The following is a 57,671-nucleotide window of genomic DNA, read 5'->3' on the forward strand; positions in this document are numbered from 1 at the left end:
GTGGACCGGCATCAGGTTCTTCGGCTTGCAGATGTTGTAGAAGTACAGCAGCTCGCCGGCCGAGGCGTGGCCCGAGACGTGGACCTTGGCGTTGCCCTTGTGGACGACGTTCGCGCCCCAGCGGGTCAGGCCGTTGATAACGCGGTACACCGCGTTCTCGTTGCCCGGGATCAGGGACGACGCCAGGATCACCGTGTCGCCGGAGACGATCCGGATCTGGTGGTCGCGGTTGGCCATGCGGGACAGCGCGGCCATCGGTTCGCCCTGCGAGCCGGTGCAGACGAGCACGATCTCGTTGTCCGGGAGGTCGTCGAGCGTCTTGACGTCCACGACCAGGCCCGGCGGGACCTTCAGGTAGCCGAGGTCACGGGCGATACCCATGTTGCGCACCATCGAGCGGCCGACGAAGGCGACCCGGCGGCCGTACTCGTGAGCGGCGTCCAGGATCTGCTGGATGCGGTGCACGTGGCTGGCGAAGGACGCGACGATGATGCGCTTCTGAGCGCCCGCGAAGACGCCGCGGATCACGTTCGAGATGTCGCGCTCGGGCGGGACGAAGCCCGGGACCTCGGCGTTCGTCGAGTCGGTGAGGAGAAGGTCGATGCCCTCCTCGCCGAGCTTGGCGAACGTGGGGAGGTCGGTGAGGCGGCGGTCCAGCGGGAGCTGGTCCATCTTGAAGTCGCCGGTGTGGACGACCATGCCGGCCGGCGTGCGGATGGCGACCGCGAGCGCGTCCGGGATGGAGTGGTTGACCGCCACGAACTGGCAGTCGAAGGGGCCCAGGCGTTCGCGGTCACCCTCGGCGACCTCGAGCGTGTACGGGCGGATGCGGTGCTCCTGGAGCTTCGCCTCGATGAGGGCGAGCGTCAGCTTGGAGCCGATCAGCGGAATGTCCGGCTTCTCGCGCAGGAGGTACGGGACGCCGCCGATGTGGTCCTCGTGGCCGTGCGTGAGCACGATGCCGTCGATGTCGTCGAGACGGTCCCTGATGGACGTGAAGTCCGGCAGGATCAGGTCGATGCCGGGCTGCTCCTCCTCGGGGAAGAGCACGCCGCAGTCGACGATGAGCAGGCGGCCGTCGTACTCGAAGACCGTCATGTTGCGGCCGATCTCACCGAGGCCGCCGAGCGGGGTGACGCGCAGGCCGCCCTTCGGGAGCTTCGGCGGGGCGCCGAGTTCAGGATGCGGATGACTCAAAAGACTCTCCTCACCACGCGCGCCACGTACCTGTTAGGCACGTGGCGCGCGTGACGTTCGTGCAGTAGCGGTTGTCTTGTGTGGGTGCAGGAGCTGTGTCCTGCGGTCGTGCGTATTCAGTTGTGAAGTCTGTGTTTAGAGCTGTACCCCGCCCGCGGCGAGATCGATCTTGAGCTGGGCGGTCTCGTCGGGCGTCAGCTCCACGAGGGGCAGGCGCAGCGGACCGGCGGGCTGGCCCTGGAGGGCGAGTGCCGCCTTGGTCGTGATGACGCCCTGCGTGCGGAACATGCCGGTGAAGACCGGGAGCAGCTTCTGGTGGATCTCGGTGGCCTTCTGCACGTCGCCGCTGACGAACGCGTCGAGCATGGCGCGCAGGTCGGGGGTGACGACATGGCCGACGACGGAGACGAAGCCGACCGCGCCCACGGAGAGCAGCGGCAGGTTGAGCATGTCGTCGCCGGAGTACCAGGCGAGGCCGGAGCGGGCGATGGCCCAGCTGGCGCGGCCGAGGTCGCCCTTGGCGTCCTTGTTGGCGACGATGCGCGGGTGCTCCGCGAGGCGGACGATCGTCTCGGTGTTGATGGGTACGCCGCTGCGGCCCGGGATGTCGTACAGCATCACCGGCAGCTCGGTGGCGTCGGCGATCGCGGTGAAGTGTCGCAGGAGGCCTTCCTGCGGGGGCTTGTTGTAGTACGGCGTCACCGTGAGCAGGCCGTGCGCTCCGGCCTTCTCGGCAGCTCGCGCGAGCTCGATGCTGTGGCGCGTGTCGTTCGTACCGACGCCGGCGATGACATGGGCGCGGTCGCCGACTGCCTGTCGTACGGCTCGTACGAGATCCGTTTTCTCCGCGTCGCTGGTGGTCGGGGACTCGCCGGTGGTGCCGTTGACGACGAGTCCGTCGTTGCCTGCATCCACCAGGTGGGCGGCGAGTCGCTGCGCGCCGTCGAGGTCAAGTGCGCCGTCCGCCGTGAACGGCGTGACCATAGCGGTGAGGACCCGCCCGAAGGGGGTCTGCGGAGTGGAGGTCGGAGCCATGGGTAATACGCTACTCGCTGCTCAGCGCGCGGTCCCCCCTCGGGGGATGCCAGGGGGTGTGGCGGGGGTGGATCCCGGCACTGCCTGCTCGGGGGTTCAAGCAGTGCCGGGTCCGTTTGATCAGGCTAGATGAACTTTCCGAAATGCCGCAATACGGACACTTCGCACGGCTGAACCGTACATCTGTACCGAATCCACGTTTCCCTGGCTACGGCGCGACCCGGCCGTTCCCGTTGAATGCGGCGTAGGTGAGCGGCATGAGCTTGGCCCACTCCGCCTCCATCTTCTCGCCGACCATCTCGATCTCCCGCTGCGGGAAGGACGGGACCTTGGCCAGCTCGTGCTGGGTGCGCAGACCGAGGAAGTGCATCAGCGAGCGTGCGTTGCACGTCGCGTACATCGAGGAGAAAAGGCCGACCGGGAGGACCGAACGGGCCACCTCGCGGGCGACGCCCGCGGCGAGCATCTCCTGGTAAGCCTCGTACGCCTGGCGGTACGAGTCCTCCATCACGCGGCCGGTGAGCTCCTGCTGGCCCTGCGTGCCCTCGACGAACTGGTACTTGCCGGGGCGGCCCTGCTGCACCAGCTTGCGGGAGGCCTCCGGGACGTAGAAGACCGGCTGGAGCTCCCTGTAGCGGCCCGACTCCTCGTTGTACGACCAGCCCGCGCGGTGTCGCATGAACTCGCGGAACACGAAGATCGGGGCGTTGATGAAGAACGTCATCGAGTTGTGCTCGAAGGGGCTGCCGTGACGGTCCCGCATCAGGAAGTTGATCAGGCCCTTGGAGCGCTCCGGGTCCTTGGTCAGCTCGTCGAGGGACTGCTCTCCCGCGGTGGAGACGCGGGCGGCGAACAGCACGTCGGTGTCGCTCGCGGTGTGCTTGACCAGCTCGACCGTCACGTCGCCGCGGAAGGTCGGCTTGAGGTCGTCAGCAGGGGTTTCGGTCACGGTTCGAGGGGTCCTTCCATCACTTCGCTCGGGCGGCGCCCACTCTACGGGCAGGCTCTGACAACGGGGCATTCGGTCGCGCCTCGCGACATTCCGATCCGAACATCGCCGAACTTCTGTTAATTCGGCGAAACAGGGCACCTTTTGGGGCATCCGTGCGTCTGTATGGGTAACGGGGCGGTTCGTTCGCCGCTCGCGGCGCTCCGACCCCATTCGATGGCCGGAGCCGTTCCATGATCCGAACGTTTCGATCTTGACGAGGAGAAGCAGCACCCATGTTCCGTCGGCGCGAGCCCGTTCCGTTCGCCTTCATCGCCGAAGCCGACAAGTTCCGCAGTAACGTCACTCCGCCCCCGCGCGAACGCGCGTCGGCCGGCCAGATCGCCGGTCGCTCGCTCGTCGGCCTCACCGTCGTCGCCGGGCTCGTGGGCGCCCTGCTCCTGGGGATGCCCGCCCTGTCGTCCGGTCAGGCACCGGCGCACACGCAGCAGTCCGAAGCGTCCGACGGTCGCTGACCGGCCTGCCCCCGTCCGGCCCCCCAGGGGTGGAAGGCAGGCGCACGCCTAGGTAGCCTCACCGGGCACAGCCCGAATACAGCGTGGATTGAGTGAGGACCAGTCGTGCCCCTGCCCTTCCTGACGGCCGACCGCGCTTTTGACGAGGTGGCCGACTACGTCGCGCTGCCTTTCGACGATCGCGACCAATGGCGGCGCCCCTACCGGCCGGGGCCGTGGCGCGTGGGATTCGCCGCACTGCTCCTGCTGCTCGCCTCGTACGTCATGTTCGCCGCAGTGATCATCACCTTCACGGGTGGTCTCGGCGAGGGCGCCGTGTGCGCTCTCCTCGCGCTGCTCATCATCGGGGCGGCCCTGCGGCTGCTGCGGATGGGTACGTGGGTGAGCGCGCACGGCCTGCGCCGCGTGGCCTTCTTCCAGACCCAGACGGTCCCGTGGGCCCAGGTCGTGACGGTCCGTACGGTCCAGCAGCCGGTCCGCTGGCTCGGACTCCCCCGCACGGTGCAGGGGCAGGCGCTGCTCCTCGTACGGCGGGACAAGGCCGATGAGAGCTCGGCCCTGGTCACCAGTCACGGTGCGGACTTCCTCGCGCGGACCGAGGCCTTCGACCGGGCGTCGGACACGATCGAGGTGTGGGCCGAGGAGTACCGGCCGCAACACGCCTGAACGAGGCATACGAGAAGGGCCGCGCCGGAACACCGGCGCGGCCCTTCTCGCGTACTCGGGACTCACACGTCCTCAGACGCTGACCGTCCTGCCCTCCTGGAGGGCGATGGCGCGCTGCATCGCCTTGCGGGCGCGCGGGGTGTCCCGGGCGTCGCGGTAGGCCACGGCGAGGCGGAACCAGCAGCGCCAGTCCGCCGGCGCGTCCTCGGTCTCCGCCTTGCGCCGGGCGAAGACCTCGTCGGCGGAGTCGCGGTCGATGCGGCCGTACTGGTCACGGCGCAGCTCGTCCACGGGCAGGCCGCCCTCGGCCTCCAGGAGCTCGGCGAGACGGTTCGCCTTGCGGACGAACTGGGTGTTGGCCCAGAGGAACCAGAGGCCGATCACCGGCAGGATCAGCACGGCCACGCCGAACGTGACGGTGAGCAGGGTGCCCTGCTCGATGAGGAGCAGGCCGCGGCTGCCGACCAGGACGAAGTAGAAGACCAGGACGAGGGCGGTGACGAGGTAGGTGAGCTTTGCGCGCATGAGGTCCGTCAGACGTTCAGGTCGAGGAAGTGTTCCAGGCCGAAGGTGAGGCCGGGAGTGGTCACGACGCGGCGGGCGCCGAGGAGGATGCCCGGCATGAAGCTGCTGTGGTGCAGCGAGTCGTGGCGGATGGTCAGCGTCTCGCCCTCGCCGCCCAGGAGGACCTCCTGGTGGGCGAGGAGGCCGCGCATGCGCACGGAGTGGACCGGGACGCCGTCGACGTCCGCGCCGCGGGCGCCGTCGAGAGCGGTGGCCGTGGCGTCCGGCTGCGGGGCGCTGCCGGCCTTCTCACGGGCCGCCGCGATGAGCTGCGCCGTACGGGCGGCCGTGCCGCTGGGCGCGTCCACCTTCTTCGGGTGGTGCAGCTCGATGACCTCGACGGACTCGAAGTAGGGCGCCGCGGCCTCGGCGAACTTCATGGTGAGGACGGCCCCGATGGAGAAGTTCGGGGCGATGAGGACACCAGTCTGCGGGGAGTCCGCGAGCCAGGTGGTGAGCCGGGCGAGGCGGTCGTCGGTCCAGCCGGTGGTGCCGACGACGGCGTGGATGCCGTGGCGTACGCAGAAGTCGAGGTTGTCCATCACCGAGTCGGGCGTGGTCAGTTCGACCGCGACCTGGGCACCGGACTCCACGAGGGTCTCCAGCTTGTCGCCCCGGCCGAGGGCCGCGACCAGTTCCATGTCGTCGGCGGCCTCGACGGCCCGTACGGCCTCGGAGCCGATGCGGCCCCCGGCGCCGAGGACCGCCACGCGCAGCTTGCTCATCTTCTTCGTTCCTTACGCGAGTTGCGAACGGGTGGGCTACGCCACCGCTTCGTGCAGGCGCGCCGCCTGCTTGTCCTTGAGCGGGCCGATGACCGACAGCGAGGGGCGCTGCCCCAGGATGTCGCGGGCCACCGCGCGCACCTCGTCGGGGGTGACCGAGGCGATCTCCTCCAGCATGTCGCTGACGGACATCTGCTCGCCCCAGCAGAGCTCACTCTTGCCGATGCGGTTCATGAGCGCACCGGTGTCCTCGAGGCCGAGGACGGTGGAGCCGGAGAGCTGGCCGATGGCGCGGCCGATCTCGTCGTCGGACAGGCCGTGCTCCGCGACGTGGGTGAGCTCGTCGCGGCAGATCTTGAGCACGTCGTGGACCTGGCTGGGCCGGCAGCCCGCGTAGACCCCGAAGAGGCCGCAGTCCGCGAAGCCCGAGGTGTACGAGTACACGCTGTAGGCGAGGCCGCGCTTCTCCCTGACCTCCTGGAAGAGGCGGGACGACATGCCGCCGCCCAGGGCGGTGTTGAGGACGCCCATGGCCCAGCGGCGCTCGTCGGTGCGGGCGAGGCCCGGCATGCCGAGGATGACGTGGGCCTGCTCGGTCTTGCGGCCGAGGAGCTCCATGCGGCCGGCCGCGCGCAGGGGCTTGCGGCCGTCGCGCGGGGCCATGGGAACGGCGTCGGTGCGGGTGAGGGCGCCGGCCTTCTCGAAGGCGGCGCGCACCTGGCGTACGACCTTGTTGTGGTCGACGTTGCCCGCGGCGGCGACGACGAGGTGCGTCGGGTCGTAGTGCTTCTTGTAGAAGCGGGCGATCTGGCCGCGGTTCAGTGCGTTGATCGTGTCGACCGTGCCGAGGACCGGGCGGCCCAGCGGGGTGTCGCCGAGCATGGTGTGCGCGAACAGGTCGTGCACACAGTCGCCCGGGTCGTCCTCCGTCATCGCGATCTCTTCGAGGATCACGCCGCGCTCGGCGTCGACGTCCGCTTCCTCGATGAGGGAGCCGGTCAGCATGTCGCAGACGACGTCGATGGCGAGGGGGAGGTCGGTGTCGAGCACGCGCGCGTAGTAGCACGTGTACTCCTTCGCCGTGAAGGCGTTCATCTCGCCGCCGACCGCGTCGATCGTGGAGGAGATGTCGAGGGCGCTCCGGCGGGAGGTGCCCTTGAAGAGGAGGTGCTCGAGGTAATGCGTCGCGCCGTTCAGCGTGGGCGTCTCGTCGCGGGAGCCGACGTTCGCCCAGATACCGAAGGTCGCGGAGCGTACGGAGGGCAGCGTCTCGGTGACGATGCGCAGGCCGCCGGGGAGGGTGGTCCTACGGACCGTACCGATGCCGTTCTCGCCCTTGATCAGGGTTTGGGTACGGGCGACGGCCCGCGCCTCCGAGGAGGTGCGGGCCGTCGCCTTGGAGCTACGGGACGTCACTTGTCGGTGTCGTCCTTCGTCTCGTCGCCCTCTTCGCCCTCGACGACGGGGATGAGGGAGAGCTTGCCGCGCGAGTCGATCTCGGCGATCTCGACCTGGACCTTGGCGCCCACGCCGAGAACGTCCTCGACGTTCTCCACGCGCTTGCCGCCGGCCAGCTTGCGGATCTGCGAGATGTGCAGCAGGCCGTCCTTGCCCGGGAGCAGGGACACGAACGCACCGAAGGTCGTCGTCTTCACGACGGTGCCCAGGTAACGCTCGCCGACCTCCGGCATGGTCGGGTTGGCGATCGAGTTGATCGTGGCGCGCGCGGCCTCGGCCTGCGAGCCCTGCTGGGCACCGATGTAGATGGTGCCGTCGTCCTCGATCGTGATGTCGGCGCCGGTGTCCTCCTGGATCTGGTTGATCATCTTGCCCTTCGGGCCGATGACCTCACCGATCTTGTCCACGGGGATCTTGACCGTGATGATCCGCGGGGCGTTCGGGGACATCTCGTCCGGCGTGTCGATCGCTTCCATCATCACGTCGAGGATGTGGAGGCGGGCGTCGCGGGCCTGCTTGAGGGCCGCGGCCAGGACGGAGGCCGGGATGCCGTCCAGCTTGGTGTCGAGCTGGAGAGCGGTGACGAAGTCCTTGGTGCCGGCGACCTTGAAGTCCATGTCACCGAAGGCGTCCTCCGCACCGAGGATGTCGGTGAGGGCGACGTAGTGCGTCTCGCCCTTGATCTCCTGGGAGATCAGGCCCATGGCGATACCGGCGACGGGGGCCTTCAGCGGCACACCGGCGTTCAGCAGCGACATGGTGGAGGCGCAGACCGAGCCCATGGACGTCGAGCCGTTGGAACCGAGGGCCTCGGAGACCTGACGGATCGCGTACGGGAACTCCTCGCGCGTCGGCAGGACCGGCACGATGGCGCGCTCGGCGAGCGCGCCGTGGCCGATCTCGCGGCGCTTCGGGGCGCCGACGCGGCCCGTCTCGCCGACCGAGTAGGGCGGGAAGTTGTAGTTGTGCATGTAGCGCTTGCGGGTCACCGGGGAAAGGGTGTCCAGCTGCTGCTCCATACGGAGCATGTTGAGGGTGGTGACGCCCAGGATCTGGGTCTCGCCACGCTCGAAGAGCGCCGAGCCGTGCACGCGCGGGATGGCCTCGACCTCGGCGGCGAGCGTACGGATGTCCGTGACGCCACGGCCGTCGATGCGGACCTTGTCCTTGATGACGCGCTCGCGGACCAGGGACTTCGTCAGCGCGCGGTACGCCGCCGAGATCTCCTTCTCGCGGCCCTCGAACTTCGGGAGCAGCTTCTCGGCGGCCAGACCCTTGACGCGATCCAGCTCGGCCTCGCGGTCCTGCTTGCCGGCGATGGTGAGCGCCTGGGCGAGCTCGGTCTTGACGGCGGCCGTGAGGGCCTCGAGCACGTCGTCCTCGAAGTCGAGGAAGATCGGGAACTCGCCGGTCGGCTTGGCGGCCTTGGCGGCCAGCTCCGACTGGGCCTTGCAGAGGACCTTGATGAAGGGCTTCGCGGCCTCGAGACCGGCGGCGACGACCTCTTCGGTCGGCGCCTGGGCGCCGCCCTTGACGAGCTCGATGGTCTTCTCGGTGGCCTCGGCCTCGACCATCATGATCGCGACGTCGCCGTCCTCGAGGACGCGACCGGCGACGACCATGTCGAAGACGGCGTCCTCGAGCTCGGTGTGCGTCGGGAACGCGACCCACTGGCCCTTGATCAGCGCGACACGGGTGCCGCCGACCGGGCCGGAGAAGGGCAGGCCGGCCAGCTGCGTGGAGCAGGAGGCGGCGTTGATGGCGACCACGTCGTACAGGTGGTCGGGGTTGAGCGCCATGACCGTCTCGACGACCTGGATCTCGTTGCGAAGGCCCTTCTTGAAGGACGGACGCAGCGGGCGGTCGATGAGGCGGCAGGTCAGGACCGCGTCCTCGGAGGGACGGCCCTCACGGCGGAAGAAGGAGCCGGGGATCTTGCCGGCCGAGTACATCCGCTCCTCGACGTCCACCGTGAGGGGGAAGAAGTCGAGCTGGTCCTTGGGCTTCTTCGAAGCGCTCGTGGCCGACAGCACCATGGTGTCGTCGTCCAGGTACGCCACGGCGGAGCCGGCGGCCTGACGGGCCAGACGGCCCGTCTCGAAGCGGATGGTGCGGGTGCCGAAGGTGCCGTTGTCGATGACGGCCTCGGCGTAGTGGGTCTCGTTCTCCACTAGCGTTTTCTCCGTTACTTTTCGTCTTTTGTCCCGTTCCGCCCGTGTGGCGGAGGGACGGGGCCGGAGAAGCGCGCCTTGTGTGCGGGCCGGTCTTCGATCGAAGCACCCGGGGTGGACGGGATCCGTCTTCCGGGGGCCACTACCGAGGACCGGCGGCGGCGAGGGTGCGCTTCTCCTCGTGCGGTGATGCGTGCGCAGTGATGCGGTGCCACTGGGGGCGGTGCATCGATGCGGTGCATGCATGTGGTGATGCGTGCGTGGTGCGTACGGTGGTGCTTTTGTTCGTGTGTCCAGACTACAAAGCGTCTGTGACACTTCGCACGTACAGCAAAGGGAGCGGCCCCCTGTCGGTGGGAACCGCTCCCTTCACGGCGTCTTAGCGGGCGCCGGCCGCACCGCGGCGGATGCCGAGGCGCTCGACCAGTGCACGGAAGCGCTGGATGTCCTTCTTGGCCAGGTACTGCAGAAGGCGGCGACGCTGGCCGACCAGGATCAGCAGACCACGACGGGAGTGGTGGTCGTGCTTGTGCGTCTTGAGGTGCTCGGTCAGGTCCGAGATCCGGCGGGACAGCATGGCGACCTGGACCTCGGGGGAGCCGGTGTCGCCCTCCTTCTGGCCGAACTCGGTGATGATCTGCTTCTTCGTAGCGGCGTCGAGCGACACGCGTACTCCTCGTAGTCTTTTCGTGGCCACCGAGTGCCCCTGGTCCACATCTCAGGGGAGCTTCCGATACTCGGGAGGCGAGGTCCGCTGGGCGCAGTCTTCAGATTCCGGAGAACCGGAGACCTGAGGGCGCGTACACAAACGGCCGTCACACAGCGTACCAGCCACTCCGCGTGCACCCGACCGTGGGCCCGATGGGGCCCACGGCGCCTTGATGAGCTCCGGTCAGCCGGTCATGGAGCGGGCCTTCGCGTACACGTCGAAGACAGCGAGCGTCAGCGGGACCAGCGTGAGCAGGACGAACGTCTCCGCGATCTCCATGAAGCGTCCCCAGAAGGGGCTGACTCCGCGGCGGGGCGTGACCAGGCCGATCGACATGATCAGTGCGGTGGCGACCGCGATCACCGCGACGAGCCAGACCGAACGGATGTCGAGGGCCGTGCTGTCGTTCTTCCTGAAGAAGTCGTCCAGGTAGTCCAGCGGCGGGTGGAGCGAAAGGCCGAGGCCCAGCAGGACGAGGGCGGCGAGCCCTGCCGCGAGGAGGGAGGCGACCTGCGCGGTGTAGCGGAAGAGCTGCGCGCGCATCAGCATCGCGACGCCGGTGGCGAAGGCGAGGAGCTGGCCCCATACATCGTGCGAGAAGCCGAGGACGGCCGCGGCGCCGACGGACACCAGGGCGCAGCCGCCGACCAGGCCGACGAGCAGCTCGTGGCCGCGGCGGGCCTGGGCCGCGATGCGGTCGGCCTCGACGGGCTCCTGGTTCGCGGGGTCGTCGCCGTACTCGCCGCGGGCCATGCTCGGGGGTTCGAAGCCGATGGGGAGGCGGGCGAAGCGCATGGACAGGCCCGGCAGGAAGGCGAGGGCCCCTACGGAGAGCGGCGCGCACAGGCCGGCGGTCTCCACGGCCGTCAGGTCCGTGAGGATGGCGATGAAGGTCGTGAGTACGCCGACTGCCGACGCGAAGACGAAGGCCACGAAGGGACCGTCGCCGCCCGGCGAGACGAGGGTGAGGACCACGGAGGCGAGCAGTACGGCCGTGCACGCCAGCAGGAACTGGAGCCTGCCGATTCCCTGGTGGTCGGCGAGAGGCAGCAGGCCGGAGCCCGCCACCGCCACGTTCGGCAGGGCGCCGAGGCCGAGCGCGATGGCCGAGCCGCGGTCGTCGTAGACCCTGGCGCGGACGCAGGCGAGGACGACGAGGAGGAGGCCGGCCACCGCGGCGAGGACGCCCTGGAGGCTGTTCATGTCGTGGTGCGGCTCGGCCGTCCAGGTGACGAAGGCCAGGAGGGCGGGCAGGACGCCGCCGCCGATGAGTCCGGCGCCGCGGGTCAGGTCGCCGTTCCACAGGGTGCGGTCGCGGGTGACGGCCGAGGCGACCGCTTCGGAGACGTCGTCGAAGACGGCCGGCGGCAGCGACTCGGAGAACGGGCGCAGGGTGAGCAGCTCGCCGTCGAGGATGCGCTGCGCGGCGAAGGACCGGGCGCTGTCAAGGACGGTGCCGTCGCGGCGTACGAGGTGGTAGCCGACCGGTGCGCCCTCGGCGGGGCTCTGCTGGGAGAGCCGCAGGATCTCCGGGTTGAGGTCGGCGACCGGGACGTCGTCGGGCAGTGCCACGTCGATCCGGCTGTCGGGCGCGACGATGGTGACGCGGCAGAAGCCGAGGCCCGTGCCGGCCCCCGAAGGGGCTCCAGTGCCCGCTCCGCCGGTCGCGCCGGCCGTCGCGGAAGCGGAAGCCGTCATGCTCACCTGCTGTTCCCCCTCAGTTGGTGTGTCCGGTGATGCAGCCGGATGTGGAGGTGTTGTGTACGCCGCTCGCGCGCGTCCCCGCCGCCTGTCAACGAAGCTTCCAGGACCGGCGTTCGCGGCCGCGCTCGCTCCCGACCGCGTGAAATGCCCTGATTCTCCGGGCGATCCGCGGTGCTCGACTGCACCTCCGGCACCCTACCGCCCACTGTTGTCAGTGACCGTCAGTAGGATCGCAAATCACGATCGACGTCCGCCTGACACGGGGCGGCGGACGGAACACCTCGGTCCGGCAAGGGAATTGGTGCTAAGTGAGTCACATCGTCGTGAAGCGCCCGCCTCGGGCGCTGCCGTCCGAAGTGCCCACGGAAGAGGTGGTCCTGCAGCCTCCGCCCGAGCTGCCACGTGGGCAGCAAGAAGGCGCGATGATGCAGCTCCTGCCGATGCTCGGCATGGGCGGATCCGTCGTGTTCTTCTTCAATCCCAGCGCGCAGCCGTTCATGAAGATCATGGGCATGGTGATGATCGCGTCGACCCTGGGCATGGGCATCGCGATGCTGGTGCGCTACCGGCGCGGCTCGCAGGGCCAGATGTCGGACATGCGCCGCGACTATCTACGTTATCTGTCGCAAACCCGGCGCGACGCCACGAAGACCGCGAGGAAGCAACGCGACGCGCAGTACTACCTGCACCCCTCCCCCGAGCAGTTGTGGGCGCTCGTCGCCGAGGGCAGCCGCGTCTGGGAGCGGCGCACGGGCGACGAGGACTTCGGGCAGGTGCGCGTCGGCCTCGGCCCGCAGGGGCTCGCCACTCCGCTGGTGCCCCCGCAGACCGCGCCCGTGGACGAGTTGGAGCCGCTGACGGCGGGCGCCATGCAGCGCTTCCTCGCCGCACACGGCACGCTCGAGGACCTGCCGATGGCGGTCTCGCTGCGGGCCTTCTACCACGTGACGGTCAGCGGTGAGCCGCAGACGGTGCGCGGCACGGCCCGCGCCGTCGTCGCCTCGCTCGCGTCGCTGCACTCCCCCGAGGACCTGGTGATCGCCGTGGCGACAGGCCGGGAGGCCGCGCCGCAGTGGGAGTGGGCCAAGTGGCTTCCGCACAGCCAGGCCGCGGGCCATACCGACGGCGCAGGCAGCCGCCGTCTGATCACCACCGACCCGATGGAGCTGGAGGCGATGCTGACCACGCGCCTCCAGGGCCGTCCGCGCTTCCACCCCGGTGGAGCGCCCGTCCCCGAGCAGCCCCACCTCGTCGTCGTGCTCGACGGCGTGTCCCTGCCGCCGGTGTCGATGCTGGCCAGCCCCGAGGGTCTGCAGGGCGTGTCCGTCGTCGAGGTCGTTCCCGGTGACCTGACGGCGGGCCGCGGCGACCTCTCGATCGTCGTTCAGCCCCGCTCCCTGACGCTGGAGTCGGCGCACGGCATGGTCTACGAGGGCACGCCCGACCTGCTGTCGTACGAGGCCGCGGACGCGCTGGCGCGGCAGTTGGCGCCGCTGCGCATGGCCTCGGGCGGCGACGACGACGAACCGCTGCTGGCGAACCTGGACTTCACGGATCTGCTGAGCCTCGGTGACGCCGCGTCCGTGGACACCAAGCGCACTTGGCGCCCGCGCTCGCAGGCGGAGCGGCTGCGCGTGCCGATCGGCGTCGGCGAGGACGGCCGGCCCGTCATGCTCGACCTCAAGGAAGCGGCCCAGGAGGGCATGGGCCCGCACGGCCTGTGTGTCGGTGCGACGGGTTCCGGAAAGTCGGAGCTCCTGCGCACCCTCGTCCTCGGCCTCGCGGTCACGCACTCCTCCGAGACGCTGAACTTCGTACTCGCCGACTTCAAGGGCGGTGCGACGTTCGCGGGCATGGCCCAGATGCCGCACGTCGCGGCGGTCATCACGAACCTCGCGGACGATCTGACGCTCGTCGACCGCATGGGCGACTCCATCCGCGGTGAGCTCAACCGCCGCCAGGAGATGCTCCGCGACGCGGGCAACTACGCGAACATCCACGACTACGAGAAGGCGCGCGCGGCCGGCGCCCCGCTCCAGCCGATCCCGTCCCTCGTCCTGGTGATCGACGAGTTCAGCGAGCTGTTGACGGCCAAGCCCGACTTCATCGAGATGTTCGTGCAGATCGGCCGCATCGGCCGTTCGCTGGGCGTGCATCTGCTCCTCGCCTCGCAGCGCCTCGAAGAGGGCCGGCTGCGCGGCCTGGAGACCTACCTCTCGTACCGGATCGGTCTGCGGACGTTCTCCGCCGCCGAGTCCCGCGCGGCGCTCGGCGTGCCCGACGCGTACGAGCTGCCGAACGTGCCGGGTTCCGGCTTCCTGAAGTTCGGCACGGACGAGATGGTCCGCTTCAAGGCGGCGTACGTGTCCGGGACCTACCGCTCCGGTTCCGCTCAGACCGCGGTGGCGGGCGGGCCGCTCCCGATGGACCGGCGGCCGGTGCTGTTCACGGCGGCCGAGGTGCCGGTGCAGTACGTGGCCGTGCCCCAGCAGCGCCCCGAGGCCACGACCACGACCGACGACGCGCTCTCGGACACCGTGCTCGACGTGATCGTGCGCCGGCTCGAGGCGCAGGGTCCGGCGGCCCACCAGGTGTGGCTGCCACCCCTGGACAGCCCGCCGTCGCTCGACAGTCTCCTTCCCGGCCTCGCCGCCGTGCAGGGCCGCGGCCTCACACAGCCCGGCTACGAGGGTGCGGGACGGCTCATCGTCCCGGCAGGTCTCGTCGACAAGCCGTACGAGCAGCGGCGCGACCCGCTGTGGTGCGACTTCTCGGGTGCGGCCGGCCATATGCAGATCCTGGGCGGCCCGCAGTCCGGCAAGTCGACGCTGCTGCGTTCGCTCATCGCCTCGTTCGCCCTGACCCACACCCCGTACGAAGTGCAGTTCTACGGGCTCGACTTCGGTGGTGGCGGTCTGTCGGCCGTCGCCGGGCTGCCGCACGTCGGCGGGGTGGCCTCGCGCCTCGACCCCGAAAAGGTGCGGCGGACGGTCGCCGAGGTCTACGGCGTGATGATGCGCCGCGAGGAGTACTTCCGCTCCTCCGGCATCGCCTCGATCGGCGACTTCCGCGCACGCAGGGCGCGCGGCGACATCTCGGTCACCGACCAGCCGTGGGGTGACGTCTTCCTCGTCATCGACGGCTGGGGCAACTTCCGTACGGACTACGAGGGTCTGGAGCCCGCGGTGCTCGACATCGCGGCCCGTGGCCTGGGCTACGGCATCCACCTGGTGCTGACGGCCTCGCGGTCCATGGAGGTCAGGGCGAACATGAAGGACCACCTCATGAACCGCCTCGAGCTGCGGCTCGGCGACACGATGGACTCCGAGTTCGACCGCAAGGTCGCGGCGAACGTGCCGACGGGCGTGCCCGGCCGCGGCCAGTCGCCGCAGAAGCAGCACTTCATGGCGGCGGTCCCGCGGATCGACGGCCTCTCGTCGGACACGGACCTGGCCGAGGCCACGGCGGCGCTGACCGCCGAGGTCACCCGGCACTGGACGGCGCCCGGCGCCCCCGAAGTGCGGCTGCTTCCGCGCGAGTTCGCGGCGGACCGGCTGCCCCCGGGGAACCTGTTCCCGGACCGCGGTGTGTCCTTCGCGCTGGACGAGGACAACCTGGAGCCGGTGTTCCTCGACTTCGAACAGGACCCGTTCTTCCTCATCTTCGGAGAGAGCGAGTCCGGCAAGTCGAACCTGCTGCGCCTGCTCATCAAGCGCCTCACCGAGCGCTACGACGGCGACTCGTGCAAGCTCTTCGTGGTCGACAACCGCCGCGGCCTGCTGGACGTGACCCCGCCCTCGCACCTGGCGGAGTACATCCCCATGTCGAACTCGATGGGGCACCACATGGACGCGCTCGCCGACCTGATGCAGCGGCGTACGCCGACGGCGGAGGTGACGGCGCAGCAGCTGCGGGACCGCAGCTGGTGGCGCGGTCCGAACGTCTTCGTGATCATCGACGACTACGACCTGGTGTCCACGTCGAGCGGCAACCCGCTCTCGGGCCTGACCGAACTGCTCCCGTTCGCGCGGGACGTCGGCGTCCGGTTCATCATCGCCCGCTCCTCGGCGGGTGGCGGGCGAGCCGCGTACGAGCCGTTCATCCAGCGCATGAAGGAGCTCGGCGCCCAGGGCCTCGTCCTGGCCGGCGACCCGGCCGAGGGCGAGCTCCTCGGCGGCGTGCGGCCACGGCCGATGCCGGCGGGCCGTGGCACCTTCGTCTCGCGCAAGCGGGGGAAGCCGCTGGTCCAGACGGGACTGGTCCCTTCCGACCAGTGACGTATAGGGATCGTCATGATTCGGCAAGGTCGCTTGAACTAGCCCAATCTCCCTGGTGAGTTGGATGCGCTGTGAAGTGCCCCGTCGCCCTCTATGAGGGCGACGGGCATTACGGGAGCGCATCAGTCACACGGGGGAAGGCGTCATTCGGTGGCCTGGGACGAGTGGGAACAGCTCAAGGCGGAAGCCCTGCACAGGGGGAACGCCAAGATGCAGTTGAATCAACTTGCCGACCCTGGCGGAGGTGGCGGGGGGAATCCTCAAGGCGACCTGACGGTCAACTTCCCTGATCTGGCCGCAATCGGAGATGCGGCGTTCCGGCTACGCACCCGCATGGACCGGGAGAGCGACCATGCCCGGATCTCCTCGATGAAGGCCGCCGGGGGTCTCAAGTCGGAGTTCGCCGTCGGCAAGGCCCTGGATCATGTGGCTGAGCGCTGGGTGGACCAGGTCCAGTCCCTCCTTGACGCCTGCGCCCACATATCGAACCACCTGGATTACACCAAAGGGGCGCACAAGGGCGACGAGGAGCACATCTACGGCGTCATCAGCAGCATCTCCACGCTGGACAAGGGCTTTGACGAGAAGCGAGGTGCCTGATGGACCTCGACGCACTGCGTTACGGCAACTTTTCCGCGCTGGGAGAGGCCGTCGGCGACTGGGAGGAAATGGTCGTCAACCTCAAGTCCCTCCAGGACGACGCCGAGCGTGATCTCAAGGTCAAGGCCGACAAGGCGAACTGGCACGGCGCCAACGCCACGGTCTCGCGTGAGTTCGTGGACAAGACCGCCGGGGAGTTCGCCGATGCGCATACGCAGGCCAACTCCATAGCCAAGGTTCTCGGCGACACCCGTAGCGAACTGATCGACTACCGGCAACAGCTCAACGACGCGATAGACCGCGGACTGAAGAAGAACCTCACGGTGGTGGACACCGGAAACGGCGGGTTCACCGTCACCATGAACATCCATCCCGACCGCGCCGCGAAAGGCACGTCGGTTCCTGAACACACCGTGCAGGACGTCACCGACCTCCGCGACGAGGTGCAGCGGATCCTCAGCGGCGCCACGGAGAGCGACAACACTGCCGCCAAGGCGCTCAATCTCATCGTGGACCAGGCCACGTACGGCTTCTCCGGGGCTGACTACGGCGACCGGGACGCGGCCGCGAAGGCCATCAAGGAAGCCGATGACCTGGCCAACCTGATGAAGAATAAGGGGGACGACATGACCCCCGCGGAGTTCGACAGACTCAATGCCTCCATGGCCAAGTACAAGAACGACCCGCTGTTCCAGGAAGAGTTCGCCAAGACCCTCGGCCCCAAGGGCACCCTCGACTTCTGGGCGGACCTCTCCGACCCCTCGGACGGCGGTGATCTGCAGCGGGCCCGACGTGACCAGCTCGGTGACTTCCAGAAGAATCTCGGCATGACGCTCGCCGGCGCGACGCAGTCCGACTCGGCCGACATGCAGTCCTGGAAGGATCGCATGGTCGACCTCGGGGGCCAGACGGTCCAGACGAGGGGCAGCAACGTCTACGGGTTCCAGTTGATGAGCAACATCATGCGGACCGGTAACTACGACGACGACTTCATGAACAAGTACGGCAACGCGCTGGTCGCGACCGAGAAGAAGATGAAGCTCCCCGACCACTACTGGCAGGGAGCCGGCGGGCCGCCGATGCCGAAGATGAACTTCATCGGTGAGGACTTCGGCCGTGATCCGATGACGGGCTTCATGACCGGTCTCTCCAACAGTCCGGACGCTGCGACCGAGTTCTTCAACGAGACGCATCCGCAGGACAACGCGGAGTGGGTGCTGAAGGAGCGGCACACGTTCGACGACACCCCGCTCGACGACGGGGACGGGAATCAGTCACGGGACGCGACCGGCAAGGCTCTCCTCGCGGCCACGAGCGGCATGAATCCGAACGACCCCAACGCCACGTACGTGGAGCACACTCCGGAGAACCGCCAGGCCCTCGACCGGTCACTCAAGTACCTGTCCGAGACCGGCGACGACTTCCCCCGCGAGATGCGCGACGACATGGCGAAGGTCCTGGTGAACTACGGGGACGAAACGCACAACACGATGAGTTCCCAGGCCGACCATCCCGACGACCCCAGGCAGCTCGACCGGCACCAGCTCCTCGAAGTGACCAAGCAGATCTCCCGTGACCAGGACTCTTACGGACTGCTGAACGACGGTCTGAACCACGAGATCGTCCACGACATCAACACCGATCACCCGAGCGATCCCAAAGAAACGCTGCAACGGGCCGGTGCGACCGTCGGCTTCCTGGAAGAGGCGCGCTATCAAGCGCTGGACACGGACAAGGAAGACCCGTCCTGGAAGGCGAAGTGGGCCTACCACGGCATTGGCGGCGCGGTGAACTTCATTCCGGTGGTCGGCGACGCCGCACAGCGCGGCGTCGACGCACTGACCTACCAGTGGCAGCAGGACGAGCAAGGGCGCATCGACGATCAGAATCACCAGCAGAACGGCAAGACGTTCACGGGCCGGGAAGGTCAGTTGGAATCTCTGGCGCAGATCTGGGCCACCGCCAATCCTGGCCAGACGGAGAACAATTCCTACACGCTGACCAACGAGATCAACGCAGCCGCCTTTGATGGCAACGCGCGCGCTCGAGGGCTGGCAGGCGATCAGTGAGGCAGAGCGCAGTGTCGAAACCGTTGGGCGTCGCAGCAGTTTTGGCGATGTTCGCAGCAGCAGCATGCACCAGTTCGTCGGGCAGGGACTATGCGGTACCGCAGGCCGCATGCGGCGTCCAGGTGGGATCCGAGGTGCTGTCCCCTCTCCTCCCCGACGGCAAGAAGCTGACTCAACGCGATTACAACTTCGGTCCCACACAACCCCGTTGCGAGTTGAAGGTCGACGGGAATCTCGTCGTCCATGTCTCCGGCGACGTGGTTCCGGCCAGCACCGATGTCATCGCGGTGAATGAACGCGGAATGCGGGGACTGGGCCATCCAGCCGCTGCGAAGAACATTGGCCAGGATGCCCGCATCGCAGACCGCGGAGCCCTCACTGTGGACAGGTGCGTGTACGGCGGGAAACAGCAGAAGTTCGTCGCGGACATAGAGTTGAAGAAACAGGCAATCCAGGATGTGTCCGAGCGGCGCGACGCGTTGCGCTCGCTTCTGAAGGCGTATCTTCCCGCGGCGATGAAGGACGTGGGCTGCAGTTGAGCTCTCCGGTGCAGCCCGGCGCCGGGCTGCACCGGGGTGCCTTGCCGGAACAGGCGGGTGCAAGTCGTCTGACGCCCCGCGCACCTTCGGCTGTCCCAAGTACGCTGGCCACACTGCATGTACGTACATCGGGAAGGGGCCCGGATCATGGCCGAGGCAGCACAGGGCGCCGCACAGGGCGTGGGAAGCGATGCCGCCGGGGAGTCCCCCGAGGAGATCAGGGCGCGCAAGGAGCGGGAGAAGAACGAGCTTTACGCCCTCGACATCTCCGACGCCGAATGGCACAGCGCCCCCGGCACCGAGGACCACGAGGAGCGCGTCGAGATCGCATATCTGCCGGCGGGCGCCGTGGCGATGCGGTCGTCGGTGGAGCCCGAGACTGTGCTGCGGTACACGGAGGCGGAGTGGACGGCGTTCGTGCTGGGGGCTCGGGACGGGGAGTTCGACCTGGAGGATGTGGCGGGGGACAGGGCGCCCGGGGGGCAATAGGTGCCACGTCGCGCCGGCGACGCGGACTGCACGGACGGCGTCAGAACACCGGCAGCACCGTCAGGGAGCTGTCGTTCATGACGAACACCCTGTTGGCGTAGGCCGAGAGCCGGTGGTATTCGGCGTTCGGGAGCGAGTAGGTCCACATGTCCTGGCCGTCGCTCTGACGGATGGCGTGCACTTCGACGAGGGGCGAAGGCGCGTTTGAGTCACTGTAGATGACCCACACGCCGGTGCCCTCGGGGAGCAACGGGCTCGCGTTGGTCGCGACGTCGGGCGAGATCCAGAGCTCTTCGCCGTTGTGCTTGTCCAAACGCGTGGGCGTGTCGTCCTCGGAGGAGTAGACCGAGTCCTCCGTGACCGACGGCGGGCCCCACCAGCTCGGTTTGTCGTCCCATTCGGTGTTCTTGGCCTTCCAGATCACCTCGCCGTCGGTGATCCGGCTGGCACTCAGCGACTTGCCGTTGATGTACACGGTTTCACCGTCGGCGACAGGTCGGAGCGTGTTCGGCGCGCCCGCGAGCCGTGCCCAGGCCTGACGGCCGTTGGCGGTGTTCACGGCAAGGATGTTCCCGTCCGTCGTCGTCAGGACGAGGCGTCCGCGTCCGACCGCGCTGGGCCAGTCGATCTTCTTGCGGAAGTCCGCCGAAACTCGCGCGGTCCAGCGGATCCTGGCGTCGGAGCGGCCGATGCTGCGCAGCCGGTCGTCCTTCGTCAGGACGTATACCGCCTCGTCGTCCGCGCACAGCAGCTTCTGGGCCTCCGCGTCGGCGGTCCACTTGGGCTGCCCGGTGGATGGCACATACGTATGCAGCTTTCCGTCAGCGTCAGCGGTGACGACCAGCCGGTCCGACAGCGAGAGATAGCCGCTCTTGACCCGGGCGTGCGGAGCGGTCCAGCGCTCTTCGCCCCGCAGTACGCCGTACGCCGTGATGCCCCCGCTCATCGCTCCGAAGATGATGACGTCCCGGACGGGGAGCAGGGTCGGGGAGTTGATGTCGACGGCGTCGGCCAGTTCCCACAGACTCGACGGTGACGCGTTGCCGTGGAAGTCCTTGTCGACCTTGACCGACACGGGCTGGGCGATGGGCGGCCGCACAGCGACGGGGATGTCGAACGGGTCCTCCTTCGCTTCCCCGTTCCCCTGGCGCGAACCAAGCCACCAGGCAGTTGTACCGCCGCCCGCCGCGAGAACCGTGCCCCCGGCGGCGAGACCGGTGATGAGGCGGCGGCGCGTCACCGGCCGCCGGCCCTCCGGCGTGATCTGCGTGGTCAGTTGCCGGACCGCGCTCTCGCGCTCCTTGATGGCGCCCGCCACCGGGCCGCGCCGCCAGATGCGCTCAGCGCCCCGGGGAGCCGCGAACGCCGTGACGATCTGTGCCGGGGCAGGTCTCGTGGTCGGGTCCTTGGCAAGGCAGGGAGCAATGAGCGCCTGCAACTGCGGCTCCAGATCGCCCAGTTGAGGCTCTCCGTGTACGACCTCGTACTGCACGGCTGCCACGTGCGCACCGTCAAAGGCGCGTCGGCCGCTTGCCGCGTACACCAGAAGCGCCCCCAGCGAGAACACATCGGCGGACGGCGCGACGCGCTGCCCCAGGACCTGCTCGGGTGCGCCGTAGCCCGGGGTCACCGGAGTCTGCCCGGTGGTCGTGAGGGTGAGCCCGTGTTCGGGGCGGGCGATACCGAAGTCGATGACGCGCGGCCCGCTCGACGTCAGCACGATGTTCGGGGGCTTGAGGTCACGGTGGATGAACCCGACGGCGTGAATGTCCGCCAGGGTGCGCGCGACGGAGTCCGCAATGACTCGAACGGTGGCTTCGTCGAAGGGCCCGTACGCGTCCACGGCCTGGTCGAGTGTCGGTCCGGCAAGGAATTCGGTGGCGATCCATGGCCGGCCGCCTTCGGTGTGCGCGCCGAGGACGGCGGCAACTCCCTTACTGCGTACGGCCTGTGCGGCTTGCGCCTCGCGGATGAAGCGCTGGGCGAGGTTCGCATCGTGGGCGAGTTCGGGCCGCAGCACCTTGACCGCTGCGATGGTGCCGGCGCTGTCCTGACCGACGTACACCTTGCCCATGCCGCCTTCACCGAGGACGCCGAGCAGACGGTAGGGGCCCAGGCGGAGGGGGTCGCCGGTGGATAGGGGGGTCATGGATGGGAGCTTTCTGCTGGGGCCGAGGTCATCGAAGGGGGAAGGCTTCCGCCTGTTTGTCACCGAAGGCCAGGATCACGTTGGCGCGTTCGTGTTCGTAGAAGCGCCTGCCGACGGTCACATACGTGAGTGCCACGCCGTGGGATGAGACGTCGATCGCCCTCAGCAGCACCCCGTTCCGGTAGTAGACGTACTTGGAACCGATGACGGGGCGGCAGGCCAGGTCCGCGCTCTCGCCGTCATCGCCCTTCTCGCGCCACAGCTGCCGCCCGTCCCGGGCGTTGACTGCGACGAGGCCGCGCTGGTCCTCGACCGCGTAGAGCACACCGTCCTTGACGGAAGGGGGGCCGTAGGCCTTCCCCGGCCTGTCGGACTCCGAGGACCACAGCTGCTTGCCGTCCGACAACCGCAGGGCCTGCAACGGCCCGCTCCCCAGGTAGACATGCTCGTTGTCCGTCGCCAGGGGAAGCCTCACGAGGTCGGCAACAGCATCGTCGAAGGGCCTGTCCCAGGCGAGCGCACCGGTTCCGACGTCCCTGACGACAACCCGCACCTTGCCCGCGTTGGTCTCCTGAAGAGCAACCAAGCGGCGGCCGATGACTCGTGCGGTCAGGAAATGAAGCCGCCGGCTCTTGTCGGGCCGTGAGGGCAAGGGCTTGGACCAGAGCCGCTTTCCGGTGCCCAGATCAATGGCGTGCAGCGCCCAGGTCTGGCTTGCGCGGAACCCGTCGAACAGAAACTTCCCCTGGCCGCCTGCCACGAAGACCACGCCGTTCGCGGCGCACAGAAGTTGCGTTCCGTCCAGAGCTCCGTTCACGTCGGAGAGGCGGACGATCGGCTCGCTCACATCGCCCTCGGCCAGGCCGATCGACGCGATCTGCAGAGGCCACGGCTTGTCCTGGTGATCGGACATGGGAGCGGAGATGAGCTGATAGGCCTTGTCCCCGTCCACGCCGATGCCGGAAGTCACTCCGCTCTCCCTCGTCTGCCATTTACGTTCTCCGGTCTGCGGATCGACGGCGTCCGTATTGCCCCAGGGGATCAGCGCCAGGTCCGCAACCATGAAGGGGGCAAGCGGGATGAAGTCGACGGTGTTCGAGTAGGTGCCCATCCACAAGTCATCCAGGTTCCTCGTCTTCTTTCCGGACGGGCCAGACCCCGGCTTGTTACCGCCCCCCTTGCCCCAGCCGCCCCAGGCCCAGGCGCCGCCGCCGAGCGCGGCAACGCTGATGGCGGCGCCTCCGATCGTCAGGAAGCGGCGCCGGGCAGGCCTGGAGGTTGGAGGAAGAGCGTTCGCCGACGGCGGCTGCTCCCCCAGCGGGGCCGGCAGCCGCGACGGGGCAAACTGCCAGACCTCGGTCGCGCGGCGGCCGATCTCCGCGAGCAGGTCGTGTGGGAGCTGTTCTGCGAACTCCCCTCGCCCATCATGCAGTTCGCCCGCAAGTCGGCCGGTCGTGGGCCGTTGCGCCGGATCCTTCGCCAGGCATCGCCCCAGGATCGCCGCGAGCGCGGGCGGTACGTTCGTGAGGTCCGGGTCGCCGTATCGGACCCGGTAGAGCAGATCGGCGGGCTGGCCGTGGCCGAAGGGGCCCTGGCCGGTGGCGGCGAAGACGAGCACCCCTGCCAGCGCGAACACGTCGCCTGCCGGCGTGTGCTCCTGCCCGGTCGCCTGTTCCGGCGACATGAATGCCGGTGTGCCGACCGCGGCTCCGGTGCTCGTGAGCCGGTCATCGCCGATGGCCCGGGCGATCCCGAAGTCGATGACCTTGGGCCCGTACGCGGTGACCATGATGTTCGACGGCTTGAGGTCCCGGTGGACGACGTCGGACCGGTGGAGCTGGCCGAGCGCCGTGCAGAGTGCCGCCCCCAGGACCCGTACGGATGCCTCCGGCAGGGGGCCCGCCAGTTCGACCGCCTCGTCGAGCGGCGGCCCCAGTACGTACTCGGTGGCGAGCCACGGAGTTTCGGCGAGCGGGTCGGCGTCCACGACCGCGGCGCCGAACTGCCCGCCGATGACCCGGGCCGCGTCCGCCTCCAGCCGGAACCTCGTCCTGAAGGCCTGGTCGGAGGCGATCCGGGCATGCATCGTCTTCACGGCGACGGTGCGACCGCCCGCCGAGCGGGCCAGATAAACGGTGCCCATTCCGCCGCTGCCGAGGCGTGCGATGAGCCGGTACGCGCCGAACGCGACAGGGTCGTCGTGGGTGAGGGGCGAAGGCATGGGTGCGTCAGTCCTGGCGGTGGGCGGAAACGGGGAGGGGCGGCGCCCACGACGGGCGCTCCGGCGGCACGATCTCGGCGGCGAGGACGGCCGCCGACTGGTGCACGATCGCCGCGATGACGCGGGCGGGGAGCCAGCCGGGGGCGAACAGGGCGGTGGCGCGGCTCGCGGCCTGGAATCCGGACAGGCCCGCGGCGCTGTCGGGAGCGAACTCGTTTAGCAGTTCAGCGAGTTGGGGGCGCGCTCCCGGGTCTCTGGAGAGGCACCGCCCAACGAGGGCGCGTAGAGACGACGGGAGTTCGTCCCGCTCGGGCGCGGTGTGCCCGGTGGCCGCGTAGGCGAGGGTCGCGCCCAACGCGTAGACATCGCCCAGCGGTCGCGGTCGGCCGCCGGACGCCTGCTCGGGCGGGAGGCTGCCGGGATCGAGCCCGGGCAGCCCGGAGCGCGAGGTCCCGTCCGGTGCGGCGGCGCGCACCGCGCCGAAGCAGGTGAGGCGGGGCCCGTCGGCCGCGAGCAGTACGGCGGCCGGGGAGACACCGGCGTGCGTGAGGTTCTGCCCGTGCGCGACGACGAGCGTCTCGGCGAGGGCCGCGCCGAGGGCGCGGACGGTGTGCTCGGGGAGGGGACCGCCGTGGACGGCGAGGGCGGTGGGGAGCGGGAGAGCGGGCAGATAGGGGCGTGCGTGCCAGGGGGAATCGCCGGGTGCGGCGAGTTCGGTGGCCGGGGAGGCCCAGGGCCCGAGGAGATACCGGGAGGCGTCGGCCTCGGTCATGTAGCGCTGGGGGTCGGCACCTGGGAGCGGCCCGCTCACGAGGACGGTGCGGTCGCCGTCGGGGGTGCGGGCGATGTAGCGCCGCTCCGGGACGACGTCGCCGCGCGACGCCGAGCCGTCGAGGCGGGTGATGACCGTGTAGGGGCCGATACGCCGGGGGGCTCTTGGGGCGGCGGCTTCGGCGTCTGGGGTGGGCATTTGTGGGGGCCTCTGAGGGATGGCATGCGGAGGGATCGCTGACGACGCTACTTCGGGACGTGGCGTGCCGCGACGCTCTCGATGCCTACTGCTCCCCAGATCCGGGCCGGTTTGCCCTTCTGCCCCTCTCCCTGCACCTGAGTGGAGGCGAAGAAAATACGCCCCCCTTCGAAAACGATGCCATCCGTCTTCGGGTCCATGAAATGCGCTTCGGACGGCACGTTGAAGTAGTAGTAAGGCGTCTCTGTACCCGTCGCCGGGTTGAGGCTCACCACGGATGACGGAGCGAAGTTGTCGGTACCTTCCTTGAATGCGAGGAGTCGATCGCCGCTCATGCGGATGGGATAGATCATCTGATCCGCGCCGGAATCAAATTTCTTCACCGTCTTCCCCGTCGCGAGGTCGAACGAGACGATCCAGTTGGACGTGTGGTTGATTCCCTCGGTCTGTTCGCCACCGGTGACGAATGCCTGACTGCGTCCGATCACTACGGGAGCGCAATGATCCAGCGCGCTGCTTTGCATGTCATCAACTGCGCAGTCAAGGTCGTAGCGACCATCCTCAAGTCGGATCGTCGCCCGGTATTTCCCCTTGCCGTCCAGCGAGATCATCTCGGTGAGACCTGCCTCACCGGCCGAGACGGCAATTACCGGAGGCTCGGCTGAAACGAGGTAGGCGAGCTCAATGCCCTTGGGGACCTTGTACGTCCACATGGCCTCACCAGTTCGAGGGTCACGCCTCTGCACCCGAATTTCGCTGATCAGGGGTTTGGAGGGATCAGGCATGCAGTGGAGTTCGATGACCAGCGCCCGGCCACCCGCGAACCCGTCTTCCCGGCACTCGGACGTCCGCTTGCGTTCCCAGAGCTGCTCACCACCGGACATGTCGTACGCTGCCGAACCGCCACTCCACGCTGTGGCGACGACGCCACGCGTCAGGGTCACGTTCGGCAAGTCCTCGCCGAAGCTGGACTTCGACGTGGGAATGGTCACTTGCCAGAGCTTCTTCCCGTTGTCCAGATCGAAGAACGCCAACTGATTGCAGAGACTCTTGCCATTGCCGCTCCGGAAGAGCACAGCGGTACGCCCGTCCGCCGTCACATGCTGCGTCGTGCCACAGATCGCACCCGACAGGTTGTAATGCCAGGCTTCATCGTCCGTACCGATCGTGATCCCCTCAAGGGTGGAATTCATCCCCTTGACGAGAACCGTGTCGGTCGCCCATGTGCCCGGCATGTTCAGCGTTTTACCCGGCTCCAATTCGTCGACCAGCGAGACCGCAAGGTGCCCCGAGCGATCCTTGGGACGTTTCTCGACCGTTTCCCGAACCTCGTCCGGGGCCTGCTTCCGCGCGGAATGGCCCCCGGCCGCGTCGCCCTTGCCCCCACCTGGCAGTCCTGCCCACATCAACCAGCCACCGGCACACGCGACAACAACCAGAACGGCGATGACTGAGACCCACAGCCTCGTACGCCGCTGCCTGCGTTCGACCGCCGCGCGCTGCGACTGGGTAAAGGGTGACGGCGGTGGTCCGTATGTCATCTCTGATCGTCCAATTCAAGGTGCGGCAGCGCCGAAACGCTCCTGTGCCGACACAGCATCGGGGTGGGCGCCTCCCGCGCGCGCCCACCCCGCATGCTGTGCCCGTTCGCTTTACAGGAAGAAGCTGGCGGCCTTCTTGTCACCGCCCATGTAGTCACCACCGGCCTGGTGCACCACTTGGCCGATGCCGTGGAGGGCCGTGTGGATGTCGCGAGCTTCCTTGTCCCACTTCTGCTGCTCGTGGCCGTACGTGTCCTGGGCTTCGCCCTCCCAGTAGGCGACCGTGCCGGCGACCAACTGCTTGATCTCCGCCAAGTCGGACTCGAGCTGCTTGGCCATGTTTCCGATTTCGGTGGCCGCCGTGTCAAGAGCGCCGTACTTGACGATCATCTCGTCGTGGTTCATGCCCATGATCTACTTCATCTCCCCTGTGATTCAGACTTACTACTGACGCGTGGCCGGTTCGCTCAGTAGCCGCTGAGCGTGGACTTCGGGGCGCCGTCGTACACGTTGATCTTGTTGACCGCCTGGCGGACCTGGTCCTCGGAGTCGTCCTTGATCTTCCGCGTACCGCTCATCGCGTCGAGGAACTTCACGAGGATGCCGCCGATGGTCTTCATCGACTCGTTGATCTCGTACTGCTTCGTGTTGAACGCGTTGGCGCCGATGCCCTTCCAGTTGCCTTCCAGGCTGTCGATCGTCCCCTGAAGGCGGTGCACCGTCGACTTGATGTTGTCGAACTTCTCCGCGATCTTGCGCTCGAGCGCAACCATCTCGGAATCTGAGAGCCGCTGACCCTGTGCCATGTTCGGCCTTCCTCTCCTGAATTGCTGATGGAACTTTCCGGATTCCCGTCTGGCCGGGGAAGGATCTGGTCCCCTGCTCGACGGGCGTTGAACGATGAAGCAGGCTCAGCCGGAGCGGCGAGCTCGCAGCACCGCGAACGCCCCGCCCCCGATCACCACCACCGCGGCAGCGGCGCCGAGGACAATCCACAACTGGTCATTGCCGTCTGAGGACTTCGCACTAGATCCTGCCGCCGAGGTCTCGCCACCTGAAGTGGATTTCGGGGGCTGTGACGAGGCTGGTACGGAAGCTGAGGGGGTGTTGCCGGAGGTGGAACCGGCGGTGGTCTTCTCGTTGGTGAGGGGGTTGATGTCGCCCGCACCCGGGCTTCCCTCGCCATGGAGCAGGTTGCGCGCCGGACGGATCAGCCCGTAACCGAGGTACTTGCTGGGCTTGCTCTTCGGCCAGTCACGCCCTGCCGTGTCGATCAGGACCCGCGTGACCTGATTCGCCGTCCATGTGGGGTGCTTGGACCAGATGAGAGCGGCCGCGCCTGCAGTGATGGCGGACGCCATACTGGTGCCCGTCCCCGTGCAGTACGACTGGAAGTCGCTGTTGCACCACTCCGGGATATCCAGGCCGGGAGCCGCCAACTGCACATAGTTGCCGCTCTCCGAGAACTTGCCGACCTGACCGGTCTTGTCCACAGCCGATACGCCGACCACCCCTGGGTACTTCGCGGGATAGCCGATGTAGTTCTGCTTCTCGGCTTCGTTGCCGACCGAAGCGAAAAGGAGCTTGCCCTTGCTCTGGGCGTACTTGACGGCTTCAAGTCCTCCGTCACTCGGGAAGTCTGATCCGAACGACATGTTGATGATCTGGGCATCACTGTCGGCGGCAGCCCGAATGGCCTTGGCCGTGGTGTCACCCTTTTCCTTCGCCGACTCGTCCTTCATCGTCGACAGCCGGGTGCGAATCGGGATGATCTTGGCGTCGGGCGCGACGCCCTTAATTCCGCCCCTCGCCCCGCTACCCGCGATGAGCTCGGCGATCGTCGTGCCGTGACCGTCGAAGTCGTCCGTCGCGCCGCCTGCGCTACCGGTGACGTCGACTCCCTTGAGTACCTTGCCGCTCAAGGATTTCGTCGCGGAGTTGACCCCTGAGTCGACGACGGCGACCGTGATGCCCTTGCCCGTGCTGACCTTCCACAGGTCCCTGGCCCCCATCGCGTCCAAGTACCACTGCTTCGACTGCACGTCGGCGGCGACCGCGCTCGGGGCCAGTCCGGCCGAGACAGCCGCGAGAGCGCCGAGTGCCGCAGTTACGGTGGCGACTCGTCTCCCGGCACGCCCCGCGATCCGCGCGGTGCTTCCGCCGCGTCGGCTGATCCCAGACTGCATACTTCGTACGTCCTCGCTCATACTTGGTCGTTCACCTGGGGCACGTCACGCCGCGGCTTGTCGGGCAATTGCGTCTGTTCGTCCTCGATCAGATAGCCAGGCCGTTGTGCGCCTTCGCCCTCTTCCTGGTCGGAACTCCCGCGGCCCTCGGGACCTCGTACGAGGCCGGAGCCGCCGGCGGTGAAGCCGTTCCTGCCCGCGCGGGAAGCGGAGTTGCGTCCTGCGGGAGCAGCGGTCACGCCGTCGGAATTACCGAGGGAACCGCGCGCGGGCGTCTGATTCCTGGTGGCGCTGTTTGCCGCACTCGGCGCCCCCATGACTCCCCGCTGACTGATCCCGCCGTTCGAGGTCCGTGAACCGGCCGCTCCCTCGCCGCCGATGACCGTGCCCCTCGGCACCTTGGGACCCGACTTCGCGGTCGCGCCGGTCGAGGTGGGCCTTCCCCCTATGACGCCGCCGTTGCTCCGGCCCGCGCCCCTCGGCCCCAGGCCTTGGCGGCCGGCCGACGTGCCGCCCTGCTTGGGCGTGCCTCCGGTGACTCCGGAGGTCGGACGGCCACCCGGCATGCCGCCCTTGACCCCCGGCTGGCCGGTCGCGTTCGGGCGCCCCATCGGGTTCGTGCCGCCCTGCCCCAGCCCTCGAGCCGTCGCCGGTCCTGTGGTTCCGGGTCGTCCCTGTGCGGTCGCCGGATTCCTCGGCACGCCCGTCGTACCGAGCGCCCGTCCCACAGGACCCTTGCCCAGGGGATTCGGAACACCCTGGGTGTAAGAAGGGAGCGGGAGTCCTTGCGGACCGATTGTCGGCGTCACGGTCGGGTTGGCGGTGCTTGTCACAGGGGGCGTCGACGTGTGCTGAGGAAGCGTGTCGACGCTGTCGATCTCCGTGCCGACAGGGACGACCGGCCGGTCTATGGCGATCACGGGATCGTCCGTCTTCGGAGGCACATTGCCGATGTCGGGGCGAACGTGCTCTACGACCGAGTGCTCACGCCCCGCGGTCTCCACTTCCGACCTGTGCAGAGCGGCGGTCGGTTGGGGGCGGTGCTCGCCCGAAGAGCGCTCCACGTGCTCCACCGCCGGCATACCCACGTTGGGCATGGCCTCGAACGTCGGCGGCGTCAGCCCGTGCAGTTGCTGTCCGGACACCGAGTAGAACGACGCCAACCGGTTCATCTGGTTGATCGCCTCTTGACGGTGGCCCTCGGTCTTGACGGCTGCGGCGTAGTCCTTGTTGCCGTCGACCCGCGCGACGACGGGAATGTCGTCGACCGTCTTCGGGTCCAGCCGGGTGTCCCGGGGCGGCATCGCGCTGCGCACGGACGCGAGGCCGGTCGCGGCCGCGGTGATCTGGACTCCTGCCTGGTCCGCGTAGGTGGCAAGCGCCTCGGTGTGCGTGACGAGCTTCAGACCCCACGACTGGAAGGCCCTGCCGGCCTCACCCTGCCAGTCGTCCTCGGCCGGCTTCAGATGCCCTCTGAGCTCGGCCGCGGCCGCGTTGATGGCATCACTAGCCTTCCACAGCGCCTCACCGGCATTCTCGAGGTCGGCCGGCTTCGCGTCCGCGATGAGGTCGATCATGGCGTTGAGCTTGTGACCTTCGAAGTTCGTGGGCTTACCGAACTGGAAGAACCGCACACGGCTGAATCCGAAGGCGTCGTGCATCAGTTCCGACATCTGCGACGTCACGTCGGTGGCTCCGACCTGAGCGTCCACCTTCTGCTGGTCGGTCAGGGGCGGCGGCTTCTTCTCATCCCCAGCCATTACTTGAACCCCTTCGTGGACTTCTTCGCGTCGCTGTGCTCCTGCGCGGGCCGGCCGGACTTCTTCTGCTCCGCCGCGTCGTGCTCGCGGTCGATCCTGACCTGGATCGCCCAGTAACGGCGCCGCTGATCCTCTTCGAGGTTGTCGTAGCCGATCTCTGCGCCGTGTGCGGCGATGCCGATGGCTTCGATCTGCAGACTCAGCATCTTGGAGAGGTGGGTGATCTGCTGGTGCACGTGGTCGTACTGGGCGTGCAGGCCGTCGGCCTCATTGAACTCACCCACGCCGCTCAGGGCGTTCCGGGGGATCTGGTGCCCGCCCACCTTGGCCGCGCTGCCGGCGGACCCCTCGAACTCCGCCAGGAGCTTGTCCACGCGCTGCTTGAACGACTTGAGGACCCCCGCGCCGACCTTCAGGTCCGCAGCGGCCGCAGCCGAGACCCCACCCATCGCCATGTCCGCAGGAAGCATGACGTGCCCCCTTCCCCGTTCCCCGTCGGTCCTTCAGCCCGCGCCCGGAGCGCGGTGGCGCGAGCGTCCCTCATCGCGCCTTTACCACTGTAGTCACCCTGTACAACCGAACCAACTGACCTATGTGTTAAGTCAGTTACGAAGCGCTCTTCCCGTATCGCGCTTTCGGGTGCAATCTTCTCATCTCGCCGACGCGCGCTCGACGCCCGGCCGGAGGTCGTGACGCTCGCGCGCAGGCACTGCCCCGCACGGAGGCCCGACGCACCCTCCGACAGGCGAACATTCCTCCATAAAATCTTCACCGTCGTGACAGCGGGGAAGGCGGGGGAAGCGGCGTTCAACAATTCAGCCTGATTTCGCTTCGCAAGGCGAAGACTTCTTCAACGCCGCCGTGTATTCCGTGATCAAGTCCTTCAGCACCGATTCGTCCTTGTGTCCCGGTTCGAAGACCCTGATGACCGTGGAGATGTCCTCCCTCACCACCTCCTGGGCGGTGCACCGGGTGATGGATACGGCGGCCGAGTCCGTGTACGCGATCGTGCGGGCCGCCGCGGACTTGGGGGCGTGGGCGGAGAGTTGGTCCACGGCGATGTCGCGCGCCGCCGCGCCCGGTTCGCGTCGCTCGCGTTCGACGGACAGCACGACCTTCTTGTCCACCGCGACCTCGCAGGTCGTGATGGCGTCCGGGACGGGGTCGTCCCGTTTGACCGACACCTGCTTACCGGGCGGCAGCAACGGCGTAAGCGTTGCCGCCTTGATGTGAATGCCGCACAGCGAGGACGGCACGGCGTACTCCCGCTCGGCCGAGTCGCCGCATCCCGCTGCTGCCGCCACCATCACGGCGGTGAGGGCGGCCAGAGGCAGGAGCCGCACGCCGCGGGCCGTAATCAGTGATGGCTTTCCGAATTCCACTGGGCTCCGTCCGAATGGCTGATGCCGGCTGCGGTCCGTGCGGCACGCTGCAGGTCATCTGCCGTCCGCATGTCGATTTTCGGGTTGTGGCGCACGGCGTTGTCGACGGCGTCCTGGGCCGAGCGGATCGCCTCCGAGCGGCCGTGCGAGTACTCGCCGCCGGCCTTGTGCTCCGCGTCCGTCGTCGTGTCCTGCTCGATGCTCTTCATGACGCTCTCCTGGATGTCCTCCGACGCCCATCCGATGGGCGCGCCCAGGATCGGAACGTGCTCGGCCGCCTTGTCGACGCCCATGCCCAGGATGCGGCTCACCCACTTCGCCTTGTCGGCCGCGGCCTCGTTGAAATCCGCGTCGGACGCCGCGTGGTACTGGTAAATGGCGTCCGCGCGCGAGTCGCTCATGATGCCCGCGATGGCGGCCCCCGGAGCCACCGCGTCGCGCACGCGGCCGTCCATCGACGTCGTCGACGTGGTGGGGTCGTTGACCACGCCGTTCACCACGTCCGCCGTGTACGCCTGCTGCGCCGCGGTGATGGCCGAGTACGCATGCGGGTCCTGGCCCACTTCGCTGAGGAACTTCTGGGCGTGCCCGGGGTCGAGGCCCGCGGCCGCGCCGAACGTCGGGAACATGTCGCTGCCGGCGTTCTCCTCGTACATGGCCTGCTGGAAGTCGCCCATGTACTCGGAAGTGATGTCGCCGAGGCTGTCCTTCATGGCGTACAGCGGGCCGCTCTCGCCCGAGTCGCCGTTGTGCTTGAGCAGTTCGGGGTCGCTGCCGAACTTGTCGACGATGTCGTGCACGAGGCCGGCGCGCTCCGGTGTGTGCCGCACCGCGTCGCCCATGTCGTCGCTGTCGTACGGCCGTCCCGTCGTGGCGGATTCCAGGGCGTGGCCGAGCGCTTCGGGGCCGACGTTGCGCGCGGCCCGCAGCGCGTCCTCGTTGCCGTAGAGGTACGCGTCGTTGGAGTCGGCGTTCCACAGGAAGTCCTTGTCGGTGAAGACGTCCAGGTAGGACTTGAAGCCCAGCTTTCCGTCCTGCTTCACCGTCCCGTCCTCGTTGTACGCGGTGGGAGGGTCGGTGAAGAACTTCTCCGAGGCCTCCGGACTGTGGCCGAGGGCTTCGAGGACGCTGTTCAGCGGGTCCTCGCCGGAGCCGAGCTTTCCCGACGGATTGAATCCGTAGCCGTCGCCCTGCCCGTGGCCGACGTGGGTGAGGAGTTTGTCCGGGTCTTCCTTGTGGAGTTGTGTGAGGTGTTCGGCGATGGGGTTGATGAAGGACGGGTCGTAGTTTCCGTACCGCATCAGGCCGCCGAGCACCTGATAGCCGTACGGCTTCGTCATCTGGTGCGGCATCCAGGAGATCTGCTGCGTGCCCAGCCTGCGGAATTCGTCGCCCCAGCTGGCGGGGAGATGGTTCTTCGTGTCCGGGTCCGTGGCGTTGGCCAGGGCCGGGCCCATCACCTGCTGGAAGTCCTTGACGGCGTCGAGACGGACCTTGCCCGCGTCCTTCTCCGTGCCGTCCGTGGTGATGTCCGCGTAGAACTCGAGCGCCTTCTCGGGACCGCCCAGGCCCTTGTAGAACCCGGTGGCGAACTGGCCGTCCTTCTCGCCGCCGTTGAACTTCATGATGCGGTTGAATTCGCGGAGTTCGACGTCACTCATGTTGTGGCCCTTTTTGGCGAGTTCGAGCGCGCGCTCGACCTGGGCGTCGTTGAGTGATCCGTATTCCTTGTGACCGGCGTTGTTCGGATCGTTTCCATGGCTGCGGGTGAGGGCCAGCTTGACCGACTGGTCGATGTCGTTGGCGCGGCCGACGTTGGCCGTGATCTGGTCGGCGTAGTGCTGGAGTTCCTTTTCCGGGACGCCCTTGGGGGGTTCGCCGGGTCCGACGTATTCGATGACGGAGACGCTGGTGTCGCCGTTGTCGAATACGCGGTATCCCTTGCCGGTGGCCTCGGAGACGAGCGTCTTCGTGCTGCGCTGGAGCTGCGTCAGCTCCTGGTGGGCGTCGTCGAGCACCTGGAAGATGCTGTTGGCCTCACCGTGCAGGTCCTCGAATTCCTTGGTGGTCTTGCCGATCAGTACGCGCACGGCGTCGGCGTTCTGGCCGGCCCATCGGGCCCCGTCCGATTTCGCCTGCATTCCCGTCCTGGCGTTCTCCGCCAGGGTCTTGAGGTGATCGACGGCCGCTTTCCAGTCGGCGACGGATGCGCCGAGCTTCGCGAGGTCGACCTCGGTCAGATCCGTGTACTTGAGCGTCATGGCCTGCCCCTCCTACTTGAGCAGGTCGTTCAGCCGGGACACGGGCACGGCCGAGCCGTCCCGCTGGTGGAGGTCGACCGCGATGGTCGCGTCGTCCTGGGCGTGCAGCTTCTTGCTGTAGTCCAGGTGGTTGGAGATGTGCGCGCACGCCTGAAGGACCGTTTGGACCTGGGTCGTCCAGACACTGACGGTCGTCTCGAGGGCCGACCCCATCTCGAAGTTGCCGACCTTGAGGGCCGTCGCCGCCTGCATCGTGGATCCCGCGCCGTGCTTGTCGGCTCCGGCTCCCGCGATGTCGGCCTGCGTGTGCAGGTGGTCGTGGAGGATGAAGGCCTCATGCCCCACGGCGCCGAGATCGTCCTGGTTGACCACCAGGTCGGCGCCGCCCGTTGAGCCACCGCCGCCGGGTTCCGGGGCCAGCTGATTGAGCTGCATCTTCTCGCTCTGGCGGGCGGCAGCGTCGGACTTCAGCTGCTCCCATTCGTCCCAAGCCATCCCCTGACCTCTTCCCCCGTAACCCGGCGCCCGCCGGCTCGGATGGAAAAGGCTCCGTTCCAACGGATCAATGTGCGGGTCGAGCTTCCTACAGAAGAGTTGCACGGGCGGAGATGACGACGGGTAAAAATCTCCACAACTCTCGGGGACATGTATGTCGTCGAAATCGCGATCACGGAATTGCCGAAGATCCGGACGGGAGCGAACTGAAGCGGATGGGGACCGAACTCGCATGGTCCTCCATTACGGACACACGGCTACAACTCGCTTCGTCCACAAGACCTTCACTTGCGCAGCATCTCGAGCATCGGTCCGAACGGCCACTCTTCGCATCCGAGTTGCTAACTTGACCGGAAGTCTGCCGTCCAGCGGCAGTATCCGGCGCGCACGCGGGGGAGGAGCTCACTCATGGCGTGGGACGAGTGGGAGCAGCTGAAGACCGAGGCGGCGGGACGTCAGTCGACGCAGATGCAGCTGAACCGCGTGCCGGACGACGAGGGCGGCGGGCCGCCGCCGTCCCAGTACGGCGACCTCGCGGTCGGACACGGAGACCTCGAGAAGGTCGGCTCGGACGCCCACAAGCTGTACAGCCAGATGTGGGACAAGGCCCGGGTGGCCGTCCCCAGCAGCGACTCGGCGGCATCGGACCTCACGAAGCAGGGTTTCTCGCTGGGCGGGGGCCTGCAGGAGGTGTCGAACCGCTGGGAGGAGCAGCTCCGGTCGCTCATGGACGCCACCGCGCAGATCGCCAACCACATGCACCGCACGAAGAAGCTGCACGGCGCCGACGAGGACTTCATTCAGCGTCAGATGAGCAGCATCGACATGCTCGACGCCGGCTTCGACGAGCGCGTCGGTGACCCCGGCAAGAAGAACCCGGTGTACGGCGAGCCGAAGAAGAAGGACGACTGATGCATTTCGAGGCGCTCCTCCACGCCAACTTCAAGCTCCTCGACGATGCCGTCGAGGACTGGTCGACGATGGTCAAGAATCTCGATGCGCTCGCGAAGGAAGCCCGTACGGGCATGAAGGCGTCCGCGGGCAAGGCCGTCTGGGCCGGCGCGAATGCCACGGTCTCCAAGGAATTCATCGGCAAGACGGTCGGTGAATTCGACGACGCGCACACCCAGGCGAAGTCGATCTACGACATTCTCCGGGACACCGCGGGTGAACTCAGGACGTACCACGGCAATCTCACGACGGCGATACAGAACGCGGGCACGAAGGACATCAGCGTCACGGCGTCGGGCGACGGCGGCTTCACCGTTCGCGCCAAGGACGACGCCAAGGACCCCAAGCCGACGGACGGCGACGTCACCGGGGTCCGCAACGAGATCCAGAAGATCGTCGACGGGGCGAGCGAGAGCGACAACACGGCCACCACGGTCCTGAAGCTGCTGGTCAACCAGACGTCCATGGGCTTCTCCGACGCGAACTACTCGGACCGCGACTCCGCGGCCGCAGCCGTCAAGGAAGCCGACGAGCTGGCGAAGCTCGCGCAGAAGGACCCGAAGGACCTGTCGGTCGAGGAGTTCGACCGGCTCAACGCCGGGTTCAAGAAGTACGCCGACGACCAGCTGTTCTCCGAGGAGTTCGCCACGAAGGTCGGCCCGCAGAAGATCCTTGAGTTCTGGACAGGGATCAACGACCCGGCCCGCGGCAACTACGAGCTGGGGCACGAGCGGCTCGACCAGTTCGACGACCTCCAGCGCAACCTCGGCCTGTCGCTGGCCCACGCGACGCAGAGCGACTCGACCGCGATGTACGAGTGGAAGTCCAAGATGATCGACTTGGGCGACAAGCCGCTCTACGGGGATCGTGGCGGACCGATGGGCTTCCAGGTCATGAGCAACCTCATGCGGACCGGCGACTACGACGACCGGTTCATGGAGGACTACGGCACCAAGCTCATGGCCACCGAGCGCAAGCTCACCGGCGACGGCGAGCACCGCAACCTGGCGTGGCAGCACATGGGTATGGACCCCTGGCTCAACCGGATCGGCGAGGACAGCGGTTCCGACCCGCTCACGGGCTACCTGAAGGGCCTGTCCAACAGCCCTGACGCGGCCACCTCGTTCTTCAACGAGGAGTACACGCCGAAGGACGGCGAGAAGGCGGCGGCCAGCAACTTCAAGTACCTCTTCGAGGACCGGGAGTGGCCGCAGGAGTCCGACATGCACGGCGACGACCTCAACACCGGGCGCAACAACCTCGCCCTGGCGCTGGAGGCCGGGACGACCGGGCATCCGGCCGGCGAGCTGCCGACGGCGGACACTCCGGCGCACACCGCCGATCAGGCCGGGCTGATGCGGGACCTCGTCAACTCCATCTCCGAGGACCCGAACCGCCTCAAGGACCACGACTACATGTCGGACAGCATCGGCCAGATCGGGTCCGAGTACCTGCCCGACATCCACCGGGCGATGGCCGACGGCCCCACGGTCGGCGACGGCGACAAGTCCGGATGGAACCTGCTGTACCCGAACGACGGCGCGGACGCGAAGCTCGATCACAGCGCCGTGTCCCGCTTCCTGGTCACCGCGAGCCAGAACCCGGAGGGGTACAGCGCGCTGAGCGTCGGCGAGAAGGCGTACACCGCCAACCTGATGGACTACCACCTGAACCCCGACCTCCCCGAGGACCAGCGCTACCCGCACGACGCGAAGGACACGATCACCAGCCTGTCGCGCAAGTCCGGGGAGTTCAGCGGTCTGCTCGCCCAGGGCCGGCAGGAAGCGGTGCTCGGCCCGGCGAACGAGAAGGACGGCGACTTCGACTACGCCGTCAGCCAGAAGAAGAACGTCATCTCGGGCATCGTCGGGACGGGTGTCGGCATCGGTACGAGCTTCATCGCCTCCCCCGTGGTCGGCGCGGCCGCGGGCGGCGCCGCAGGCACTGTGACATCGGTGGTGATGGAGGCGTTCTTCAAGGACGACTCGGGCCAGTACCGCTCGGAAGCCGGTCATGACATCGCGACGCGGTGGGAGACGATCAAGGACACCACCACGAACGTCAACTACGCGGCGGCCACCGAGGCCGCCAAGGCGCACCACGCGGGCTACTCGGACCAGATCGACACCTGGGTCAGCGAAGGCACCGCGACGGGCTTCAACGACGCCAACACCGACATCCACGCGATGGCCAAGGACCTAGACACCGAGATTCCGGACTGATGCTGCGCGACCTGAGGCTGCGCGACTCACCGGCACGATCACCGAAGGCGATGGAAGACGTCATGCAAGGACTCCCGCGGGGCAGAGCACGTTCGGTCTTGGCGGCGGCGATCGGTGCGGGGTTGCTCGTCGCCTCGGTGTCCGCCTGTTCGTCATCCGCACCCGAGCGGGAGTACGCAACGCCGAAGGAGCTGTGCGGCACCAAGGTGTCCGCCGGTTCCCTGGAGCCGCTGCTGCCGCCGGGGAAGAAGATCTCGGTCAAGCCCACGTCAGCGGTCGGCGTGAAGCGCTGTCGCCTTGAGGTCGACGGGGAGGTCGTGTTCTCCAGCAGTGTGGAGAAGCTGGGCGCCGACACCTCGGCCCGTGACGTCGCGACGTCCGCGCTGGGGGTCAACCCGAACGACACCAGCGCGGACAACGGGCGGTTCATCTACTCGAAGACCGGGGCCGTCGGCCGGGTGGAGTGCCCGAAGTCCACCGGTGCGGGCAGCTCGTTCTGGGTGACGGCACGCGTCTCGGACGACGCGGATCCGGCGGACATGCACCGGTTCGTCAAGGAGTACGCGACGGCGGCGGCCGGTTCGGGGGCCTGCGCCGAGGCGTGAGTGCTCTCAGCAGGACCCTTTGTGGCTCGTCGCCGCGAGCTCGTACCGGGCTTGCGGGGGCAACTTCCCATCTCTCCGCCTGTGAAGGGGACGCGGCAGACGGGGCGGCTCAGGTGTGACCGGACCTCGACGATTCGGCAACTCGGTGCGGGAGGGCGTCCAGCTAAGAACCCGGGCAGACGCGGGGGCGATCGGCCGCGCCAGGCCCTCCCGAGCACCTGGCAGCGGCTCTCCTATTTCGCCTCGCGAGAGGCGCGGTGGAGTCGAAAGGGTCAGCTGGCAGCCGGGGAAGGCGTCTCGTCGACCTTGATGCCGAAGTTGACGTTGTCGCCGTCGACCGAGGAAACCTTGACCGTCACACCCAGCTTGCTGCCGTCGCTCGCCGTGAGCGTGCAGCGGCCGGTGTTGCCGACCTTTCCGACGAGGTCCTCGGGGCAGGTGACGTCCGGCTTCGGCTGACCCGTGGTGGCGGCGAGCTTTTCGGCGACCGTATCGGCCAGCTTGCCCTTGGACACCTTCGGGTCGGACTTCCCCACGCTCACCGACCCCGAGCAGCCGACGAGCAGCGCGCCCGCGGCTACGGCCGACAGGGCCCACGTTGCGGCGGAGAGGCGGGACTTGATCATGGGGAGGTCCGTTCCGGTGGTCGGAGAAGCAGGTTGCAGAAAGCCGGCAGGGCTACCCGCCCCTCCGGCGCGCCCAGCATAGGGCGCACCGGAGACGCCTACTTGGCGCATTTCTCCGAACTCCGGGCAAATCAGAGCACCTCGCGGACTCTTCACCTCACCAGCAAAGGATCTCCACTCGCGCAATCTCAGGTGGTGGTCGCGCGGCCGACCTCGGTTCACAGGAACACACGGCGTCCGGAATAATCTCCGCCCATGGAACAGCTGGTTGGGATCCTGGTGAAGATCCTCGTATACGGGGTCATTTTGGGACTGGTCGCGCTCGCCATCAGGGCAATCAGGCGCAGTAACCGAGAGGGGGACCGGATCCAGGAAGACTGGGAGGCCCTCGAAGGGGTTGCTGCTACGCGTGGCTGGACCTATGAGCGGCGCGCGCGCGGACGGGCCACCGAGTATTGCGGCGTGGGTCCGATGCCGGGCAAGGGTTCCAACCTGAGTGCGTGGCACTACATCACCGGGGAGTTCCGCGGCCGCTCCTTCAAATGCTTCGAGTACCGGTACGTGAATCCGTTGTCGGGCGACACCCAGGCCGGCAACAGGCAGTACACGCACGAGTCCGTATTCCTCATCTCGGCGCCCGGCATGGGGACGCCGTACATGCATGTGGGGCGTCCGAGCAAGATCGACGGGATGATGGGCCGTGGGCCGAGGATGCTGCTCGGTGTGCCGGAATTCGACAAGAAGTTCCGCGTCGATACGCGTGACGAAGCCTTCGTCCGCAGCGTCCTGACCGACGACATGAGGGCCTTCCTCCTCTCGGATCAGCGTGCCGAGACGCACCCCCTTCGCCTGCGCGACGACGAACTGTTCACGTGGTACACCGGCTACCTGAATGAGCAGGAGATCGAGAACCGGTTGAACTACCTGTGCGACGTCATGGAACGGATCCCCGCGCAGGTGTGGACAGCCGCCTGAGGAAATGCACAGTGCCCCTTGCCCCGGATCTGGAAATCACCGGGTCAAGGGGCACTTTGCGTGTGTCGACGGCTAGCTGGCCCCGCCGGCGGAGTCATCGGCCTGCTGCACGGTGCGCAGGAATTTCTTGTAGTCCTCGATGACTTCGCCGAGCTGGTTCCGCGTCGCGGTGAGGACGATTTCGATCACCGCGCGCTGAGCCGGGTTCCGTACGTCCTCCATGCCGAGGTACACCTGGCTCTGGCACAGCTCGATGGGCTCCCCTCGCAGCGTGGTGGAGAGAACGAGGTTCTGCACGATTCCCGGAGAATCCGTGAGCCCGGGAAGGTCCGGCGTCCCGATCTCGGTCTTCTTGAGGACGCGCACGGGCCCGCCCCGCTCAAGCCGAGGTACCGACTCGTCGGCGATCTGCGAGACGGTGGCGCCATCGTTGCGCATCTCGCCGGAGATGGTGATGTTCGCTGTGAATCCGCCGTCGATGGAGGCCGCGTGGAGCGCGACGAATGCGACGTTCGGCGCTCCGACCTCGTCCGGCGGTGCCGCCTGCCAGCCGTCCGGCAGCGAAAAGGAAATCTTGACCGGCAACGTGGCCGCCATGGTGGATCCAATCCTTCAGTGAACTTCAGCTCGGGCTACAACCAGCTGCCGACTGTGCTGTCCCAGGCATCGCCCACGGCGTCGGCACCATCGCCGAGAGCGCCGGTCAGTTTGCCGGTATCAACGGTGACATTGAATCCGACCTTGCCGCCAAGACCCAAACCCACTCCAGCGTCACCACCGATGGTGAACTTGCCGTCCTTCATGCCGACGTCGGCATGCGCTTCGGCACCCACGCCGGCCCAGGCCTCGCCCGTCGCACCAACGCCGACACCGGCGACGTCGGCGGATGCGGACCCTGTCGCCTTGGCTCCGGCGAACGCCTCCGCGCCGGCGTGCACTCCGTCCTTGCCGACGGAGGCTTCCACCGACGCATCGGCACCCACGAAGGCCTTCGCCTCACCCTGGACTGTGGCGAGGCCGTACTCCACGCTGCCATTCGCGGACGCCTGGGCGAGATACGCGGATCCCGAAGCACCGGCCTTGAACCGTCCGTCGGTGATACTCATACCGGCCGAACCGTCTACACCCAGCGCCTGGACACCTGCCGCGTACTTGTACTTGGCGTCGCCCAATTTCCCGTCGCCGTCGACGCCGTCCGACCATGCGCTGGCCTTGCCCGACCATTCGGCGATTTTGATACTCACCTCGGCCTTCTTGGGGGGCGTGGTCGCATCGTCGGCGCCAGCGGCCGCATCAGGCTTGTCCCGGAAGTACCACTTGCCGTCCTCGCCCTTGCCCCACTCCTTCTCCCTGTGGCGCGGGTTCTCCGTGGTGCCGAACCACCGCTCGTTCTCCCTGGCCCAGGCCTTGGGCGCGATGGCGGCCTTACCGACACCGTGGTCCTCGAGCCACTTCTTGGCGTCGACACCACTGCGGATCGCAGTAAGCCAGTCAGGGCTGTCCTTGGAGTCACCCGCGAGCTCGTGGAGCTTTTTGGTGAGCTTCTCGGCCTCTTCCTTGAGCTGCTTTTGCGCACCCTTCAGGAGGGTTTCGGCGCCCTCGTGGTCGCCGGCCTTCCACTTGTCGATCGCGGTTCCGGCCTGCCCCTGCGCCCAGGTCAGCATGGAGGAGTACGAGTGGACGGCCTTGGCAGCCCCCGACATCGCGTCGCTCGCGAAGTACCAGTTGGTCTTTTCCTTGCCCAAGGTGGGCCAGAAGGCCTCGCTGGCCTGACCGACCCAGCCCTTGATGCGCAGGTCGCGCAGGCCGTCGCCGATCTTCTCGAACTTGTCGGACCAGCTGTTGAAAGCGGTCTCGATGTCGCCGAGCTTGCCGGCCTCACCCGGAATGAGATCCTTCGGGTCGTCAGTCGACCCGAGCGTCGCTGCCATTGAGTGCAGAATCCCTGTTCTGTTCTTGTTCTTGAGTTTGGGTCAGTTCAGGTCAGTGCTGGATCAACACCGTCAGGCAAGGGCGGTCTTGATGGACTTCACAGCATCGCGGATGGCCTCATCCGTGTCCTCGTAGTTGCCGTTGGCCGCTTCCAGTCCGCTGGCCAGAGTCGCCGCACAGTCGGCCAGGAACGCGCCCCCCGACTCCCACGTCGCGCAGAACGTCACCAGGGACGCGGCCACATCATCGTTCCCCATCTTGGTGGACAGGTCCGCTGCGTCCCCAAGGTCCACCTTCTTGACCGGTTTGAGGATTTCCACCATGTCCTTCGCGCCCTGCTTCAAGACGCCTGGGCCGACTCCGAGATCCGCAACCACGGCGACTCCCCCCTTCTCAACTCCACCTGAACGAACACCCGACAGCACCGGGCAAAGGCACGCTACCAGCGGAAACGAGCCTCAACGCGGCCCCCTCACCGCCCCTTCACCACTCCACCCCACGCCCCCTTCCGGCACCGAGGAGGCGCCCCGAATCCCCACGCCGTTAGGCCAACCCGAGGGCGAGCGCAAGAAGGGAATCCGCCAGTCCCTCGACCTGGCCATGACGACGAGACGGCCGCGTCACACGAGGACTTCTGCCCGTTGGGGACCGTTCGGCCTGAGCAGTGCCGCACTCAAGTGCGGAGAAGCGAGGCGCCGATGTTTCCGCGCGGGACGTGGCCGTATCGGCCATCGGTATCGAGCCCACCGATGCCGGCGGCCGCGGGCATGCTCAAGTTCGTCAAGAAGTACGCCAACTCCGTTGCCCAGGGCGGCGGTTGCGGCAAGCGCTGACGCTCAGCACTCACCCTTGTTCGTCGTCACCGTCAGACGGTACGCCCGCTCGGTGACGGTTCCCTCGTCGCCGTTGATACCCGGCGGCGTGTAGTCGTCCTTCGCGCGCCGGGTGCGTTCGATGTGTGTGCAGAAGGCCGCGTCCGCGCCGTCCGCCTGCACCGTGAAGTACGCGTCGGTGTCCGTGTTCGTGTCGGCCGGGCCGGCGCCCACACCTGACTGGGGTGCTCCCCCGCCGCCGTACCGGATGATCTTGTCCTCGAGCAGCGACGCGTAGTCGTCGAAGTAGGCGGAGTCGGTGGTGAGTCCGTCGTCTCGGTACATCCAGCCGTCCAGGTCGTCCGTGGCCTGGCGTACCGCGCTGGTCAGTTCGTCGTCGCTCCAGCCCGAGTCGGCGGAGACCCTCAGCAGGCTGAACCCTTCGAACACCATGACGCCCGCCAGGACGAGGAAGATCACGCGGCCCGCGACGAACGCGGCGTCGGGGAGGTCGGGCGCGGACGGGTTGAGGCTGTGGCGCCAGCCGCGTACGCGGTCCGCCTTGACGCAGGCGGCCGCCAACAGCAGGGCGGCGATGCCGAAGCTGAGCGCGATCATCGCGCTCACGCCCCGCCCGCTGCCTTCCTGCCCCGCCGCCGCGCGTCCCGTACGGCGACGGCTGCCCCGCCCAGGCCCGCCACCAGCACCGCCGTGCCGACGACCGTGTACGTGGCCAGGCGGGTGTTGCGCTGTTCCGCTGTTTCGCCGAAGTGGAGTTTCGCCGCCGTAGGAGCCTCCGCCCGGGTGACCCCCTCCTCAGGGGACGGGGACTCGATCGGGTGATCCGGATCCTCCGTGACCGCGCGGACGGGGTCGACGACGCCCCAGCCGACCAGGCGGTCGTGGCCCACGGTCGAGCGTTCCGCGGTCTGTTCGATCTGGGCGACGACCTCGGCCGCCGTCCAGTCGGGGTGCTTCGCCTTGACGAGGGCCGCGACTCCGGCCACATAGGGGGCGGAGAAGCTGGTGCCGTTGTCGGAGCAGTGGCCGCCGCCGGGAACCGTGGAGACCATGTCCACGCCCGGCGCGGCCACGCCCACGAACTCGCCCGACTGGGAGAACGCGGCGCGTTCGTTGTTACGGTCCGAGGCCGCGACCGCCAGGACGCCGTGGAACGAGGCCGGGTAGGTCTCCGTCACCTTGCCGTCCAGGCCGTCGTTGCCTGCCGAGGCGACGACCACGATCTTGGCAGCCAGCGCCGAGTCGACCGCGTCCTGCAGCACCTGGTCGGGCTTGACCGCGTTCGCCGTGTCCTGGGAGATGTTGATGACCTGGGCGCCCACGGACTTCGCGTACACGATGGCATCCGCGAGGGTCTTGGCCGTGCCGTGGCCCTCCGCGTCGTTCTGCTGGATCGGGATGATCGTGGCCTCGGGGGCCAGACCCACGAAGCCGGTGCCCTTGGCCGGACGCGCTGCGATTATGCCGGCGACGCGCGTGCCGTGGCCGACGGTGTCGGTGGTGCCGTTCTCCTTGCCGCGTGCGATCTTGTCGCCGTTGTCGTCCTTGAGGTTCTTGTCCATGAGGTTCTTGCCCTTGGACGTGTCCACGGCATGGGTGAGCTGCGGGTTCTTGACGTCCACGCCTGTGTCGATGACGGCGACCTTGACGCCCTTGCCCTTGGTCTCGCTCCACAGGTCGTCCAGGAGGACGCGCTGAAGGGACCAGGGGCGGCCCGCGTACTTCGGGTTCTTCGGGCCGAACGTGCACTGTTCGCCGTCGGCTGCTGCTGGGGTCGCCGGCAGGAGCGCGGTGGTGGCCACCGTGACGGTCAGCGCGCCGGCAAGTGCCGCCTTACGGGTCCACGTCGCCGCGGACTTCCCTGATGCGTACGCCATCGTGTCCCCCGCCCTAGGAGCCCTGCGGCTGGCTGGCCGCCGTCGTGGACAGGCGCGGGCCGGTGGGCAGGAACTGCGACCAGGCGAGCGGGATCGGCGCCGGGTCAACCTTGTCGTAGCCGAGCCGGGTCACAGCCTGCTTGGCCTCCTGGAGCCGGGCCTTGCGTTCCTTGGGCGTGGTGCCGATGCCCGCGTCGTCGGCGCCGCTGTCGCTGTTGGACTGCATCGCGTAACGAAGCCCCGTGTCGGTGACGAGGAACACGGGGCCCACGCTGGTCGCGGTGCCCGTGAACTGGCGGTAGAGCTGGCCCGATCCGGCGGTGACGTAGGCACTGGAGGAGCCGGTGGGAAGGGGCGCGGGGAACTTCGTGCCCACCCATGTGCTGAGCGTGGTGCGGCCGTTGCTGCTGTCGACCTTGTTCAGGACGTTGCAGACGGTGTTGCGGCTGCCGGTCCCGGTGGAGGCCTCGTTGACCGTCTTCGGTGCGTACGTCGGCCAGTTCCTGGGCCCGAAGCTCTCGCCGGCGACCACGGCGCCGGGGCTCATCTTGAGCGGCTCGCCGCCCTGGGCCAGGGGAACCAGGTCGGGGCTGTACAGGAGAAGGTGCGCGGTGAAGTCGGTGATCGGGGCAACCTTGCCCGGCAGGACGACGTAGTACTGGTCCGGCGTCTTGAGGACCATGCCGACCCGGTTCGCGGAGTCGTCGAGCGTGCTGTTCGCGTCGGCGGGGTCACCGGGCTTGCCCTCGAGCGTGGGGAAGGAGATCGGCGTGCCCTGGTGGAGGGTGTCGAGCCAGTCCCTGGAGACGCGCTGCGGCTCCTGGGTCGCGCCGTTGATGTCGAGGGCGCGCAGGAGTTTCTGCTTCTTTTCCTTCGTGGTCTGCGCATCGATGCGGTAGGCCGTGCCGCCCGCGTCGACGACGTATTCGGTCTTGGCCTTGTCCGGGCCCACGACGTACATCAGGTCACCGCCGCGCAGCTTCGCGTCGCGGCCCTCGGTCTTGAGCTGGTCCCGCTTCGCGAGGACGAACGCCGCCTTCTGGATGGCGCGGCCGCCGTCGCCCGGGCGCTCGCAGACAGCCCAGCGCTTGGCGGACTCGGCCTCCGAGTCCGGCGGCAGGCGGTCGGGAGCGTACGGGATGCCGATCGTGGCGCCGTGCGGGATCTTGCCGCTGTCGAGCACCGTCTCGGACACCGTCACGATGGGGTTGTCGCTCGGGTCGACGAGGAGTTTCGCCGATGCCATGTTGAGGACGGGGTGCAGCTGGACCTTGCCCTTCGTCTCCAGGACCACGTAACGCGTCGTCGACTTGCTCGCGACGATCACGTTCTTGTGGAGTTGATCCCACTTGGGCGGCGCTGTCGGCTTGAACATCCCCCACGCCCCGAAGACCGCCAGGACGATGATGCCGACGATCACGCCGGGCAGCACCGCACGCAGCGGCTTCGGTGCCCCCTCCTCCGAACCGGAGGGTGAGGGCTGGAGGAAGGACGCGAGCGTACGACGCTTCGCGAAGGTGTAGGCGTTGAGTTCGTCCCGCCGTGATGCCATCTGTGTCCGCTTCTCCCCGTGCAGCACTCGGGGGTACCTGCGTCCCCCGCCCTCCGTTGTCAGACCCGGCCCCTACTATGCCTGTTGCGTGGTTGTGCGTGTGGGACGGGTAGGGTGCTGGGGCCTTCAAAGGCCCTGTGCAACAGGGATTTTCGGGAGAGTTCGGGGGATTTGGAGTGATGGCTTCCGCAACGCGGACCCGGTCGCGGTCGCGGTCGCAATCCCGATCGCGGTCGGGTGGTCGACCAGGACCTGGGGACGGTGCGCCGGCGGCTCGGTCCGGCAGTGGGGCCGGCTCTCCGGCGGCGCCCGCCGGTCCGGTCTCGCTTCATCTGAAGTCGCGTTCCGGACGGGCCGGGTCGTTCCGGCTCCAGCAGATGGTGATGATCGAGGTCGCCGCCGCGCTGGTCGTCGGCGCCGCGGTCGTCGACAAGCTGGCGCTGGTACCCGCGGGCGTCGTCGCCGTGATCCTCGTCCTGTTCGCTCTCGTACGCCGCCGGGGGCGGTCGCTGCCCGAGTGGCTCGGCACCGTCCTGGCGCTGCGTGCGCGCAAGCGCCGTGCGGCGAGCACGCCGGTCCCACCCGGCACGGAGCCGGGCCTCGCGCCCGCCGTCGAGTGCGACCCCTCGCTGCGGACGTACAGCTACAGCCGCGGTGACGACCGCGACCAGCGGCCCATCGGCATCGTCGGCGACGGCGGCTTCCTGACCGCCGTGCTCCAGGTCGAGTCGGACGCCACCGCCCTGCGGGCGGAGCGCTCCCGGCGGCCGCTGCCCATAGGGATCGTGCGGGACGCCCTCGACGTCGACGGGATCCAGCTCGAATCGGCGCAGATCGTGCTGCACACGCAGCCCGCGCCCGCGCTGCACCTGCCGCAGCAGTCCGTGGCGGTGAGCAACTACGCGCCGCTGCAGGCCCAGACCGGCTCCCCCGCCGTCCGCATCACGTGGATCGCCCTGAAGCTCGACCCGGAGCTGTGCCCGGAGGCCGTGGCCGCGCGCGGCGGCGGCACCGTGGGAGCGCAGAAGTGTGTGGCCCGCGCGGCCCAGCATCTGGCGAGCCGGCTGACCGGCGCGGGCTTCCGCGCCAGCGTGCTGACGGAGGAGGAGCTCACGGCCGCCGTCGCCACGTCGGCGTGCGCCAACCCGATGGTGACGGCGCAGGCCGGGCGGAGCGAGCTGCCGCAGCGCAGGACCGAGGAGTCCAGCCGCAGCTGGCGCTGCGACAACCGCAGGCACACCACGTACTGGGTGCGGCGCTGGCCCCAGCTCGGCGGATCCGGGCCCGCTCTGCACCAGTTGGTCGCCCTCTTGACCACGGTGCCCGCGCTGGCCACGACGTTCAGCCTGACGCTGTCCCGCGGTGACCAGCGGGACATCCAGCTCTGCGGCCACATGCGGATCACGGGACGCAGCGAGAGCGAGCTGACCACGGCGCGGCGGTCCCTGGAGACCGCTGCCCGACAGGCCAAGACGGGTCTCGTCCGGCTCGACCGCGAACAACTGCCCGGAGTTCTCGCCACGTTGCCCCTCGGAGGTGCGCGCTGATGGCCATGACGTCATCTCCCCCGGCCGGGGCAGGATCCTGGGACGGAAATTCCTGGAACGGCAATGGGAACGGGAACGCGAACGGCAATCCGGGCGGGGCTCCCGCGCCGGCCGCCGGTGACCGCTCTCGTACCGGGTTCGGGCTCTTCGGGCCGCGCCACCAGCGCCACACGCTCTCCGTCGAACAGTTGGACACCCTCGCGCTGCCCATCGGGGACGACGGTGTCGTCGTCGGCGTCGATGCCGACGGCCAGCCCGCCGTGCTCGGGGTGAACCGGCCGACGCCGTACGACATGGTGCTCATCGGTGGCCTGTGGACGGCCCAGGTGCTCGCGCTGCGGGCCGCGGCGACCGGCGCGCGGGTCGCGGTGGAGACCGGGCGGGCGCAGGCCTGGGCGCAGTTGGTGCAGGCGGTCGGTGGCGGCCAGTCCGGGATGACGGTGCACGACGTCGGGCGGGTGCCGCCGCAGGGCGCGTCCGCCGGTGGCCCGGTGCTCGTGGTGCGGGACTGCGGTATGCGTCCGCCGCGCGGGCGCGTGGCGTCCGCGCCGTGGCAGTCCGTGCTGACGCTGCTGCCCTATCTGAGCCCGGTGGCGCCCCGGTTGATGCGTCAGGCGCGGCTCGTCGGGGTCCAGCGCGTTTCGCCGGACGAGGCGGCGGAGATCGGCCGCGTCATCGGACTGCCCCGCGGCGAGTGGGAGTCCCTGCCGACGCTCGCGGACGGGGTCACTCTGTGGTGCACCGACCGCGACCGGCAGTACGTGATGACCCGGGCGACGGACGCCGAGACCGGATTGTTGGGTAACGCACGCCGGATGGACTGAGGCCGGCCCGAAGCCTGCCGCGGAGCGTTCCAGCGATCGAACTCGTTCCTCTTTGCGGCTTATTCGGGCAGTTTGCGCGTGGCGGATCGGGGGGTGTTCGTCACTTCCGTATCGCTTGGGCATCACTTGTTGGCCGGGTGTGACCCATCGGACGGCGCCGGGGGGACGGACGGGCCTGCCGTGCACGTGGTTTTGGTGATTAGGCTGGGACAAGGACGCGCGCGTGAACCCACGAACGGCTCGTACGCGTCCCAGGGGAAGAGCGCGGCGGATCGGACGACAGGAACGGTCGCCCCCCACCACGGCACGAGGGTGCTCGACCACACCAGGAGGCATTGTGAACAGCGATCGGGACGAGATCCGCGGGGGCTGGGACACACCCGTCGATGATCACTCCGACGCGGAGTCCGCCACTGAGACGACGGGCGAGTTCACCATCGACTACGCCCCACCGGCCTGGTACACGCAGAACGCGTCGTCGGGCACGGGCGAGACCCCCTCGGCCACCCCCGCCACGCCTCCGCCGCCGGTGCCTCCGGCCCCGGCGCCCACGCCCGCGCCCGCACCGGTGGCGCCCCAGGCGCCACCCGCGCCCTACACGCCGTACACGCCCGTCGCTTCGGCCGCCGAGCCGGACGCGGGTTCCGGGAACGGGGATCTGGAGAGCGGCGCAACGATGCGGTTCTCCGCGGCCGCGCTGAAGCGGGAGTTCGCCGAGCTGGCCGCGCAGGGCGAGCAGAAGGCCGAGCCGACGACCGAGGAGCAGGGCGGGGACGCCGCGTCTGCCGACGCGCAGGCGGGTGCTGACGGCAAGAACGCCGACTCCGGTGAGTCCGGTGAGTCCGGTGAGTCCGGTGACTTCGCCGTGGTCGCCGCTGCCGGGCCCTCCGGTGACGCTGCGGACGACGGGGACACCGACGCCGCTCCGGCCTCGACCGATGACACCGACTCCGAGGCCCCTTCTGACGACGCGTCCGAGGCGGAGGGGTCGACCGGTTCGGACGACTCGGGCGACACCGGCTCCGAAACCGCCGGAGCCGCTCCTACGGCAGCACCTGCCGACGCGAATGCGGACACCGGCACCAGCGCCGCCTCTGACGCACCGACCGACGCGCAGAACGCCCCCGCCCCCTGGGCCCCGCCGCCCGTGCCGCAGGACGGTATTCCGCCGCTCCCCCCGGCGTTCCAGCCCGCCGCCCCCACGTCGGCCCCGCAGTGGCCCGCGCAGCAGCAGCCGCAGCCCGGCGCGCCGATTCCGGCCCAGGGCACGCCCGCCCCGCCGGCCTGGCCCGCGCAGACCACCCCGCCCGCGCCGCAGAGTGGTTACGGCTTCCCGCAGCAGGCGGCCCCCGGCGACCCGCAGCAGCCCGCACCTCCGGCACCGCAGCAGCAGGGCTACGGGTTCCCGCAGCAGACGCCGCCCGCAGCAGACGCACCGAACCAGCCTGCCCCTCAGGGCGGTTACGGCTTCCCGCAGCAGCCCCAGCCCGGCACACCCAACCAGCCCGCCCCGCAAGGCGGTTACGGCTTCCCGCAGCAGCCACAGCCCGGCGCGGGCTACGGGTTCCCGCAGCCGCAGCCCGGAGCCCCGGCTCAGGGACACCCGGCCGCGCCCAACACCCCGGCCCCGCCCGCCCCCCACCTCCCGGCGCAGCAGCACCCCCAGCAGCCGCCGGCACCGCACACGCAGCAGCCCGGCCCCCAGCCCCCCGTCGGACAGCACCCGCAGCCGCCCGCGCCGCAGGCCCCGGCCCCGCACCCCGAAGGCCACCCCGGCCACCCCGGCCAGCCGCAGCCCGATCAGCAGTTCCAGGGCCAGCCCGGCCAGCCCTTCCCGGGGCAGGTGCCCCCCGCCGACCCGCGTGCCGGTGGTGCCTGGCCGCAGCCCATTCAGCACGACCAGCGCACGCCCACGAACGTCGGCGGTGCGCCGCTCGGCTACACGGCGGCCGTGGAGCTGTCGGCCGACCGGCTGCTCAGCAACAAGAGGCAGAAGGCGAAGAGCACCCGCCCCGGCGGCGCCAACTCGCGCTTCAAGCTCGGCGGCAAGAAGGAGGAGGCCGAGCGGCAGCGGAAGCTGGACCTGATCCGCACGCCGGTCCTGTCCTGCTACCGGATCGCCGTCATCAGCCTCAAGGGCGGCGTGGGCAAGACGACCACGACGACCGCGCTCGGTTCGACGCTCGCCACGGAGCGCCAGGACAAGATCCTCGCCATCGACGCCAACCCGGACGCCGGCACGCTCGGCCGCCGTGTGCGCCGTGAGACCGGCGCCACCATCCGAGACCTGGTGCAGGCGATCCCGCACCTCAACTCGTACATGGACATCCGCCGGTTCACCTCGCAGGCGCCGTCCGGCCTGGAGATCATCGCGAACGACGTGGACCCGGCGGTCTCGACGACGTTCAACGACACGGACTACCGCAGCGCGATCGACGTGCTCGGCAAGCAGTACCCGATCATCCTGACCGACTCCGGCACCGGTCTGCTGTACTCCGCGATGCGCGGCGTCCTCGACCTCGCCGACCAGCTGATCATCATCTCGACGCCGTCCGTCGACGGCGCGAGCAGTGCCAGTACGACGCTCGACTGGCTGTCGGCGCACGGGTACGCGGATCTGGTGTCGCGTTCCATCACGGTCATCTCCGGGGTCCGCGAGACCGGCAAGATGATCAAGGTGGACGACATCGTGTCGCACTTCGAGACGCGGTGCCGCGGCGTCGTTGTAGTGCCGTTCGACGAGCACCTGGCAGCCGGCGCCGAGGTCGACCTCGACATGATGCGGCCCAAGGTGCGCGAGGCGTACTTCAACCTCTCGGCGATGGTCGCGGAGGACTTCCCGCGAGCCCAGCAGCAGCAGGGCCTGTGGACGTCGGACGGCAACCCGCCGCCCACCATGGCTCCCCCGGTGCCGGGTCACCAGCAGCAGCCGTACCCCGCGCAGCAGCCTTACCCGGGCCAGCCGTATCCGGGGCAGCCGGGCACGCCCCAGCCGCCCGCGCCGGGTCAACAGCCCGCTCCGGGGCAGCAGTTCCCGGGCCAGCCGTACCCCGGCCAGCCGTATCCGCAGCAGCCCGGCCAGGCACAGGCCGGCGCCCCCGGCCAGCCCCAGCAGCCGGGTCAGCCGAGCCAGCCCGGCCCCCCGCAGATGTGGCAGCAGCAGCCCCCCGCTCCGGCCCAGCCGGGCCAGCCCGCGCCCGGCCAGCCGCCCACCCCCGGCCAGGCCGCCCCCGGTCAGCCCGGCCAGCCCCTCCCCCCGTACACCGCACAGCCCCAGCCGCCCCAGCAGTAACAGCGCCGATATTCCGGCCCCCTGGTCACACGAATGGCCCGCACCGACACCACGGTGCGGGCCATTCCCTTGTCTGCCGAAATTCCCTCAAATGCCCACCAGACAGCCACTGTTGAGCGATTCGGGCATCACGCCCTGGCCTGCAAAGCGTCAGAGGTCTCGACCAATGTGTGTGAAATGCGGGTCAACTCGTTATTTCCGCAGGCCACATGGGGTTCATGTGTCGTTGACGTGCGCAGACTGCCGCTGATAGACACACACATCAACCAGCTGGCGTCCCATGATCAACCTGCCACTCCTGCGTGAGCAACGACGCGAGGTCACCGACCCATGGACACAAAAGATCAGCCCAAGAGAGCACACGCTCCGCTCTTCTCCCGCTCCCCACGGCGCGCGCCCCGCCGGACCCTGCGGGTCCTCCTGGCCGCCGGCGCCGCGGCGTTCACCCTGACGGCCGGCCTCGCCACGCCGCTCAACCCCGCACCCCAAGAGGCCAAGGCGGCCGACGGCGGCAAGAAGGTCCTCACCGTCGCCCTCGCCCAGAGCGTCGACTCGCTGAGCCCGTTCCTCGCCCAGCGACTGGTCAGTACGAGCATCCACCGGATGATGTACGAGTACCTGGTCAACTACGACCCCAAGGACAACCACGCCGTCCCGGGCTTCGCCACCGACTGGAAGCCGTCCGCGGACAAGCTCACCTGGACCTACACCATCAGGTCCGACTCGAAGTGGTCCGACGGCCAGCAGGCCACCGCCGCCGACGCCGCCTTCACCTTCAACAAGATGATGACGGACGAGGGCGCCGCGACGGCGAACGGCAGCTTCGTCTCCAACTTTAAGAAGGTCACCGCTCCCAGCGCCACCCAACTGGTCATCGAGCTGAAGAAGCCGCAGGCCACGATGGCCGCGCTCGACGTCCCGATCGTGCCGGAGCACATCTGGAAGAACGTCAAGGACTTCTCGAAGTTCAACAACGACAAGACCTTCCCGGTCGTCGGCAACGGCCCGTTCGTGCTGACCGACTACAAGGTCGACCAGTACGTGAAACTGAAGGCCAACAAGGACTTCTGGCGCGGCGCGCCCAAGTTCGACGAGGTCGTCTTCAAGACGTACAAGGACCAGGACGCCGCGGTCGCAGCCCTGCGCAAGGGCGAGGTCTCCTTCGTGGCCGGCTCCCCCGCCCTGACGCCCGCTCAGGCGGCGTCGCTCAAGGGCGAGCAGAACATCAAGGTCAACGAGGGCCCCGGCCGCCGCTTCTTCGCGCTCGCCACGAACCCGGGCGCGCAGACCAAGGACGGCAAGAAGTTCGGCAACGGCAACAAGGCCCTTCTCGACCAGAAGGTCCGCCAGGCGCTGTTCCTGTCGATCGACCGCAAGAAGATCGTCGACAAGGTCTTCCAGGGCCACGCCGTCGAGGGCGAGGGCTACATCCCGCCGCGCTTCGGGGACTACTTCTGGAAGCCGTCCGGCAGCCAGGCCCTCGGGTACGACCCCGCCAAGGCGGGCAAGCTGCTCGACGAGGCCGGTTACAAGATGAAGGGCAGCGAGCGCGTCGGCAAGGACGGCAAGCCGCTCGACTTCCGCATCCTGTGCCACGCCACGGACCCGAACGACAAGGCGATCGGCAAGTACCTCAAGGAGTGGTGGGGCAAGCTCGGCATCGGCCTGAAGGTCGACTGCCTCGACGACGTCTCGGTGCCCTGGTACGCAGGTGAGTACGACCTCGCGTTCGACGGCTGGTCGGTCAACCCCGACCCGGACTTCGTCCTCGGCATCCACACCTGCGCCGCGCTGCCCGTCAAGGCCAAGGAGAGCGCCCAGACGGACAACTTCATCTGCGACAAGACGTACGACGACCTGTACAAGAAGCAGCTCGCCGAGTACGACCCGGCCAAGCGCGCGGACATCGTCAAGCAGATGGAGTCCTGGCTGTACGACTCCGGGTACATGAACGTCATCGCGTACCCGAACGCCGTCGAGGCGTACCGCACCGACCAGATCAAGTCGATCCAGACCATGCCCACCGCGGCCGGCAACATCTACGGCCAGGACGGGTACTGGAGCTGGTGGTCGGCCGTTCCGGCGGGTGGCACGAGCGACGCGAAGAACAGCGGGAGCAGTTCCGGCTCGGCCGGCGTGATCATCGGTATCGTCGCGGCCGTCGTCATCCTCGGCGGCGGCGGACTGTTCCTCACGAAGCGCCGCCGCACCTCGGCGGACGACCGCGAGTAGCAGCACCCGGTCAGGAGAGAACGCGTCACGTCCGTCCGCAGGCGTCGCAAGTACCGCACGAGTAACGAGAGTTCCACATGACAGCAGAGAGCACTCCGGCGCTCGTGCAGAGTGCGGACACCGACGGCCCGGCACAAGCCGGGCCGTCGGCGGCCCGCGGTCCACGTGCGCGCAACACCAAGGCTTATCTCCAATACGTGGCGGGCAAGATCGCGGGGGCGATCGTGTCGCTCTTCGCGGTCCTGGTCACCAGCTTCTTCCTGTTCCGCCTGATCCCCAGCGATCCGGTGAAGCAGATGACCGGCGGCCGCCGCGTCTCGGCGCAGCAGCTCGAAGCGCTCCGCCACCAGTTCGGCCTCGACCTGCCGATGTGGCAGCAGTTCACCAACTACATCGGTGACGCGCTGACCGGCGACTTCGGCACGTCGTACCAGTTCCACGCCCCGGTCATCGACAAGATCACCGAGGCGCTCCCGGCGACGCTGCTCCTGACCGGCACGGCGTACGTCCTCTACACCGCGCTCGGCGTCTGGCTGGGCACGCGCACCGCCTGGCGCAACGGATCGCGCAGCGACCGCTTCAACACCGCGTTCGCGCTCACGCTCTACTCGATCCCGTCGTTCTGGCTCGGTCTGCTGCTCATCATCGTCTTCTCGGTGGGGCTGGGCCCGATCCCGGGTCTGTTCCCGACGGGCGGTCTGGAGTCGGGCGGCGAGAGCGGGTTCGCGTACGTCCTGGACGTCGCGCACCATCTGGTCCTGCCGGTGGTCACGCTGGTGGCGGTCGGCTACGCGCAGACGCTTCTCGTGATGCGCTCCTCGCTGCTCGACGAGATGGGCAGCGACTATCTGACGACAGCGCGCGCGAAGGGCCTGCGCGACGACGTCGTACGCCGCAAGCACGCCGTCCCGAACGCGATGCTGCCCACGTTCACGCTGATGTTCGTGAACCTCGGGCACGTCGTGGCCGGGCAGATCCTCGTCGAGACGGTCTTCTCCTGGCCCGGCCTCGGCGGCCTCTTCTACTCGGCACTCAGCGTGCCCGACCTGCCGCTCGTCCAAGGGCTGTTCTTCGTCTTCGCCACCGCGGTGATCCTGGCGAACACCCTCGCCGACGTGCTGTATCCGCTGCTCGATCCCCGGGTGGGCCGATGACTGCCGACACGAACACCGACCTCGACACCGCGCAGCTCCCGCCGCCGGCCGAGAAGAGCGCGCGGGCCCTGGCGCGCGCCCGCAAGCGCCGTTCCGCCGCCCGCTTCTGGCGTGAGTACCGCACCCACCGGAGCGGGCTGTGGGGCCTCGCCGGGCTGATCCTCATCGCGCTCATCGCGATCTGCGCGCCCCTGCTCGTCGGCGCGGACTCGCAGAGCGTCACCGACGCTCCGGGCGGCGCCCTCGAAGCTCCCAGCGGCGAATTCCCGCTCGGCACCGACCAGTTCGGCCGCAGCGTGCTCGCCCTGCTGGTGTGGGGTGCGCGCGTGTCCCTCACCGTGGGCCTGCTGGCCGCGTTCCTGTGCGTGGCGATCGGCACGGTCGTCGGCATCGTCGCGGGCCACTTCCGTGGCTGGTACTCGACGGTCCTGATGCGGGTCACCGACTGGTTCCTGGTGATGCCGACGCTGGTCCTCGCGATCGCGCTCGCCACCGTGATGTCCCGCTCCATCTGGACGGTCATCCTGGCGATCGGCGTGACGACGTGGCCGACGACGGCCCGCCTGGTCCGCGCCCAGACGCTCGCCGTGGAGTCGCGGCCGTACATCGAGCGGGCCCGCGCGCTCGGCGGCGGGCACGGGCACATCATGCTCCGCCACGTCCTGCCGAACGTGATGCCGCTCGTCCTCGCGCAGACCACGCTCGTGATCTCCAGCGCGATCCTCACCGAGGCCACGCTCGCCTTCCTCGGCCTCGGCGACCCGACGATCACATCGTGGGGCGGCATGCTCCAGGACGCGCGCGAGGCGGGCGCGGTCAGCGCGGGCGACTGGTGGTATCTCGCGCCGCCCGGACTCGCCATCGCGCTGGTCGCGCTCGCGTTCACGCTGTGCGGCCGTGCCATCGAAGCCGTCCTCAATCCGAAGCTGGGGGTGGCCAGGTGAGCCTTCTCGACGTCAGAAACCTCGAAGTGACGTACGCGGGCGGGGCGCGGGCCGTCCGCGGTGTGAGTCTCAGTGTCGACGCGGGCCAGAAGCTCGGCATCGCCGGCGAGTCCGGCTGCGGCAAGTCGACGCTCGCCCTCGCGCTGCTGCGTCTCCTGCCGGCCGGCACGAAGGTCTCCGGCGAGATCCTGCTGAACGGCGAGGACGTCCTCACGATGAAGTGGGGCCGGGTCAGGGCCGTGCGCTGGGCCGGTGCCTCGATCGTGTTCCAGGGCGCGATGCACTCGCTCAACGCCGTGCACCGCATCGGCGACCAGATCGCCGAGCCGATCCTGCTGCACAAGAAGGCGACGCCGGCGGGCGCGAAGAAGAAGGTCGCGGAGCTCCTGGAGCACGTCGGCCTGCCCGCCGCCCGCGCGGACGCGTATCCGCACGAGCTGTCCGGCGGCCAGCGCCAGCGCGTGATGATCGCGATGGCGCTCGCCTGCGACCCGGACCTGATCATCGCGGACGAGCCGACGACGGCCCTCGACGTAATGATCCAGGCGCAGATCCTCCGCCTGATCGAGCAGCTCGTCTCCGACCAGGATCTCGGCCTCATCATGATCAGCCACGACCTCGCCGTCCTCTCCGACACCTGCGACCGCCTCGCGGTGATGTACGCGGGCCGCGTCGTCGAGGAGGGCCCCGCCTCCGAGGTCTACGAGAACGCGCAACACCCCTACGGGAAGGCCCTGTCGGCGGCGTTCCCGCGGATCGGCGACATCGCGTCCCGGTTCGCGCCGCGCGGTCTGCCCGGCGACCCGCCCGACCCGTCGGCGCTGCCCACGGGCTGCACGTTCCACCCGCGCTGCCCGGTGGCGCTCGACAGCTGCATCAGTGAGGACCAGGAGCTGCGGGACGCGGGCACGGCCCGGCTGGCGGCCTGTGTGCACGTGGGCGGCGCCACCGATCCGGACGACGCCGCCGGCGCCGAGGCAAGGAGCACCACAGCATGACCAGTACGTCCCCCCTGCTCACGGCCGGCGCGCTGCACGTCACCTTCCCCGGCCGCCGTGGCGCGGACCCCGCGCGGGCCGTGGACGGCGTCGACCTCGACATCGCGCCCGGCGAGATCGTGGCGCTGGTGGGCGAGTCGGGCTGCGGCAAGACGACGCTCGCCCGCTCCCTGCTCGGCCTGGTACCGCCGACGTCCGGCCGGGTCACGTTCGATGGGAAGCCCCTCGACTACTCATCGCGCGCCCTCAAGGCGTACCGCAAGCGCGTACAGCTGGTCCTCCAGGACCCCAGCGGTTCGCTGAACCCGCGGCACACGGTGTACGACGCGGTGGCCGAGGGCCTGCGCATCCACGGGTACGCGGGCGACGAGCGCGAGGCGGTGGCGAACGCCCTGTCGCGAGCCGGACTCCGCCCCCCGGAGCGCTTCTTCCTGCGCTACCCGCACGAGCTGTCGGGCGGCCAGCGGCAGCGTGT

The 57,671-nt window shown here is 68.5% G+C and carries 47 protein-coding genes (2 of these 47 cut by a window edge); 19 read left to right on the plus strand and 28 right to left on the minus strand.

Going from position 1 to position 57,671, the window contains the following annotated elements:
• The 3 genes from OG698_RS15665 to thyX all read right to left on the minus strand — a co-directional run.
• Positions 1-1,197 carry the 5' portion of a ribonuclease J gene (locus OG698_RS15665; protein WP_326773826.1) on the minus strand. Its footprint begins 489 nt before the window's first position, so 1,197 of the gene's 1,686 nt are visible here — the first part of the coding sequence; the start codon lies at positions 1,195-1,197; its stop codon lies off the left edge, out of view.
• Positions 1,198-1,332: 135 nt separating this feature from the next.
• The gene (dapA, locus tag OG698_RS15670) at positions 1,333-2,232 is read right to left on the minus strand and encodes a 4-hydroxy-tetrahydrodipicolinate synthase (RefSeq protein ID WP_406103582.1); all 900 of its coding nucleotides are present in this window, start codon (positions 2,230-2,232) and stop codon (positions 1,333-1,335) included.
• A gap of 208 nt (positions 2,233-2,440) precedes the next feature.
• The gene (thyX, locus tag OG698_RS15675; protein ID WP_100595173.1) at positions 2,441-3,181 is read right to left on the minus strand and encodes an FAD-dependent thymidylate synthase; all 741 of its coding nucleotides are present in this window, start codon (positions 3,179-3,181) and stop codon (positions 2,441-2,443) included.
• 275 nt (positions 3,182-3,456) lie between these two features.
• On the opposite strand from thyX, the gene OG698_RS15680 reads away from it, so the two are divergent.
• A complete protein-coding gene (locus OG698_RS15680; protein ID WP_227297627.1) occupies positions 3,457-3,696 on the plus strand; it encodes a hypothetical protein in 240 nt (79 codons plus the stop codon).
• 105 nt (positions 3,697-3,801) lie between these two features.
• Positions 3,802-4,362, plus strand: coding sequence for a PH domain-containing protein (locus OG698_RS15685; RefSeq protein WP_406103583.1), 561 nt, complete (start codon positions 3,802-3,804; stop codon positions 4,360-4,362).
• Positions 4,363-4,434: 72 nt separating this feature from the next.
• On the opposite strand, the gene OG698_RS15690 is transcribed toward OG698_RS15685, so the two are convergent.
• From OG698_RS15690 to eccD, 6 genes are all read right to left on the minus strand, one after another.
• On the minus strand, positions 4,435-4,887 hold the full coding sequence (locus tag OG698_RS15690; RefSeq protein WP_406103584.1) for a hypothetical protein: 453 nt from the start codon (positions 4,885-4,887) through the stop codon (positions 4,435-4,437).
• An 8-nt stretch (positions 4,888-4,895) separates the two neighbouring features.
• Complete coding sequence (gene dapB / locus OG698_RS15695) at positions 4,896-5,651, minus strand: 4-hydroxy-tetrahydrodipicolinate reductase (protein ID WP_406103585.1); 756 nt, start codon at positions 5,649-5,651, stop codon at positions 4,896-4,898.
• Between the two features lie 36 nt (positions 5,652-5,687).
• Positions 5,688-7,067, minus strand: a complete 1,380-nt coding sequence (locus tag OG698_RS15700; RefSeq protein ID WP_406103586.1) for a M16 family metallopeptidase — start codon at positions 7,065-7,067, stop codon at positions 5,688-5,690.
• Positions 7,064-9,280, minus strand: coding sequence for a polyribonucleotide nucleotidyltransferase (locus OG698_RS15705; RefSeq protein WP_100595167.1), 2,217 nt, complete (start codon positions 9,278-9,280; stop codon positions 7,064-7,066). The genes OG698_RS15700 and OG698_RS15705 overlap by 4 nt, the downstream gene beginning before the upstream one ends.
• Before the next feature lie 379 nt (positions 9,281-9,659).
• Positions 9,660-9,947 carry a 30S ribosomal protein S15 gene (gene rpsO, locus OG698_RS15710; protein ID WP_100595166.1) on the minus strand — a complete coding sequence of 96 codons (288 nt, stop codon included), beginning with the start codon at positions 9,945-9,947 and terminating at the stop codon, positions 9,660-9,662.
• Between the two features lie 225 nt (positions 9,948-10,172).
• The gene (gene eccD, locus OG698_RS15715; RefSeq protein WP_406103587.1) at positions 10,173-11,687 is read right to left on the minus strand and encodes a type VII secretion integral membrane protein EccD; all 1,515 of its coding nucleotides are present in this window, start codon (positions 11,685-11,687) and stop codon (positions 10,173-10,175) included.
• Positions 11,688-12,001: 314 nt separating this feature from the next.
• Between eccD and eccCa the strand changes: the two genes are divergently transcribed.
• From eccCa to OG698_RS15740, 5 genes are all read left to right on the plus strand, one after another.
• On the plus strand, positions 12,002-15,970 hold the full coding sequence (gene eccCa / locus OG698_RS15720) for a type VII secretion protein EccCa (RefSeq protein ID WP_406103588.1): 3,969 nt from the start codon (positions 12,002-12,004) through the stop codon (positions 15,968-15,970).
• A gap of 150 nt (positions 15,971-16,120) precedes the next feature.
• Complete coding sequence (locus tag OG698_RS15725; protein WP_375985057.1) at positions 16,121-16,570, plus strand: hypothetical protein; 450 nt, start codon at positions 16,121-16,123, stop codon at positions 16,568-16,570.
• Complete coding sequence (locus OG698_RS15730; protein ID WP_406103589.1) at positions 16,570-18,639, plus strand: hypothetical protein; 2,070 nt, start codon at positions 16,570-16,572, stop codon at positions 18,637-18,639. The genes OG698_RS15725 and OG698_RS15730 overlap by 1 nt, the downstream gene beginning before the upstream one ends.
• Positions 18,640-18,686: 47 nt before the next feature.
• Entirely contained in the window at positions 18,687-19,178 is a 492-nt protein-coding gene (locus OG698_RS15735) for a hypothetical protein (protein ID WP_406103590.1), read from the plus strand.
• Positions 19,179-19,325: 147 nt separating this feature from the next.
• Positions 19,326-19,667 carry a DUF397 domain-containing protein gene (locus tag OG698_RS15740; RefSeq protein WP_406103591.1) on the plus strand — a complete coding sequence of 114 codons (342 nt, stop codon included), beginning with the start codon at positions 19,326-19,328 and terminating at the stop codon, positions 19,665-19,667.
• 40 nt (positions 19,668-19,707) lie between these two features.
• Here OG698_RS15740 and OG698_RS15745 read toward each other — a convergent pair whose 3' ends face one another.
• From OG698_RS15745 to OG698_RS15800, 12 genes are all read right to left on the minus strand, one after another.
• Positions 19,708-21,816 (minus strand): protein kinase domain-containing protein, encoded by a 2,109-nt coding sequence (locus OG698_RS15745; RefSeq protein WP_406103592.1) that lies wholly within the window; start codon positions 21,814-21,816, stop codon positions 19,708-19,710.
• Between the two features lie 28 nt (positions 21,817-21,844).
• Positions 21,845-24,037, minus strand: coding sequence for a protein kinase domain-containing protein (locus OG698_RS15750; RefSeq protein WP_406103593.1), 2,193 nt, complete (start codon positions 24,035-24,037; stop codon positions 21,845-21,847).
• A gap of 7 nt (positions 24,038-24,044) precedes the next feature.
• Positions 24,045-25,007 (minus strand): serine/threonine protein kinase, encoded by a 963-nt coding sequence (locus OG698_RS15755; protein WP_406103594.1) that lies wholly within the window; start codon positions 25,005-25,007, stop codon positions 24,045-24,047.
• Between the two features lie 47 nt (positions 25,008-25,054).
• Positions 25,055-26,548: a PQQ-binding-like beta-propeller repeat protein gene (locus OG698_RS15760; RefSeq protein WP_406103595.1), complete on the minus strand. Its 1,494-nt coding sequence runs from the start codon at positions 26,546-26,548 to the stop codon at positions 25,055-25,057.
• Between the two features lie 111 nt (positions 26,549-26,659).
• Positions 26,660-26,959, minus strand: coding sequence for a WXG100 family type VII secretion target (locus OG698_RS15765; protein ID WP_406103596.1), 300 nt, complete (start codon positions 26,957-26,959; stop codon positions 26,660-26,662).
• A gap of 56 nt (positions 26,960-27,015) precedes the next feature.
• Positions 27,016-27,354, minus strand: a complete 339-nt coding sequence (locus tag OG698_RS15770; protein WP_406103597.1) for a WXG100 family type VII secretion target — start codon at positions 27,352-27,354, stop codon at positions 27,016-27,018.
• A gap of 105 nt (positions 27,355-27,459) precedes the next feature.
• The gene (locus OG698_RS15775; RefSeq protein WP_406103598.1) at positions 27,460-28,734 is read right to left on the minus strand and encodes a S8 family serine peptidase; all 1,275 of its coding nucleotides are present in this window, start codon (positions 28,732-28,734) and stop codon (positions 27,460-27,462) included.
• A gap of 17 nt (positions 28,735-28,751) precedes the next feature.
• The gene (locus OG698_RS15780; protein WP_406103599.1) at positions 28,752-30,494 is read right to left on the minus strand and encodes a hypothetical protein; all 1,743 of its coding nucleotides are present in this window, start codon (positions 30,492-30,494) and stop codon (positions 28,752-28,754) included.
• Positions 30,494-30,964, minus strand: coding sequence for a hypothetical protein (locus tag OG698_RS15785; protein WP_406103600.1), 471 nt, complete (start codon positions 30,962-30,964; stop codon positions 30,494-30,496). The genes OG698_RS15780 and OG698_RS15785 overlap by 1 nt, the downstream gene beginning before the upstream one ends.
• Before the next feature lie 345 nt (positions 30,965-31,309).
• A complete protein-coding gene (locus tag OG698_RS15790) occupies positions 31,310-31,837 on the minus strand; it encodes a hypothetical protein (protein ID WP_406103601.1) in 528 nt (175 codons plus the stop codon).
• Positions 31,838-31,851: 14 nt separating this feature from the next.
• Positions 31,852-34,137, minus strand: a complete 2,286-nt coding sequence (locus OG698_RS15795) for a hypothetical protein (protein WP_406103602.1) — start codon at positions 34,135-34,137, stop codon at positions 31,852-31,854.
• A gap of 12 nt (positions 34,138-34,149) precedes the next feature.
• Positions 34,150-34,632 carry a hypothetical protein gene (locus OG698_RS15800; protein ID WP_406103603.1) on the minus strand — a complete coding sequence of 161 codons (483 nt, stop codon included), beginning with the start codon at positions 34,630-34,632 and terminating at the stop codon, positions 34,150-34,152.
• A gap of 408 nt (positions 34,633-35,040) precedes the next feature.
• Between OG698_RS15800 and OG698_RS15805 the strand changes: the two genes are divergently transcribed.
• The 3 genes from OG698_RS15805 (at position 35,041) to OG698_RS15815 (ending at position 38,410) form a co-directional block, all read left to right on the plus strand.
• Positions 35,041-35,544, plus strand: a complete 504-nt coding sequence (locus OG698_RS15805; RefSeq protein WP_406103604.1) for a hypothetical protein — start codon at positions 35,041-35,043, stop codon at positions 35,542-35,544.
• Positions 35,544-37,805 carry a hypothetical protein gene (locus OG698_RS15810; RefSeq protein WP_406103605.1) on the plus strand — a complete coding sequence of 754 codons (2,262 nt, stop codon included), beginning with the start codon at positions 35,544-35,546 and terminating at the stop codon, positions 37,803-37,805. The genes OG698_RS15805 and OG698_RS15810 overlap by 1 nt, the downstream gene beginning before the upstream one ends.
• A 98-nt stretch (positions 37,806-37,903) precedes the next feature.
• The gene (locus OG698_RS15815) at positions 37,904-38,410 is read left to right on the plus strand and encodes a hypothetical protein (protein ID WP_406103606.1); all 507 of its coding nucleotides are present in this window, start codon (positions 37,904-37,906) and stop codon (positions 38,408-38,410) included.
• 272 nt (positions 38,411-38,682) lie between these two features.
• Here OG698_RS15815 and OG698_RS15820 read toward each other — a convergent pair whose 3' ends face one another.
• Positions 38,683-39,036 (minus strand): DUF4333 domain-containing protein, encoded by a 354-nt coding sequence (locus OG698_RS15820; protein ID WP_406103607.1) that lies wholly within the window; start codon positions 39,034-39,036, stop codon positions 38,683-38,685.
• 279 nt (positions 39,037-39,315) lie between these two features.
• Between OG698_RS15820 and OG698_RS15825 the strand changes: the two genes are divergently transcribed.
• Positions 39,316-40,011, plus strand: coding sequence for a hypothetical protein (locus OG698_RS15825; RefSeq protein WP_406103608.1), 696 nt, complete (start codon positions 39,316-39,318; stop codon positions 40,009-40,011).
• A gap of 72 nt (positions 40,012-40,083) precedes the next feature.
• Here OG698_RS15825 and OG698_RS15830 read toward each other — a convergent pair whose 3' ends face one another.
• The 6 genes from OG698_RS15830 to eccB all read right to left on the minus strand — a co-directional run bounded on the left by OG698_RS15830 (position 40,084) and on the right by eccB (position 46,205).
• Positions 40,084-40,608 (minus strand): hypothetical protein, encoded by a 525-nt coding sequence (locus tag OG698_RS15830; protein ID WP_406103609.1) that lies wholly within the window; start codon positions 40,606-40,608, stop codon positions 40,084-40,086.
• Between the two features lie 35 nt (positions 40,609-40,643).
• On the minus strand, positions 40,644-41,942 hold the full coding sequence (locus OG698_RS15835) for a putative T7SS-secreted protein (RefSeq protein ID WP_406103610.1): 1,299 nt from the start codon (positions 41,940-41,942) through the stop codon (positions 40,644-40,646).
• Between the two features lie 72 nt (positions 41,943-42,014).
• Positions 42,015-42,320 (minus strand): hypothetical protein, encoded by a 306-nt coding sequence (locus OG698_RS15840; protein ID WP_406103611.1) that lies wholly within the window; start codon positions 42,318-42,320, stop codon positions 42,015-42,017.
• A gap of 459 nt (positions 42,321-42,779) precedes the next feature.
• The gene (locus OG698_RS15845) at positions 42,780-43,382 is read right to left on the minus strand and encodes a hypothetical protein (protein ID WP_406103612.1); all 603 of its coding nucleotides are present in this window, start codon (positions 43,380-43,382) and stop codon (positions 42,780-42,782) included.
• On the minus strand, positions 43,379-44,653 hold the full coding sequence (gene mycP / locus OG698_RS15850; protein WP_406103613.1) for a type VII secretion-associated serine protease mycosin: 1,275 nt from the start codon (positions 44,651-44,653) through the stop codon (positions 43,379-43,381). The genes OG698_RS15845 and mycP overlap by 4 nt, the downstream gene beginning before the upstream one ends.
• Before the next feature lie 13 nt (positions 44,654-44,666).
• On the minus strand, positions 44,667-46,205 hold the full coding sequence (gene eccB, locus OG698_RS15855) for a type VII secretion protein EccB (protein ID WP_406103614.1): 1,539 nt from the start codon (positions 46,203-46,205) through the stop codon (positions 44,667-44,669).
• A 179-nt stretch (positions 46,206-46,384) separates the two neighbouring features.
• Between eccB and eccE the strand changes: the two genes are divergently transcribed.
• The 8 genes from eccE to OG698_RS15895 form a co-directional block, all read left to right on the plus strand.
• Positions 46,385-47,752, plus strand: a complete 1,368-nt coding sequence (gene eccE, locus OG698_RS15860; RefSeq protein ID WP_406103615.1) for a type VII secretion protein EccE — start codon at positions 46,385-46,387, stop codon at positions 47,750-47,752.
• On the plus strand, positions 47,752-48,576 hold the full coding sequence (locus OG698_RS15865) for a hypothetical protein (RefSeq protein WP_406103616.1): 825 nt from the start codon (positions 47,752-47,754) through the stop codon (positions 48,574-48,576). The genes eccE and OG698_RS15865 overlap by 1 nt, the downstream gene beginning before the upstream one ends.
• Positions 48,577-48,913: 337 nt before the next feature.
• Positions 48,914-51,868 carry an SCO5717 family growth-regulating ATPase gene (locus OG698_RS15870; RefSeq protein ID WP_406103617.1) on the plus strand — a complete coding sequence of 985 codons (2,955 nt, stop codon included), beginning with the start codon at positions 48,914-48,916 and terminating at the stop codon, positions 51,866-51,868.
• A 330-nt stretch (positions 51,869-52,198) separates the two neighbouring features.
• Positions 52,199-54,100, plus strand: a complete 1,902-nt coding sequence (locus OG698_RS15875; protein WP_406103618.1) for an ABC transporter substrate-binding protein — start codon at positions 52,199-52,201, stop codon at positions 54,098-54,100.
• Between the two features lie 77 nt (positions 54,101-54,177).
• Positions 54,178-55,254, plus strand: coding sequence for an ABC transporter permease (locus OG698_RS15880; protein ID WP_406103619.1), 1,077 nt, complete (start codon positions 54,178-54,180; stop codon positions 55,252-55,254).
• The gene (locus tag OG698_RS15885) at positions 55,251-56,198 is read left to right on the plus strand and encodes an ABC transporter permease (RefSeq protein ID WP_362908653.1); all 948 of its coding nucleotides are present in this window, start codon (positions 55,251-55,253) and stop codon (positions 56,196-56,198) included. Before OG698_RS15880 ends, OG698_RS15885 begins: the two co-directional genes overlap by 4 nt.
• Positions 56,195-57,196: an ABC transporter ATP-binding protein gene (locus tag OG698_RS15890; RefSeq protein WP_406103620.1), complete on the plus strand. Its 1,002-nt coding sequence runs from the start codon at positions 56,195-56,197 to the stop codon at positions 57,194-57,196. Before OG698_RS15885 ends, OG698_RS15890 begins: the two co-directional genes overlap by 4 nt.
• Positions 57,193-57,671 carry the beginning of an ABC transporter ATP-binding protein gene (locus OG698_RS15895; protein WP_406103621.1) on the plus strand. The gene runs 520 nt beyond the window's last position, so 479 of the gene's 999 nt are visible here — the first part of the coding sequence; its start codon is at positions 57,193-57,195; its stop codon lies beyond the right edge, outside the window. The genes OG698_RS15890 and OG698_RS15895 overlap by 4 nt, the downstream gene beginning before the upstream one ends.

Source organism: Streptomyces sp. NBC_01003 (assembly GCF_045162695.1).
In the GTDB taxonomy this organism is placed as follows: Bacteria; Actinomycetota; Actinomycetes; order Streptomycetales; family Streptomycetaceae; genus Streptomyces.

What these genes read in the sequence shown, in the direction of transcription:
- dapA (WP_406103582.1), bottom strand. Translation starts at nt 2,232, where the DNA reads ATGGCTCCGACCTCCACTCCGCAGACCCCCTTCGGGCGGGTCCTCACC.
- OG698_RS15680 (WP_227297627.1), top strand. Translation starts at nt 3,457, where the DNA reads ATGTTCCGTCGGCGCGAGCCCGTTCCGTTCGCCTTCATCGCCGAAGCC.
- OG698_RS15690 (WP_406103584.1), bottom strand. Translation starts at nt 4,887, where the DNA reads ATGCGCGCAAAGCTCACCTACCTCGTCACCGCCCTCGTCCTGGTCTTC.
- dapB (WP_406103585.1), bottom strand. Translation starts at nt 5,651, where the DNA reads ATGAGCAAGCTGCGCGTGGCGGTCCTCGGCGCCGGGGGCCGCATCGGC.
- eccD (WP_406103587.1), bottom strand. Translation starts at nt 11,687, where the DNA reads ATGACGGCTTCCGCTTCCGCGACGGCCGGCGCGACCGGCGGAGCGGGC.
- OG698_RS15730 (WP_406103589.1), top strand. Translation starts at nt 16,570, where the DNA reads ATGGACCTCGACGCACTGCGTTACGGCAACTTTTCCGCGCTGGGAGAG.
- OG698_RS15735 (WP_406103590.1), top strand. Translation starts at nt 18,687, where the DNA reads ATGTTCGCAGCAGCAGCATGCACCAGTTCGTCGGGCAGGGACTATGCG.
- OG698_RS15740 (WP_406103591.1), top strand. Translation starts at nt 19,326, where the DNA reads ATGGCCGAGGCAGCACAGGGCGCCGCACAGGGCGTGGGAAGCGATGCC.
- OG698_RS15745 (WP_406103592.1), bottom strand. Translation starts at nt 21,816, where the DNA reads ATGACCCCCCTATCCACCGGCGACCCCCTCCGCCTGGGCCCCTACCGT.
- OG698_RS15750 (WP_406103593.1), bottom strand. Translation starts at nt 24,037, where the DNA reads ATGCCTTCGCCCCTCACCCACGACGACCCTGTCGCGTTCGGCGCGTAC.
- OG698_RS15755 (WP_406103594.1), bottom strand. Translation starts at nt 25,007, where the DNA reads ATGCCCACCCCAGACGCCGAAGCCGCCGCCCCAAGAGCCCCCCGGCGT.
- OG698_RS15760 (WP_406103595.1), bottom strand. Translation starts at nt 26,548, where the DNA reads ATGACATACGGACCACCGCCGTCACCCTTTACCCAGTCGCAGCGCGCG.
- OG698_RS15765 (WP_406103596.1), bottom strand. Translation starts at nt 26,959, where the DNA reads ATGGGCATGAACCACGACGAGATGATCGTCAAGTACGGCGCTCTTGAC.
- OG698_RS15770 (WP_406103597.1), bottom strand. Translation starts at nt 27,354, where the DNA reads ATGGCACAGGGTCAGCGGCTCTCAGATTCCGAGATGGTTGCGCTCGAG.
- OG698_RS15775 (WP_406103598.1), bottom strand. Translation starts at nt 28,734, where the DNA reads ATGCAGTCTGGGATCAGCCGACGCGGCGGAAGCACCGCGCGGATCGCG.
- OG698_RS15780 (WP_406103599.1), bottom strand. Translation starts at nt 30,494, where the DNA reads ATGGCTGGGGATGAGAAGAAGCCGCCGCCCCTGACCGACCAGCAGAAG.
- OG698_RS15785 (WP_406103600.1), bottom strand. Translation starts at nt 30,964, where the DNA reads ATGCTTCCTGCGGACATGGCGATGGGTGGGGTCTCGGCTGCGGCCGCT.
- OG698_RS15795 (WP_406103602.1), bottom strand. Translation starts at nt 34,137, where the DNA reads ATGACGCTCAAGTACACGGATCTGACCGAGGTCGACCTCGCGAAGCTC.
- OG698_RS15800 (WP_406103603.1), bottom strand. Translation starts at nt 34,632, where the DNA reads ATGGCTTGGGACGAATGGGAGCAGCTGAAGTCCGACGCTGCCGCCCGC.
- OG698_RS15805 (WP_406103604.1), top strand. Translation starts at nt 35,041, where the DNA reads ATGGCGTGGGACGAGTGGGAGCAGCTGAAGACCGAGGCGGCGGGACGT.
- OG698_RS15810 (WP_406103605.1), top strand. Translation starts at nt 35,544, where the DNA reads ATGCATTTCGAGGCGCTCCTCCACGCCAACTTCAAGCTCCTCGACGAT.
- OG698_RS15820 (WP_406103607.1), bottom strand. Translation starts at nt 39,036, where the DNA reads ATGATCAAGTCCCGCCTCTCCGCCGCAACGTGGGCCCTGTCGGCCGTA.
- OG698_RS15830 (WP_406103609.1), bottom strand. Translation starts at nt 40,608, where the DNA reads ATGGCGGCCACGTTGCCGGTCAAGATTTCCTTTTCGCTGCCGGACGGC.
- OG698_RS15835 (WP_406103610.1), bottom strand. Translation starts at nt 41,942, where the DNA reads ATGGCAGCGACGCTCGGGTCGACTGACGACCCGAAGGATCTCATTCCG.
- mycP (WP_406103613.1), bottom strand. Translation starts at nt 44,653, where the DNA reads ATGGCGTACGCATCAGGGAAGTCCGCGGCGACGTGGACCCGTAAGGCG.
- eccB (WP_406103614.1), bottom strand. Translation starts at nt 46,205, where the DNA reads ATGGCATCACGGCGGGACGAACTCAACGCCTACACCTTCGCGAAGCGT.
- eccE (WP_406103615.1), top strand. Translation starts at nt 46,385, where the DNA reads ATGGCTTCCGCAACGCGGACCCGGTCGCGGTCGCGGTCGCAATCCCGA.
- OG698_RS15865 (WP_406103616.1), top strand. Translation starts at nt 47,752, where the DNA reads ATGGCCATGACGTCATCTCCCCCGGCCGGGGCAGGATCCTGGGACGGA.
- OG698_RS15875 (WP_406103618.1), top strand. Translation starts at nt 52,199, where the DNA reads ATGGACACAAAAGATCAGCCCAAGAGAGCACACGCTCCGCTCTTCTCC.
- OG698_RS15880 (WP_406103619.1), top strand. Translation starts at nt 54,178, where the DNA reads ATGACAGCAGAGAGCACTCCGGCGCTCGTGCAGAGTGCGGACACCGAC.
- OG698_RS15885 (WP_362908653.1), top strand. Translation starts at nt 55,251, where the DNA reads ATGACTGCCGACACGAACACCGACCTCGACACCGCGCAGCTCCCGCCG.